This is a genomic window from Arenibacter catalasegens, from assembly GCF_002909235.1.
GTDB lineage: Bacteria > Bacteroidota > Bacteroidia > Flavobacteriales > Flavobacteriaceae > Arenibacter > Arenibacter catalasegens.
Genome location: NZ_PHQQ01000016.1, coordinates 57,672 through 115,342, shown reverse-complemented (window position 1 = coordinate 115,342; position 57,671 = coordinate 57,672). Strand labels below are relative to the sequence as shown.

Here is a 57,671-nt window from a genome sequence, read left to right as displayed (position 1 = left end):
ATTATCAATAAAAAATACGAGCAATATTTAGTTAGTTTGCATAAACGACATTAGAATCCTTGGTTACAATCAGTTTAGTCTTCTAAAATGTTAATATACCTAAACTGAAAACTCTTTAAAGCGATTTATATCAAGGAAAATAAAAATTCTCATTGAGGACCGGAATCGTAGTATTGGTAAACCCATAATCAAAATACCAAATCCGGTATAAATAGAATCATAATCCTCGTTACAAATATTAAATTTATCTTTGTCCAAATTGATAACTTAAATAGTACGGTTCAAAATTAATGTTTTCCAAAAAACACCGTTATTCCAGCCTCATTACCCCCGTATCCTATGGGGTGGATTTATTGGTGATCAATCTTTTTGCCAACATTCTCCCCATTAACTTTCAGTACCCCATACTTTTTCATAGCTACCTGACCTTGGCATGGATTATCCTTTCTTTTAAAAACAACTTTTATGAAGTTTATCGGTATACTAAAGTATCCTATATTCTAAAACTACTTTTTAATCAGTTCGTATTTTTCTTTTTAATACTATACGCCTTTATCGGCTTCTTCAAGCAACCAAACATGAGTCGATTGGCTTTGGGGGAGTATTTTGTTTCGGTTGGACTTGCCATATTTACCATTAAATTCTTGAATTATATCCTTTTAATGAAATACAGGGAAAGGATAAAAGGAAATATGAGAAATGTTGTGGTTATCGGAAAGAACAAGAAAACCGATCAACTAATCGAAGTTTTTAATGATCGTCGAGAGTATGGGTATCACTTTGTAAAACAGTTCTGCCCTTCAGACCCCTCTTTTGATATTTATAAGACCTTCATTTACATTGTAGAAAACAAAGTGGATGAAATATATTGCTCCGTTTCCGAATTGAAAAACAATCAACTAACCGAATTTATCAACTTTGCCGATAATAATTTAAAAACCCTCAAATTTATACCGGACAATAAGAATATTTTTTCAAAAAAACTCACCTTTGAATATTACGATTATATTCCAATCTTATCACTGAGAGACATTCCTTTGCACAATCCGTTGAATTCAGCCTTAAAAAGAGGTTTCGATATTTTGTTTTCACTAATTGTGGTAATAGGTGTTCTCTCATGGTTGGCCCCTATAATTGCTTTAATTATTAGACTAGAAACCAAAGGGCCTGTATATTTTAGACAAAAAAGAAATGGAATAGACAATAAGGAATTCTACTGTTATAAATTTCGCTCCATGGCCCCCAATGAACACGCCGATAGCATGATGGCCGTTAAAAATGATATGCGAACTACCAAGGTAGGCAGGTTTATACGTAGAACAAGTATAGATGAACTTCCACAATTTTACAATGTGCTATTTGGTAATATGTCGGTGGTAGGCCCACGGCCCCACATGGTTAAGCATACCAATGAATTTGCCAACAGGGTTGATAAATACATGCTACGCCACTTCGTAAAACCCGGGATAACAGGTTTGGCCCAAGTACGAGGGTATAGGGGCGAAATAGAAACAGACAATGATATCTTGAACCGTACTAAATTTGATATTTTCTATATTGAAAACTGGTCGCTGTTCATGGATTTTAAGATAATTGTGCAAACAGTCCTCAATGCCATTTCCGGTGAGAAAAAAGCGTATTAAAAATATAATTTCATAAAAAGGGCACGCATAGATAATTGCATGCCTAAAATTGAATAACAAATGAAAAAAGTACTTATCACCGGTGCAGCCGGATTTTTGGGATCGCATTTATGCGATCGTTTTATAAAGGAAGGTTATTATGTCATTGCTATGGATAACCTCATAACTGGTGATCTAAAGAACATTGAACATCTTTTCCCTTTGGAACAATTTGAGTTCCAACACCACGATGTTTCCAAATTTGTGCATATTCCAGGTAAACTGGATTATATTTTACATTTTGCCTCGCCAGCAAGTCCCATAGATTACTTAAAGATTCCTATTGAAACCCTAAAGGTCGGTTCTTTAGGTACTTTAAACCTATTGGGTCTGGCAAAGGAAAAAAATGCCAGGATATTGGTAGCATCCACTTCAGAGGTATACGGAGACCCCTTGGTACATCCACAAAATGAGGATTATTATGGCAACGTAAGTCCCGTAGGACCACGTGGCGTATACGATGAGGCCAAGCGCTTTATGGAGTCCATTACCATGGCCTACCATCGTCACCACGGTTTGGATACTAGGATTGTCCGAATATTTAACACCTATGGTTCCAGAATGCGATTGAACGATGGTAGGGTTGTTCCTGCTTTTATGGGACAGGCATTGAGGGGAGAGGACCTTACGGTTTTTGGCGATGGCTCACAAACCCGGTCTTTTTGTTATATAGATGATCAAGTAGAAGGGATTTACCGTTTATTGATGAGCGACTATACTGATCCTGTAAATATTGGTAACCCCCATGAAACAACAATCAAGGAGTTTGCTGAAGAAATCATTAAACTAACTGGCACTGACCAGAAAGTAATATACCAACCTTTGCCACAGGACGATCCTATGCAGCGTGAACCTGATATTAGTAGGGCTAAGGAAATTTTGGGCTGGGAACCTAAAGTTCATCGGGCCGAGGGACTTAAAAAAGTATATGAATATTTTAAATCCCTTTCCCCAGATGAACTTCAGAAAAAAGAACACAGGGATTTCTCTCCCAAATAAATAGATAATTCCACCTCAAACCGTATTTTTGGGGAAATTTTTTAAGAATGAATATCCTGATCCTTGGTGCCGGAGGGCGCGAACATACCTTAGCTTGGAAATTAACACAAAGTCCAAAACTTAAAAATCTTTTTGTGGCTCCCGGAAATGCGGGAACCGCTGCCATAGCGAAAAATGTACCCATTGGGGTAAATGATTTTGAGGCCATTAAAAAATGTGTGCTATCTGAAAAAATCGATATGGTAATTGTAGGCCCAGAAGATCCCTTGGTTAATGGGGTGCACGATTTTTTTCTAAATGATGACACCTTAAAAAATATTCCAGTAATTGGCCCTCAAAAGGCCGCGGCCACCTTGGAAGGAAGCAAGCAATTTGCCAAAGAATTTATGATGCGGCACAACATTCCCACCGCTGCTTACGAAAGTTTTACAGCTGAAACCTTGGAAAAGGGATACGCTTTTTTAGAGACCCTAAAACCGCCATATGTATTAAAAGCGGACGGACTGGCTGCTGGCAAAGGGGTATTGATCATAAGCAATCTTCAGGAAGCCAAAGATGAACTGAAAATGATGTTGGTCGACTCCAAATTTGGAGCTGCAAGTACAACTGTGGTCATTGAAGAATTTTTGGACGGAATTGAACTAAGCTGTTTTGTGCTTACCGATGGTAAAGGTTTTAAGGTCTTACCTACAGCAAAGGATTATAAAAGAATTGGTGAAGGCGATACCGGATTGAATACTGGTGGTATGGGGGCCATTTCCCCTGTTCCCTTCGTAGATGAGGTATTTATGAACAAAGTACTCGACTTAATCGTGAAACCCACCGTAGAAGGCTTTATATTGGATAATCTCCCATATAAGGGATTTGTGTTTATCGGTCTTATTAAAGTAGGGGACGAACCAAAAGTAATTGAATACAACGTTCGCTTGGGTGATCCTGAGACCGAAGTGGTAATACCAAGGATAAAGAATGATTTGGTAACCATTTTTGAAGCTGTGGCAAACCAAACCCTGGATAGTATTGACCTAGAAATTGATGAGCGCACGGCTACTACTGTTATGGCCGTATCCGGTGGCTATCCTGAGGCATATCAAAAAGGTGTTGAAATAACTGGTTTTGGTAATATAGAAGATGCCGTTGTATTCCATGCCGGAACCGAATTAAGGGATGGCAAGGTCTTGACCAATGGCGGCAGGGTTTTGGCGGTTACGGCTTATGGTTCCAACTACAAGGAGGCACTAAAAGAATCCTATAAAAACATTGAAAAATTACATTTCGATAAGATGTATTATCGTAAAGACCTTGGATTCGATCTTTAAAAAGCACTTTTACTTAAGAAAATCAAGTCTTTGTACATAACAGAAAGGGATAGCAACTGCTATCCCTTTCTTATTATAGATTTTTTAATTCCAAATAAGGCAGTATTCCAATCAATATCGTATACTTGATTATAAGTAGGAGTGTGCACTAACTTCCTTGTCTTCCTCACCACTATCGTTGTATTTTTTCAACTGCAACATCCAGTAAATGAAGGCCGTAGCACCAATCAGCATAAAAATCCAATTCAATGTATTTGCTCCCCACCAATTCTCCATGCCACGTAAAGCATCAAAAGGAGCAAAAAGTACATTTACAAATAAATCCGCGATACCGTAAAAAAATGAATCCATCTTAATTATATTTACCATGCAAAAATATAAAAACCTAGGATGATTTCAAGCATTTTTGGAAGAACAAAACCAATAAATTATATAATACTTCTGGTATTTCTATTTTTCTTTTATTGGTTTACCCACTTTTTCCTCTTCCAAAAATCGTATTCACCTCAACAAATATTAGGGCAAACAGCGATTTTAGGGTTTTTATCCTTTAGCATTTTTGTGGTTAATTTTATTAGCTTAAGAAATAAGATAACTGGTGGTAATTCTTTGGCCATCCTATTTTACACCTTGTTAATCGTATTGTTCCCTGAAGTGCTAATAGATTCCAACGCCATTCTTTGTAGCTTTTTTTTATTGCTTTCCATACGTCGGATACTAAGTTTCCGGTCTTTAAAAAATATTAAACTAAAAATTTTTGATGCCACCTTTTGGATATTGATAGCCAGTTTGTTTTACGATTGGGCTATTCTCTACCTTATAACCGTTATCATTGCCATTTACTTTTACGATCCAAAAAACATAAAAAATTGGTTGGTCCCATTTGCCGCAATAATCGCTATGTTCCTCATTATGCTTGCGGTTCTAGCTTTGAGCAACAATATGGAGTTTTTATGGAATCATTATTTTTTTGATTTTAAGTTCAATGCTGTTTATTTTTATGATTGGAGCAATAGCACTTTATTATTTCTGTACATAGCCACCGTTTTACTCTGCGGCTTTTTGGCATTTCTAAAATTAGGAAATGTTGGAGTAGGTAAATTGGTGACAATGCGATTGGTCCTAATCTTATTCTTTATTGGATTGTTGGTTAAAGTTCTAAAATCTTCCCAGGATACCCACCCTATTCTGATTACGTTCTTTCCTGCCGTGGTCTTTATTACTACCTATGTCCAGTCCATTAAGAAAGAGAGTATCAGGGAAATAGTACTCATGGCATCCGTAATTATTCCCTTTATTGTCTTAATTACCCATGTTTTAATGAAATAGAATATTCGTTTCTTCTGGAAACCAAGGTCTCATATCTAGTCTGAATAAAACCGATGAAGCTTCCTCTATTACGCCTTAAGATCATAATGTGGGCCATCAACAAAATAGCCATCAAATAAAATCTGTTTTTAAATAAACGGTATCTTTGTCTTAAAATATTGTCAATATGTTCAGTGATTTTGCCTTTAAAATATTTCAAGAAAGCATCGAAAAATATCATCTATCGGATGATGTATCCCAGCCGTTTAGCAATCCATATCCGAAGGACGAAATTGCCCATCTGTTATATCGTAAAAATTGGATCGACACTGTGCAATGGCATTATGAAGATATTATCAGAGATCCCAATATTGAACCGGTTGCAGCACTTAAACTTAAACGAAAAATCGACTCCAGTAACCAGGATAGAACTGATTTGGTAGAATTTATTGATAGTTATTTTTTAAATAAATACCAATCGGTAGAAAAAAATTCGAATGCTACTATTAATACGGAAAGTCCAGCTTGGGCTGTAGACCGCCTATCCATTTTGGCTTTGAAGATTTACCATATGCAGGAAGAAGTTGATCGAAAGGATGCCTCCAAAGATCATATTCAAAAATGCAGGACTAAGCTTAACATTTTATTGGAACAGAAAAAAGATTTATGTTCCGCTATAGATCAACTATTATTAGATATAGAATCTGGCAAGAAATACATGAAAGTTTACAAGCAAATGAAGATGTACAATGACAATGAACTTAATCCTGTACTTCGCAAAGCACCCTGACCTCAAATAATGAAATTCTTAACTTAGCCACTCAACAATAAATAGATGGAAAAGGAGAAAAGTACTTCCCTAAACCCAAAGAGGAACGCAAGGGATACCGTTAAAAAAACTCCGCCCGAGGCTACCAAAAAAAAGCACCTATTGGTCATTCGTTTATCCGCAATGGGCGATGTGGCTATGACGGTTCCAGTACTGACTGCTTTAGTACAACAACATCCAGGGATAAGAGTTACAGTGCTGACCAGAGGTTTTTTTAACCCCATTTTTCATGACCTAGAAAATGTAAGCATTTACGAGGCCGATGTAAAGGGCAAGCACAAAGGTGTAATTGGCCTTTGGAAGCTGTATAAGGAACTAAAAGGCCTAAACATACATATGGTAGCTGACTTGCATAACGTACTTCGCAGCAACCTCTTAAAAATGTATTTTAAGGTGGAATCCATTCCCTTTGTTCAGATAAACAAGGGTCGGACAGAAAAAAAAGCTATTACCTCTTTTAATAAAAAAGTATTTCGCCAGCTTAAAACTACTCATCAACGTTATGCGGATGTTTTTGAAAAACTTGGATTGCCCATAGATTTGGCAAGAGCTACCAAGCTTCCTAAAAGGTCCATAACTTCTTCCACAAGGCAATTGGTGGATGGCAAGGGAAAAAAATGGATAGGTATAGCTCCATTTGCCGCTTTTGATGGCAAGATGTATCCTTTGGATTTAATGGAAAAAGTAGTTGATTCATTAAATGAAAGCGCACTAACCCAAATATTACTTTTTGGTGGCGGAAAAAAGGAACAGGAACAACTGGAAAAGTGGGAAACCAAATTCAGTAACTGTATCAATATTGTAGGCAAACTACCCTTCCACGAGGAGCTGGCCTTAATTTCCCAACTAGACCTAATGCTGGCAATGGATAGCGGTAATGCCCATTTAGCATCCTTGTTCGGAATTCCTACCATAACGGTATGGGGCGTTACACACCCTTATACCGGATTCTATCCATTTGGACAAAATTTCAATTTTGCAATGTTGGCGGATAGGGATAAATATCCTTTAATCCCAACTTCAGTTTATGGAAACAAGTACCCCCCTGGTTACGAAAATGCAATGCGAACCATTTCCCCCAAAGATGTCATTCTAAAAATCGAGGAAACACTGAAGAAATAACATCAAAAAAGAACCTTATTAAGAAAACTGGTGCAATTTCCCATTATATTAACAATGATTGTGGTAGTCCTTTCTCTAATATTCCAGTAAAACCAGTTGACTAAGCAGGCTCTCTGTGCTCTATTAATTTAAAGTAATGCTTAAGCTGTTGAATATATTTATAACGCAACATTTTACTATTACCTTCGACCATTAGGGTACGTATGCCAATATAAGATGAAATTAGATAAGTGGCTACTCCTTCACTATCTATGTGCCTATTTACATACCCATCCGTTTTTCCTTTCTGTAGGGCAGTCACTAAATTAACTTCCCATACCTTTAAAATATCCTGAAGATAATTCATGATATCCGGATTCTTCCCATTAAATTCGGTAATGAAATTACTTAAAACGAATCCGTAATCCAGAAAGTTGTGCTCTGCCGTTTCCAACGCACTATCAAAACAGACCAAAATCTTGTTTAATGGATCTTCTTCGCCCTCAATAGGTTCTATTAGGTTACTATAGACCTTTCGGAATAGAAGGTTCTGCACAATACTAATAAAGAATTCCTCCTTGGATTGAAAATGGTAGTAAAAGGCACCCTTAGAAAGGGAGAGTTCCTTTAAAATATCGTCAATGCTGGTGTTATGATAGCCTTTTTGGTAAAAAATATCTAAGCCCGTTATCTGCATGCGTTGCATGGTAGCCATGCGCTTCAATTGTTTGTCCATAAGATTTGGTTTCTATAAACAGACCCTTAAGTCCGTTACCCTAACTCAATTTTTGGCTATTTATTTAAAAAATGAAGCTGAAATTAAGTTTAAATCGATGAAATACAGAAAAAAAACATTTCTAAACCAAATTTTTAACAATAGCAAACCGTATGGTCAGTCTTAAATAGTCTATTAAGGTCAAAAACAATATAAATCTTAAATAACAGAACCTTGACAGCTGCTCCCCGCCCCTGCAGTACAACCATAACAATGTTGCGAAATCATAATGTCTCTATCATTAAGGATATCTTCATTGTAATCCTTTATGTGTTTAATTTTGCTGGCCACCTTTAACCCCAACATTTGGTTAAAATCGCAATCGTAAAGCCACCCATCCCAGCTAATTGAAATGGTATTGGTGCACATTACATTGGCCACAGCAGAAGGGTTGTATGCCTCCACTAGGGAATACATATAATCTTCATAATTCCCAGATGCTATTAAATAATCCAAAAAGCGAGCTATTGGGAGGTTTGTAATGGCAAAAAGGTTGTGAAAGTTAATCTCAAAATCTTCTAAAAGTGCCTTTTTAAAATCGCGCTCAAGCGCATTTTGATCTCCTGGCAAAAAGGCCCCGGACGGATTATAGACGAGATCTAATCTCAGGGAACTGTCCGGCATACCATAGCCCACCTCATTTAATTCTTGAAGTGCTTTTATAGACAGGTCGAATACTCCTTCCCCCCGCTGCTTATCTGTTTTCCCCCGGGTGTAATGTGGCATAGAAGAAATCACATGAATATTATGTTTCTTAAAAAATTGGGGAAGGTCATAATATTTTTTATTGGCCCTTATGATGGTAAGATTAGAGCGAACTATAAAGTCCTGTATCCCTGCCTTGGCCGCCTCCTCCACAAACCATCTAAAATCCGGGTTCATCTCAGGCGCACCTCCCGTTAAATCTAAGGTGTGGGCCCCTGTTTCACGAATGACCTCCAAACATTGTTCCATTGTTTCCCTGGTCATGATCTCCTTCCGGTCCGGGCCAGCATCTACATGACAGTGTTCACAAACCTGGTTACACATATAACCCACATTGATCTGTAGAATTTCCAATTTTCTTGGACGCAATGGAAACTGCCCTATCTGGGTCAATTTATCTTTAAAATAGGGTAATTCCCCATCTTCAAATATCCCGCCATTAAGGATTTCCATTTGTTTATTGTCCATAACAAGGGGCTCCTGCCTTGCCTTTAAAGATTTTGTTGCCATTATTGTCGTATTCAGTTATTAGTACGCAATATCAATGAAAGATTACAAAAAGATGGGCGTTTTTGCCCGTTACTTTCTTAAAACCCATAATAGACCATAAGTCTTAGGAATAATTGAGATTGCCATATTTATTACATGGATAGCTTGTTGTATTTATTCATCATTTGAACTCCATGGACTAAGGTGGCTCCACTTTCAATAGCCGCACCGGCATGTATCGCTTCCATCATCTCTTCCTTAGTTATCCCTTTTTGCAAACCATCTTTTGTGTATGCATCTATACAATAGGGACACTTCACCACATGTGCCACTGCCAAGGCGATCAGGGATTTTTCCCTGGCACTTAATGCGCCTTCCTCAAATACTTTTCCATAGTAATCAAAGAACTTGGTTCCAAGTTCTTCGCTCCATTCAGTAATTTTTCCAAACTTCCGTAAATCCGCCGGGTCATAATAAGAATCTGCCATTTTTCTGTTATTTAAATTGATTATATTTTTTTCTATCAAAATCATAAGGGGTTCCCCTTAGCTCCCTTTCTTCCAAAGGAAGAATTTCCATATTGTCCCAAAGGCCCGAAATTAAACTATCTGCATACCCCCTCGGAAGCCCATTTTTTATCATACAATTATGGGCCGAAATGTAATCATATTCAAAATGATGATGGGCGTATTTCAATATTTCCCCTTCATCCTCTAAAATTAAGTACCACACACGGGACAAACCCTCATTTGCAGGCATTCCGACAACTCCCGGATTCAACCAAATTTTTTCCTGAATCTTCTGATGAAACGGAAGACCGCAATGACCCGCAACAATAACATCACTTTTTGAGGTAGAAAAACTTGCCTTTTTTAAACTTTCCGGTGTAGATCTAAAAATAAAATCGGATATATGATTATAGGAACCATGCACTACCATAACCTTCCTGTTTGTCATTTCAAAACTTAAGTGTTCTGGGAGTTGGCCCATCCAAGTGATGGATTCCTTGGACAATTCCCTTTGGGCGAATGGGTACCATCTTTTAGAAAATCCATCACAGCTGCTTCCAGGTGCAAAATCACAACCACAATCTTCTTCCCCTTTAAACAACTGCTGTTCTACATTGCCCATAATACTCCTTGCTCCCCAATTGCGAAATAACTGTATAGTTTCCTCAGGTTGTGCGCAATAACCAATAATATCTCCAGTACAAATACAGTTTTCTGAAGGTATGCCCATCTCTTTCGAAAGCTGTACTAGCTGCTCCAAAGCCTGTAAATTACTGTACACTCCTCCAAAAAGCAGTAATTTGCCGCTTATATTTCCCAGTTGTGTTATTTTCTTATCCATTTCGGTATAAAATATAAAAGTACACAGGCCATAATTCCCCAGAAATTAATCCAAAGAAGGTCTGCATATTTCCCCTCGGTAAAAATTAAACCCCTAGGGAAAACTTCAAAAATCAATAAAAATCCAAATATAATTCCACAAAAAACACTTAAATAAAAACTGCTTTTGGGAGTATCCACATTCCAAAAGACAAAAACTGGTGTCAGTCCAATAACCATTGTACCGCTAATGGTGGTAGCCGATAAAATTTCTGCATCAAAAAAAACAGGGACAGTCCCTAAAATGGCTATAAGGGCCATGGATAAACGGCCAAATTTTAAAGTATTCCCCATTTTCAGGTCTATGGACAACAATTTAGAAAAAGAAGAAAATGTAGAATCCAAAGTGGAAGCTGCGGAAGTAATCATAATGAAATTGATCACCAATAATATTACAACCCCAAATGCCTTTCCTACCTCTACCGCAGCCTGTCCTGTCATCCCCCCCAATTGGGCATATACGCCAATAACACTGAACAGTACAATACACAAAGCTCCTATTACCCCGGCCCACAAAAAACTTTTTAGGGTCACCTTTGGACTGCTAATAAATCCCCTATCTGTAAGTACTGGGTCATGAAAAGGGTAACTCATGGATTGTAATAACGCGGCCAACAGTAGGTTTCCGCCCATTTCCATGGACCAAACTCCAGTTGTCGCCACTTTTTCAAGGGTAAAATGTGTATCTACTGCAAAGATATTCCAGAGCACTACCGTCAGTAAAATGGAAAAAAGAGCCATCTGAATTGTATCTGTAAAAATAGAGCTACTTAGACCGCCCTTTAGGGCATACGCCAGTGTTAGTGCCGTAAAAACCAAAATGGACCAATAGTAAGCAGAAGATCCCGCTTCCCCAAAATAAGAGCCTATTACCATGGTATTGCTCCAAACTTCGTTAAAAAGTCTAATAGCTATTAAGATGGAGAAAAGAGCTACGGCACCCTTTCCAAACCTCGAAGTTAAAAAATGATGGATACTATTAAATTTCCCAACAGTCCGCATTTTATAAATGATTATACCCGCTACCACAAAAGAAACATAATATGCCGCGTAGGCAACTCCTCCCATTATCCCAAATTCCAATCCCAAATTGGCCGCATTGGTTATACTTTTGGCAAAGATCCAGGAAATTACCAAACTACCCATAAGGATAAAGGCATTGGGTGCCCTTTTACCTTGTAAGGCCTTGAAAAATTGTTTGGTATTTATGGCTTTGGGAGACAATATAAAGAACAGCATACTGGACAAAATGATAAGGGCCCATTGTAGACCTTCAACCCCAAAAAGAGCAGTATTTAAATTTATATTGATCGTCATTAATAGGTTTTATACAAACAATGTAGATTACTATTATTAGGGATTACCAAGGGTGATCCCAACAGACAGCACTATTAATGCTATTCCCATTGGTTGCTTCAGCTCCCAAAAAAAATAATTGATGTTAAGATTGATTTTGTAATGGTGAATACCACTACTTCTTTATGAAATTAAATGGAGGTCAAATGTGGGGATCCCTTATTGAAATATTCACTTTTAATGAAAAAATAGGAGGAAATAATGTAGTGCCAAAAGCGTGTGAAAAATAAGGCAAGCTGTTCAATAATAAGTTGAAATATGTGAGGTGGAATAGAATTATAAACCAAAAGAACCTTTCTAAGGTCGGATGGCTTATCCAAATCAAATAATCTTCGCAAGAATTCGACTTTAATTTTTTTCGATTCAAAAAGACCAGTGATACTTTTTGCCAATATACTTGTCTGCCAAGGTAGGGCCAAAAGTAATTTGGAATTTAAATGGGATTTATTAAGACCCATTAGGTAAAATCCGCCGTCGGTAGATGGTCCAAGAACAAACTTATTCTGACCAAGAACCCGATCGGCCCGTAAGATATCGGATACCTTTAGTTGTGGGGTATCATTTCCAATAGTAATTACCCTTTCAAAGCCCTTCTCGAATATGGCGGCAATGGCATTCACAAACCGCTCCCCAAAGCCACTTCCTTCCTGTTCATTCTCTGTAAAATGAAAATAGGGAAGCCCGGTTTTACTAACTGTTGTTATGGTGTGTTTGGTAAGGCCGTTAAACAAAATTTCCCCATTAGCGATTGTCTTGTGCTTCAATTCTTCTTTAGAGGAATTGGCAAACACCAGAATCGCGGTTCCATTCATTTTTAAGGGTTCGATCATTACTAAGGATGTTGCATAAACATACGATAAAAAATACCAAACACTTGGTCGATGTCTTGGCAAATTCATTACAGCAATTGTGAAGTTAGGAACAGGGATTTTTTCAAAATTATACTAATTGGTTGGTAATCCTTTGAGAATATAGATAGGTAAAGAAAAGAACAAGGATATAATGACCAAATAAAACGATAGGGGGGACAACTCCGTTGTTTTATTATTATTAAGGAGTGGATGACCGACTCCCCGGTTGAAAACTAAATTAAATTTCATTAAACATTTTAAACGAAACCATCCGTAAACGGGGTTATGCTGACAGCGCATGGATTGAATTCACATTGTTTTGTTAAAGTCACTCTAAAAGTGAATGAACATTCATTTTTCAATATCTTTGCACTGTATTAAATATGTGTTCAACTCAATACTTTATAAATATGAATAATTTCCAATATAAAAATCCGACCAAAATATTGTTCGGTAAAGGACAAATAGAAAATTTGACTCAAGAGATTCCTGCTAATGCTAAAATATTAATGTTATATGGAGGAGGAAGCATTAAAAAGAATGGCATTTACGATCAAGTAAAAAAAGCCTTGCAAAATTTTGAGGTAATTGAATTTGGTGGTATTCCGGCAAATCCGGAATATGAAATTTTATTAGAGGCATTGCAACTAATAAAATCCGAGAACATAACTTTTATGTTGGCCGTTGGCGGTGGTTCTGTAATAGACGGAACAAAGTTCTTATCTGCTGCTGCACTATACCAAGGCGACACACCATGGAATCTTTTAACACAAAATAAACCCACTTTAAAAGGCCTGCCTTTTGGAACAGTACTGACCTTACCCGCAACAGGTTCTGAAATGAATTCAGGAGCGGTAATTACGAGATCTGAAACCCAGGAAAAATTGGCAATGGGCGGACCTGGATTGTTCCCCATATTTTCTGTACTTGATCCCCAGGTAATTGCTTCCCTTCCAGAGCGACAGTTGGTAAATGGCATAGCAGATGCCTTTACGCATGTATTGGAACAATACATGACTTATCCCATAGGAGCCTCCTTACAAGATCGACTCGCCGAGAGTGTTTTACAGACCTTGATCGAAGTGGCGCCCCAAATTATTAAGGATCCTACCGATTATACGGCGGCCTCCAACTTTATGTGGAGCTGTACCATGGCACTAAATGGTCTACTGCCCTTAGGTGTACCTACAGATTGGGCAGTACATGCCATTGGACATGAATTAACCGCGCTTTATGGCATAGATCACGCAAGAACTTTGGCCGTGGTTGCTCCTAGTCATTATAGATATAATTTTAATAGCAAGAAGGAAAAATTGGCCCAATATGCTGAACGCATATGGAATATTACCGAAGGAACTTTGGAGGAAAAAGCTAATTTAGGAATTGAAAGGACAGAGGTCTTTTTTCATGAATTGGGCATAAAAACCAAACTATCCGATTATACGGAAAAATTTGATGGAAGCGCAAAGATTATTTCCAATAGGTTTAAGGATAGGGGTTGGTTGGGCCTAGGTGAACATAAATCACTATCGCCCAACGACGTAGAAAAAATTGTAGAGATGGCCTATTAAGACAGAGGAAAGACCGTTAATTTGGAATATCAGCATTCCAAATAGTATAAAAAAAACCTTCGAAGTAAATTTCGAAGGTTTTTTTTATAATACATCTTCAAGGAAGATGTTCCATTCATGTCTTACTTCTTGTAGCTCTCGTTCAAAATTTTAACGATAGCATCGGTCACATTATGGGTTTCGGTCCCATAAAGAACGCTACCCCCGTCACCACCAGTTAAAATAAAAGAGTATCCATTTGATTCCCCGTATGCCTTGATTTCATTTTTTACTTTAGACACCAAGCTATCCATCTCTGTTTGACCTTCCATCTGCAATTGCTGCTCTTCCTGTTGCAACTGTTGGCCTATGAACTGACTACGTTGTTGTAATTGAGCATACTCCTCTTGCGCTTTGGTTTGAGCCATTTTTTGAGCCTTAGCCTGGAAAGCTTGTGCCTCAATTTGAAAAGCTTGGGAAACACTATCCCTCTTTTTTCCGAAAGTTTCCGTTCTTGTCTTAAACTTAGCTTCAATATCAATTTTCTCCTGATAGGTATCCATCAACTTCACATTATCGACAAAAGCTATCTTTTCTTGTTGGCAAGATATTGTTCCGATAAATACCAGCGCCAAAACTAATTTTTTCATTTTCTCTTTAATTTAAATTTGGGCAAAAATAGAAAAGGTTTTTTAGAATAAGTCAAAAATTTTTGTCAAAAATTAGAACCCAAGAATTTAGTCCAGCCCATTTTGTCTTTTTCCATGGAAGGGCAACACATCTAGCCTTCAACAATCATCAATAAAATCTATACTAAAAATATTTTCAATACTTATACTCTATGGTAAATGAATGCTAAATAAAGCCTGTTCACATCTTTCTTCCGCGAGAAATGCCCATATATGACTCACGCAGTAAAACAGCCGTAAAACCGCTTAAAACACGTATTAGCCTCTTTTAATGATGTAAATCAAGGAAGAATACTCTTTGGACTTATAAGCCAACATATTTGACTTTAAACCCGACCAAAAAGCCTTTACAAAATTATGCTTACCGCTCTTATATCTTTCAGAAAGAAGGGAGACATAAAAGGCATCAAAAATCATAGGCTTCGTCTTTATAACTTTCATTCCATGTCCAGCAAAAATGCTCCGAACACTATTTCTGGAAAAATGCCAAAGATGTCTGGGCACATCATATGCAGCCCAATAATTTTTATAATAGTTGGCATCGTAGGATTTAAAGTTAGGAACAGCAACAATAAGAGTTCCTGAATCCGATAGGAGTCCTACCAAGCTGGAGATCTGTTTATCAAGATCCGGCAAATGTTCCAAAACATGCCAGAGCGTTATAACCTCAAACTTTCTCTGCGGAAGTGAATCCAAATCTCCATAAAGTTCAATGTCTTTTTCTGCGGCTTTACGTTTTGCCAATTCGCTAGGTTCAACCCCATAAATTTCCCAACCCTGCTTTTTTGCTACAGCTAAAAAATCACCAGTACCTGCTCCCACATCCAACAGTGTTTTGTCTCCAGAGACATAGGTGTCAATAAGGGCGAGTTTACTTTTTAGATTATATCCTTTTACAATATGATAAATCTTATCCACAAAAGATTTCTTGGCATCGGTATGAGAAATATAATTTTCACTTTCATAATACCTCCACAGATCCTCAGGTTGTGGTTTGGTCACCAACATATCTAAAACAGGATCGTGCAACAATTGAAACGACTCTCCAGTAAGGGTGTAATCTTTTGTCTCTAAATAAAGCTTCATGGTATAAAACGCTGATAAATATAAATACACGAAGCAACGAAGATACTTTAAAACCGCAGTTCTTGAAAGTGAATATCAAATAACATTGTCAACTATACTATCCCTACCCCACTATGAAAAATAAACCCCCATAAGCCAACTACACTTTATTACATTATTAAAACTACAAGCACTATTAATTTAACAAGAAGATATAATGCCTATTCCGGAAATAAATCTATCTATTTCCAGACCTCGCTGTGCATGCCCATTTTATGATTCAACAGAACACAAAACAATCAAATAATCCAACCGCATTCAATTCTCTTGACTATCGATTTTACTATGAATGTGTTTGATCATAAACGTACGGAGCTAAAGATTTTAGCCTGCCAATTATACTCAAAAATTCCTTTAATATTCGATTACCGTCAACCTCTCCATTTAATATTTGGCCTCAAAAACTAAGCCACAAAAAAAGGATGTTTACTCATCAATTAGAGCAAACATCCTTACAAGAAAATTATATTATAACAGCTTAAACAACGTTAAGATCACGTTCAGTTAATTAATGTTCCACGTGGAACATATAAGTCGATCATAAAATTACCGGCCCATATAGACCAGTAAAACACTAATGTCGCTTGGCGAAACACCACTAATTCTAGAGGCCTGTGAGATTGTGACTGGCTGAATAGCCTTAAGCTTCTCTCGGGCTTCATAAGAAAGAGACTTAAGCTTACTATAATCAAATCCGTTTGGAATTTTTATATTTTCCAAACGTTGCAATTTATCTGCATTGTTCTTTTCCTTGGCGATATAACCAGAATATTTAACTTGAATTTCAGCTTGCTCCATAACCTCCCGATTCAAATTATTATCGGAAACAAACTCAGAAACACCTTCCAATTGCAACATATGATCCATAGTCACTTTAGGCCTAGAAAATACCTTAAACATCTTATCCGGTTGCTTTACAGTCGAAGAATCCAAACCAACTAAAATAGGATTAATCTCTTCAGGCTTAAAACTAGTTTCTCTAAAAAATTCGATAAAGGCATTAGATTTACGCTCCTTCTCCTCCATCTTAACAAGCCTCTCCTCTGAAGCCAAACCCATTTTAAAACTTCTCGGTGTAAGTCTTAAATCCGCATTGTCCTGACGTAATAAGGTCCTATATTCTGCCCTAGAAGTAAACATACGATATGGCTCTTCCGTACCCTTTGTGATAAGATCATCTACCAATACCCCAATGTAAGCTTCATCTCTATTAAGAATAAAAGGATCCTTTTCATTGATTTTTAAATGAGCATTTATCCCTGCCATTAAACCTTGGGAAGCAGCCTCTTCATAACCTGTTGTTCCATTGATTTGACCTGCAAAATACAAGTTATCAATTAGCTTAGTCTCTAACGTATGCTTCAACTGTGTAGGTGGAAAATAATCATATTCTATAGCATAACCAGGTCTAAAAAACTTCACTTTCTCAAATCCCCTAACAGATCTTAATGCCTTAAATTGTACATCTTCCGGCAAAGAAGTAGAAAACCCATTAACATAAACCTCTACGGTATTCCAGCCTTCAGGTTCAACAAAAAGCTGATGACTATCCTTATCCGCAAAACGATTTATCTTATCCTCAATAGACGGGCAGTATCTTGGCCCCAAGCTTTTAATCCTGCCATTAAACATGGGAGAACGATCAAAACCCTCCCGAAGCAAGTCATGTACCAAAAGGCTCGTATGGGTCATATGGCAATCCCGCTGTTTAACAAGCGCCTTTGTGTCCGAATAGGAAAACTTTTCAGGAATCACATCCCCAGGTTGAGGAATCATAACAGCATAATCCAATGAACGTCCATCCACCCTAGGTGGTGTTCCCGTCTTCATTCTTCCGCTTTCAAAACCTAAGCCCACCAATTGTTCGGTAATTCCGGTTGCAGCTTTTTCACCTGCTCTACCCCCACCAAATTGTTTGTCTCCTATATGAATTAATCCGTTTAAAAAAGTACCATTAGTAAGCACCACAGACCTAGATCTAATGTCTATTCCCAAGGATGTCTTTACTCCTACAGCACGCCCATTCTCCACCAAAAGTCCAGAAACCATTTCCTGATAAAAATCCACATTAGGTGTATTTTCCAAGGCCATTCTCCATTCTTCCGCAAAACGCATTCTATCATTTTGCGTCCTAGGGCTCCACATGGCAGGGCCTTTACTTTTATTAAGCATCTTAAATTGGATGGCGCTTTTATCACTTACAATACCACTATATCCTCCCAATGCATCAATCTCGCGGACAATCTGCCCCTTTGCAATTCCACCCATAGCAGGATTACAGGACATTTGTCCAATAGTCTGTAGGTTCATTGTAACCAAAAGAGTTTTAGACCCGAGATTGGCCGCTGCAGCTGCAGCTTCGGCACCAGCATGACCAGCACCAACTACGATAACATCATATTCCTTTTCAAACATAATTTCTAATGTTCCACGTGGAACAATTTAATTTTTTCATCCTCCTTAGACCTCATCAACAAGGTCTCTTTTTCACTTTTATCACCATATCCCATAAGGTGTAACACCCCATGAGCCATTACCCGCTTTAATTCAGTATCAAAATCAACACCATAATCTACCGCATTCTCCCCGACACGTTGAACAGAAATAAAAATATCTCCGGCGAGTCCATTTAAATCCTCATAAGGAAAAGTAATAATATCGGTGTAGGTATCATGATTTAGATAGTCTTGATTAATCTTTAATAGATACTCATCATCACAAAAAATAAAATCCAATTGCGTATGATCGCAATTTTCAGAACTAACTAGCCTACTAATCCAATCGGTAAACTTAGTTTCCTCCTCAATACTAAAATCAGTTTCGTAGTGAAAATCAATCATCTCCTCCAAAATATTCTTTAACCTTAATTTGAAAATTCTGCAGCAAAGGTAATGCTTGTCTGTTTAAAATCTCAACCTCATTACGATAATTATCTAATATTGAGGGTTTAGTAAGTATTGGGTTTTGAAACGCATCATTGCCTCTATTGCTCTCCCTTTTCTCTGACTTCCCCTGCTTAAGAGCAGCATTTTCCAATTTCAGCAGTTCACGGTTAATATTATTCATCTTATTAAGGCTTTGCTCAGTAACACCATTTCGTAATAAATCATTTTGAAAATCTTCCATCTGTTTGACCAATTTTTCTCCTATCCTCCGATCATCATTATTAATTAGATCCATCAATTGCTTCTCTAACTCTTCTCGCAAAGCTTGTTGTTCCTTATAAATTTCATAAATCTCACTTAACTCTTCCTCACTAGGCCCTCCCTGCTTAGCACCAGGACCTCCTTCACCACCAATTCCACCTTCTTTCCCTTTAGACCCTCCCGAGCCCTTTTCCTTGCCATCTTTACCTCCCTGACCATCACCCTCCTTACCACTACTACCGTCCTTTCCCTGCTTCTCTCCACTTCCCTCACCTTCCTTGCCCTCACCAGGGCTTTTTCCCTTAGACCCCTTCTTACCCATCTCTCCCAACTTCTCGCCCAATTTTTCTTGACCCATAATAATATCCGGTAATTGAAATGATTCCCCTTTTCCTTTACCCGAGCCCATACTCATATTCTGCTGCATATTTTCCAAAACATTGGCCAAAAAGTCCGAAAGACTATTAGAAGAATTCAAAACATACTTCTGATAGGAAGCCCCTTGATACATCTCACTCTCAGCCATACTTTCCAAAGCCTTATCCAAATTATAATACACCTCACCTATCTGTTCATTTACAAACTCTGTCATCTCCGCCTGCCTTAGGGATAAAGCAAACAAACTGTCATCCACATGCTTAAATAATTCCCTTAATTCCTGTTGTTTCTTAATGGCACCAGAATTGATCATACTAGACATCCCTGATTTACCCAAACTATAGTACAAACTCTCTTGTTTAAAAGAAAAGGTTATTAGATTATCCAACAATTGTCGCAACATCTCTGCATCTTCAGCTTCAGAGGTACCACCTCCTGCTACAGAACTGGACCGCATCAAATCTTCAGCGAGTTCTTTCATCTTTTTAGAAGCTGACTTTTGCTTGGATTTACCTTTGTCGGAGAGTTTTCTATCGTTTTGAGACGGATTTTCGGATTTAAGCTGTTTGCCAATCTCCTCCAAAGCATCCTTTTGTTCCGCCTTTACATCTTCCACCTTATTCTGATCCACTTCTAACTCCATCGGTTTTATAAGACTAGCATTATCCTTTTTCAATTCATCCAATTCCTTTGAAATATTATCGAATTTGGAACCTAATTTCTCCTGATCATCTTTCAAACTATCTAAATCAATATTTACCAATGATTCTTGTTCTTTGGCCAATTTATTTAATTCGGTTGCTAGCTGTTCCGATTTCTGTTGAATATAATACCGTTTGGTAAGCTCTAAAAGCTGTTCTAAATTACGATCCCCATTCTTCTGCCTCTTACCCAACTCCTCTAAGCGCCTAGCCAGATCCTCCTTGTCCAATTTCTCCGCTATTCTATTCAATTCATCCAACAATTGCTCATTCTTTTTGGCCTCTAGCTCCTGCCGTTCAATCCGCTCTTGGAGCAATTTATTCAACTTACTATCGTCATCCGTCTTTTTAAGATTTTCCTTTAGTTGACCATTGAACTTCTTCATTAATTCCTCTTGCTGCTGCTGCTGTTTCAAAAAATCCTTAATCCTATTCTGATCAGAAAAACTTAAACTACTATTCTCTTTTTGTTCCCTGGTTAATTCCTTTAAGGTCAGCTGTTGATCTTTAGATTTCTCCAAGGACTTATCAAAATTACTCAAAATGGACTTTTGAAAACTTAACTCCCTGTTTTTCAACATGTTATCATCTAGCAAGGTAGAGCTAAATACCTGACTCTTAGTTATTTTACCCTTGTGAATGGCATCATTATCCACAACCTCAAAATAAAAATCATAAGTTATACCTTCCACCAAATTTAACCCAGAAGGAAAAGTGTAATAAAATTTATCATAATTCAAATTAGGACTGGACAACACTAAAACCTTCCTGTCTTCCTCCCCTTTCATATAATAGACCAATCTAACCGTACTTAATTGGTAGTCATCAGTAGCCTCCCCAACGTAATAAGACACATTTGGATTTAAGGAATCCAATACCTGATTAACGCGCAAACTAGGGTAAGCATCCCTAATCACAGTAAAAAGATACCCTAACCTCTCATAATCCTTTATATTACTATTGGATGTAGCCAATTCATAATCCACATCTGCAAAAATTCTTTTAGAGAGCGTAAAACTATCCTCAGTCTTAATAAACAATTCAAAACTATTCCTAGAATGGAAAATAACATCCTCAGTTGCCATTGCATTAATACTCCACAATACTTCTGTACCTTCTGGAAAAACTGCATTTCCAGTACTCCTAATAACTTCATTATCTCTATTTGTATAGTCAGGATAATCCAAAACCATATTAAAATCAACAATTGAAGGAGTATCAAGAACATTTAAGAAATACTCTCTTGACCTAACCCCATTTGCTTCAAAATAAAAAGGAGTACTACGCAAGGGTGGAGAAAAAACATATTGATAAAAACCATCCCTAAACTGCAAAAGAAAATCCCTATCACCCACCACTATAGACACGGCTTCTGGCTTAATAGGCCCTTCGGTAGTCACCATTAAAGTTATAGAATTCTTGTCCAATACATTTAGATCTGTAGTAACCAATCTAAAACTAAAAGGCGCCGGCGGTTCATAAGCCAAGTCATAATTAATGACCCTTTTATATGAACTGAAGTATGAAACTATATCTCCTGAAACCCATATCAAAATAAATATACCAACTGGGATAAATAAATATTTCACATACCTAATATTATCCTTAAAGTTAATAGCCTTAACAAAAGGAACAGTACCCAAACCAGTGGATCGTTGCTGGATACTAGCCAATAACAATTCTGATTTAGAATCACTTTCTGCCAATTCCAACAAATTGTAAAGCTTATCATCAACCTCTGGGAAATACTTCCCAATCAGTAAAGAAGCCTCTTTATTACTTAATCCCCTTTTCCATTTAAATAAAAAGGATACAGGAATAATAATAAACTTCCACAACAAATACATTTCTGTCAATATAAAGAAAAGAAAGAGAATCAACCGTCCAGTAGAACTCAACCACAAATAATACTCTACACCTAAAACGAAAAAAAAGAAAAGCACACCAAACGTCAAAAAAAGAAGTAGCCCTTTAAGCAGCATCTTGGTATAGAACTTGGCAATAAAGGAATTAAGCTTACCTAATATATTTTTATAATTATCCAAAGTCAATCATATTTAGAACCAAGATACAAAAAAGCCAAATAGACACTGTACTACAAAAACCACTTAACCAAATAGAACGCTTTATGTATCTTTGGGAAAAAATTAATACAATGTCCAAAAAAGTACGCGTTCGTTTTGCTCCTAGCCCTACAGGGCCATTACATATTGGTGGTGTTCGTACTGCTCTATTCAATTATTTATTCGCCAAAAAGAACAACGGCGATTTCATATTGAGAATTGAGGACACCGATCAAAACCGTTATGTTCAGGGTGCAGAACAATACATAATAGATGCTCTTAACTGGTGTAATATCCCTTTCGATGAAGGTCCTGGAAAAGAGGCTGGATTTGGTCCATACCGCCAAAGTGAAAGAAAAGATCTATATAAAAAATATGCAGACACCCTAATTACCAGCGGTCATGCCTATTATGCTTTTGACACTAGTGAAGCACTAGATTCTCATAGAAAGGACCATGAGGAAAGAGGCAAGACATTTATTTACAATTACCACAATCGTTTAAAACTATCAAACTCCCTATCATTAACTGCAAATGAAACACAGGCCAAACTTGAGGCTGGAGAGGAGTATGTTATCCGATTCAAAACTCCACAAGATGAAGAATTACATCTCCACGATATCATAAGGGGCGACATAAAAATAGATACCAATACCCTTGACGACAAGGTGTTATTTAAGAGCGATGGAATGCCAACCTATCATCTAGCCAATATAGTTGATGACCATTTAATGCAAATAAGTCATGTAATAAGGGGTGAAGAATGGCTACCATCATTAGCCCTTCACCAACAACTATATGACGCATTTGGATGGGAAACTCCGCAATTTGGACATTTACCGCTAATCATGAAACCAGTTGGAAAAGGCAAGTTAAGTAAACGTGATGGCGCAAAAATGGGCTTTCCTGTTTTTCCACTTACATGGGATGATTCCGTTGGATACCGCGAAGAAGGATATTTTCCAGAAGCTGTTACCAATTTCTTGGCAATGCTTGGCTGGAACCCAGGTACAGAACAAGAAATATTTTCTCTTGATGAATTAGTAGCCGCCTTCAGTTTGGAAAGGGTAAACAAATCAGGAGCACGATTTGACCCAGACAAAACTAAATGGTACAATCAACACTATATGCAGACCACGGACAATTCCGAACTGGCAAATGCATTTTTGTTGAACCTGAAAACCAAAGCAATTAATTTACCACAAGGCAAGGATAATGCCAACTATGTTGTAGAAGTTGTATCCTTAATAAAGGAACGGGCTACATTTGTAAACGATTTTTGGGAATTAGGGAATTATTTCTTTACTGCGCCGGTAACCTACGATGATAAAGCGGTTAAGAAGCAATGGAAAGAAGACAGTGCTGCCATAATGTCCAAATTGTTAACGTTTATTGAAGGCATCGATGATTTTTCCTCTGAAAATCTTGAAAATCAAGTGAAGGGATGGATTACAGAGAATGAGCTATCCTTTGGAAAAGTTATGCCCCCATTACGCTTAGTTATTGTCGGCGAGATGAAAGGACCTCATATATTTGATATAATGGCCCTAATTGGCAAAAAAGATTGTTTGGAAAGAGTTAAAACGGCTATTTCAGTTCTGTAAACCAAGACTTAAACAATAATATGAGATTTAGCGGCAAATAAAGAAGAGGTTTATATGCCAAATGACATTTGAATTGTAACATCATGCAACAAAAAGCGACTTATCTGCAAAGTCTTTTGTAAATTCATTCACTAATTTTAAACACTAAATCATGGGTTCATTTTTACTTATTCCGCTACTTCTTTTCGGTTTTATTATTCTTTTTTCTTCATTCTTTACTGTCAAACAACAAACCGCCGTTATAATCGAGCGCTTTGGGAAATTTAATAGTGTCCGCACTTCAGGTTTAGGAATGAAAATTCCCCTTGTTGATAAAATTGTGGCCCGTGTAGGGCTTAAAATTCAACAATTGGATGTTATTGTGGAAACCAAAACCTTGGACGATGTTTTTGTAAAGCTTAAAATATCTGTACAGTACGTAGTGCTAAAGAACAAAGTGTACGAAGCATTTTATCAATTAGAGTATCCCCATGATCAAATTACTTCCTATGTATTTGATGTGGTACGTGCAGAAGTTCCAAAAATGAAACTGGATGATGTTTTTGTAAAAAAAGACGATATCGCGATTGCCGTTAAAACCGAGCTACAAGATGCGATGCTGGATTACGGGTATGATATCATAAAAACCTTAGTAACGGATATTGATCCGGATGGACAAGTTAAAGAAGCTATGAACCGTATAAATGCTTCTGAAAGGGAAAAAATTGCTGCACAGTTTGAAGGTGACGCAGCACGTATATTAATTGTAGAGAAAGCAAAAGCAGAAGCAGAAAGTAAAAGGCTCCAGGGACAAGGAATTGCCGATCAACGAAGGGAGATTGCCCGGGGACTGGAAGAATCAGTAGAAGTATTAAATAAAGTAGGTATTAATTCACAAGAGGCATCAGCGTTAATCGTTGTTACGCAGCATTATGATACACTACAATCTATAGGCGAAGCTACCAACAGCAATTTAATATTGTTGCCAAACTCACCACAGGCCGGAAGCGATATGTTGAACAACATGGTGGCCTCTTTTACTGCAAGTAATATAATAGGAGAAAATATGAAAACGCAAAATAAAAAGAAAGACACTAAATAAATTACAAGGTCCCTAAAAAAGCAAAAACCTTTTACTACTTGTGTTGAACAAGGGTAAAAGGTTTTTGCTTTACGATTAAGAACGAAACTAACTAAGTTTCTTAATAATCTTATTAGCTACAAAAGAAATAAGCAATTTTTTGGTTATCCCTGCAAATCCTCCCAATAAATTGGTAGGATATAAACTAGTCTTTGCATTATTAAAGTGCACTTTTAACTGCTCCTTATCAATCTGTTTCTGTAATTTAAGAATTCTCAATCTTTGATCTATTTCATCAAAAGAATTAAATGAAGGTATTTCCATAACTAGTTAATCAAAATAATATTCAGAAAACTTCTTTAACATAGGCTTATCCAATTTATCCCTGTATAAAAAACAAATTGTTCCAACAACTACGTAAAACAACCCTACAAACATAAATCCCAAGAAAGTATTTTCCAACCAAATGCCAATGCCATATGCCGCTGCAAAAGATAACATAAACAAAGCTAGTAAAGCTATGCTTCCCACCATCAGTACCTTGGCAAATGAGGTTAGGCTCCGCATTGTAATTTTAAACACTTGAAGCTTATAATACTCACCAGTATTTTCTATATACGACCTAACATCATTATCAATTTCGGTAAAACTTTCCTTAATATCCTCTAAAGCCATTTATCTTTATTTTACTTCTGTAGTTGTGCGTTCTTTACTTTTAGGTCGCTCAACTTTTTCTCCAACGCAGAAATTATATCGTCAGCCTTATAGCTCATATTAGAAATAGTTTCTTCCAATTTTTGATCAAAGTCAACTTTTTTGGCCTCAGCCGTTTTTGTCAACTCCTCTTTAGCATGGGATATCCTACTAGTGAGGTCATCCGTTGTTTCCATCGCTTTTTTCTTAATCCTTTTCCTGGTCTTGGTTCCCTTATCAGGAGCATATAAAATTCCTATTCCGGCACCAATTGCAGCACCTGTTAGCAAAGCCAACAAAGTATTTCCACTGTCATTTGTCATAATTATTGAATTTAATGTTAATACTTCCTATTTCCAATTAATTTACATCCAATTAAAACCATTCCCTGTTAATATCCAGTTAAATAAAAAGTCCTGGCCGCTCATGGAAATTATTGAAGTTCCAAATTATATACTGGAACAAATTCATTTTAAAATATGAAGCAGTTGTTATGAGTACAAAATTAAAAGCAAGGGGAATTATGGTTTGCCACTATCCAACAAACTTTTAACCTAAACCACTATGTTTGACAAATTTTCATCAAAAACCCGATCTAAGGCCGTATACCGCATCAAAAAACATATCAACATGGATTCACCTTCCCTCAAAAAAAAACCACAGCTACTTAGAGCTATGGCTTTCATTATTAATAGAAAATACCAATTGTTATATCAAAAGGCATCAACATAATTTATGTTACTTTTTTTCCTGAATTTTTGCCCAGGTATCCCTTAATCCGACGGTCCTATTGAACACCATTTTATTGGGTTTACTTTCCCTATCAATATTGAAATATCCCATACGTTGAAATTGGAATCGATCCCCAATCTTGGCATCGGCCAAACTTGGTTCTACAAAAGCCGAAATAATTTGTAAAGAATCAGCGTTTATAAAATCCAAAAAATCTTTGTCCTTATGAGAATCTGGTGTTTCATCGGTAAAAAGACGATCGTATAATCTAACCTCAGCTGTCAGGGCATGTTTTGCGGAAACCCAATGCAAAGTCCCCTTAACTTTTCTTAAACTCTCCTCCGTACCACTTCCACTCTTACTCTTAGGATCATAAGTACATTGAACTTCAATAATATTCCCATCAGTATCTTTTGTACAGGATTCCGCCTTAATGATATACCCATTCTTAAGGCGCACCTCGCCTCCAAGCTTTAATCTAAAAAACTTTCTATTGGCCTCCTCCAAAAAATCTTCCTGCTCAATATACAATTCCTTTGAAAAAGGCAGCTGTCTATAACCTGCAGCTTCGTCTTCCTGGTTGTTTTCTGCCTCTAACCATTCCTCTTTCCCATCTGCATAATTGGTTAAAACAACCTTGAGAGGATTTAAAACACCCATTACCCTTGGTGCAATCTTATTCAAATGTTCCCTTACATGGAATTCCAATAGGGAAACGTCCACAACATTGTCCCTTTTGGCAATACCTATGGTATCTGCAAAATTCCTTATAGACTTTGGTGTATAACCCCTTCTTCTCAATCCAGAAATAGTAGGCATTCTAGGGTCGTCCCAACTACTCACAAAGCCTTGTTCAACTAATTGCAACAACTTACGTTTACTGACAACGGTATGACTAAAATTTCTTCTTGCGAATTCCCTTTGTTTGGGGCGAACCAAATCCTTATCAACCACTTGATCCAAAAACCAATCATAAAGTTCCCTGTGCATAGCAAATTCTAGGGTACACAACGAGTGCGACACCTGTTCAATATAATCGCTCTCCCCGTGGGTCCAATCGTACATTGGGTAAATACACCAATCGGTATTAGTTCTGTGATGAGCCCTGTACAAAATCCTGTACATTATAGGATCACGCATCAACATATTGGTAGAGGCCATATCCACTTTTGCCCTTAAAACATGTTCCCCTTCCTTAAACTTTCCATCGCGCATACCCTCAAATAATTCAAGGTTCTCTTCCGCAGAACGATCCCTGAAAGGGCTAGGAGTCCCTGCTTCTGTAGGAGTCCCTTTTTGGATCGCAATCTCCTCGGAAGTCTGGCTATCCACATAGGCCTTACCTTGTTTTATGAGCATCAGGGCCCAATCGTATAGATTTTGAAAATAATCCGAAGCAAAACATTCTGTATCCCACTCATATCCGAGCCATTTCACGTCCTCTTTAATGGCATCTACATACTCCTGTTCTTCCTTGGCAGGGTTGGTGTCATCAAAACGCAAATTAACCGGAGCCTGATATCTTAATCCCAAACCGAAATTAAGGCATATAGAACTTGCATGTCCAATATGAAGATAGCCGTTTGGCTCGGGTGGAAATCTAAATCTAAGCTTACTTTTAGGAAAACCATTACCCAAATCTTCCTCAACAATATGCTCAATAAAATTTAGCGATTTTAATGCTTCACTCATATTCTCTTTTTTGATGCGCAAAGGTAGGGAAAATGCAGGGAAAGCAGACTATAAATTACGCATACCATACAATATTACGGGTTTCACAACAGATTTAAATGTCCTTACAACTTTAAATTTCTAGTATTATAATTATATGACATATTTGTTGTTGAATACTTTGTAACTCAAGATATTGCCAAATTTTAAAAAAAGTTATCTGATAATTATCAACAATAATAGCCGGTAGTAACCCCTAACTACAACATCTTATGAACCCGAACAAAAAAAATAACCTACTAATTTTCGTTCTAATAGTGATGGTGTTGGGTATAAACTCAATTACAGCCCAGACATTGAACAAACCTTCACCTGCCGATAACCCCAATTTAGCAGGTAATTCGGTTTGGACAGCTGCCTGTGCCTCCGCAACCTTTAACGAATACTTTATAAATTTTACCTGGCTACCAACGGTAAATAGTGACAATGAATTTGTATTAGAGCTATCCGATGCAAGCGGTTCATTTACCTCACCCAAAGAATTGAGCAAAGTATCAGATAAGAATTCGGACTTTGATTTTGAATTTAAGTTTTCATTACCCACAGATACTAGGGGAGATGCCTACAGATTTAGGGTAAGAAGCACAAGTCCAGCGAAAACAAGTCCGGTCTCAGATGCATTTGAAATGTATTATATAGATTTCAATTCAACTCTAGCGATTAGAGAATTAGGTGACTCTAATGCGCCACCATCACAAAAAATTCAAATTTGCGATGGCGGTACAACAACCTTGGAAGTATATAATGTAAGCAATCCAGAAACCTATCGGTATAATTGGTACAAAAATACATCCCCTTTTACCAGTAGTGGGAGTGGATCATCTATTGTAGTTTCTGAAAGTGGTTACTATGTTGTGGAACTGGATTACGGCTCCACCTGTTCTGGATCTGCAAATACCCAATCGTTATCCATAGAAGTCCAAATAGGAACTAGTGTAGGCTTAGCCTTGAACACACCAGTTGAAACCGAAATGTGCTCCGGTGAAAGTTATGCTCCCTTAGAAGCAAATATGAACTATCCCAGCCTTAACTATACATGGTACAAAGGATCAACAATTATTCAACCCAGTACAGCAGGTGCCTATACCTACGCCATAGATACTAATGACGCCGATTTTCCGGGAAACTACTCTGTAAAAATACAAGGCACTGGCATATGTACAGAAACATCCAATACAGTAACCATTAGTAATGCCAGTCTCTTTACCGTTACTAGGGATAACCCCTCCAATATGGTTATTTTACCAGGCGCTACCGCAAATTTAGCAGTGTCATCAGATGCAGCATCGGTAACCTACCAATGGTTTAAGGACAACCTAGCCATAACTGGGGAAACCAACAGTACGCTAACCGCAAACGCAGTAGGTGTCTATTACGCAGAAGTTACATTAAGCGGAGGCACCTGTACCTCGGCCTCCAAAAATACGGAAACCACAACCTTGGTCAACCCAGACTCTTTTGAGATAATTACCAACTACACCACGGAATATACCGATTGTGTTAATACCAGCGTAGCTATAGAGGTAAGTAAGATTAACGCAGTACTATCAGATGGCTCCAAAACAGATGTTACCGCAGATTTAAAAAGTAATTTCTCCTATCAGTGGACCAAAGACGGGACCAACGTTCCAAGTGCCAATGGTAGTTCTATTAGTTTAACAAATACTAGTGAAAACGGTGACTATAAAGTTCAAGCAACCTTGAACAGCTTTAATCCCAGCTCCAATACTTTACCAGTGGTGCTTCTTACAAATCAATCTCTAACAATTTCAGCAACTGGTAGTGTAATGTGTAATTCCAACGAAACAATTGATATTTCAACCACAACAGTACTTACCGGTGAGAGCTTCAATTGGTTTAAGGATGGCTTAAATCTAAATACGACCGCCGAATCCTTATCAGCTACGACTCCGGGTACTTATCAATTAATAATACAGAAAAACGGATGCGATCTAAGATCAAATGAAATTATTATATCGCCTCTGGACGCTTCCTTGATAGCCCTAAGCACTGCCAATAATGAAGTAGTATTTCCAGAAGGTGGTAGTAAAATAATTTCAGCCAGTGGAGCTATCAGCTATAAATGGTACGACCAAAATAATGTTCTTATCAGTGATACGGACACGGTTTCTATTACGCAGGAAGGAAGTTATTTAGTAACGGCGACCATTAACAATTGTGAGGTTTCTAAATCGTTTACCGCCTCTTTTCAGGATACCTTTGGTGTACCCAATGTAATAACTGCCAATGGAGATGGCTTTAACGATCAATGGATAATTCCCAATACATATACTAAAGACCCCAATATTTCAGTTATTATCTATAATGATAAGGGAGTGGAAGTACTTAACCAGAAACAGTACCAAAACAATTGGCCAGAGGCTACTATGAAATTCCCCAAGCAGAATATGGTCTTTTATTATACCATAAAAAATGCAAAAGAAATATTGAAAAAGGGAACTATTACAGTAATACGATAATATACCATGTTTAATAAAAACTATATATATATACTTTTCTTTTTTCTCTGCCTTACCAAGGTTACAGGGCAGGAAGACAATCCGTTTGTGTCTTACGATGTTCCTTCACAGAACCTTCTAAAATTCAATAGATTTCTAATAAATCCTACGTTTTCCACGGTAAGGGAAGACAAATCATATATCAATTTATTACACAGAAACCAATCGGTATCTTTCAATGATAACAACCAAGACTATTTCTTAAGCTACAGTGGTCGCGTTAACGACCGCAGTGGACTAGGTCTAAGCCTATATACCCAGAGAGAAGGATTAATATCCAACTACGGAGTTATGGCCAATTATGCCTATGGCATAAAATTAAGCGATAAAAGTAACTTTACCTTTGGGGCTAACCTTGCCTATTACAATAGTGGCTTTGACAGAAACCGAGCCAATGCTTTAGATCCCAATGACCCAGCATTAAACGGGTTACAGGATTCTAATCTTTTATCTTTTCAACCAGGGTTCAATCTTTCTTATGGAAAGTTTGATTTTGGCGTATTCGCTGAAAACCTATTTGATTATAACCTAAAGACCAGTGAAACAATAACCCAATTCGGAGATAAAACATTTTCTGGCCATTTACAATATACACATCAGTTTGAAAACGGTGATGGTATTTTGGAGGAAGGCCGACTAATGCCATTGGCACGGGTACGTAAAATTGGAACTGAAGAGGTCGTATTAGGCGGAAGTTTAATCCTAGACTTGCCAAAATTAGGTTGGTTACAAGGAGGTTATGATAGCTTTTATGGTGCATCGGCAGGTATTGGTTTTAACATAAATCGCAGGCTTTCTTTAGGGTACACCATGGAAAAAGGACTGTCTAACAATTTTGACAATTTTGGACTCACCCATGAAATTTCCTTTGCCTACTCTATAACCCCAACACTTACAGAAGACCGGGTAATGTTAGAAGAAGGTTACGAGGAGCTTGCGCAGAATGAAGAGGAACCTGAAGAGAAATTAACGGCACAACAACTGGAAATAGAAAAACTTAAAAAGGCTCTGGCAGAAAATGATGAGATTTTGGCCGAGTTAATGTTCCGTCAGGATTCATCGGAAACCAACCGCCAAAAGGATTTGGAACGCAGGTTCGAAATGGTAATGAAAATGGTTCGAGAGGAAACACAGGGCAAGCGACCTGAAATAGAAGAAAAAGCCAAAAGCATGTACCTAGTAAATAATGCAAACGGAGGCTTAGTGACCAATTCAAAACCAACTACAAAGGAAGATAAACCGAATGTTATAAATTCAATTTCCAAACCCAAAGACGCCATAGTAACTAGAGAAGTGGAGACCAAAATTACCCCAAGAACTCAGAAAGAAGATAACCAAGAAAATGATGAGTTTACAAGGGTAGCCCAACAAAACAATATTAAGAGTCGGAAATTTAGGAATTTGGAAGGCGTAGCCGATGGGTACTATGTGGTAGCCAATGTTTATAAGGGCGAAAAATATCTAAACAAGTTCGTTGAAGAACTTGCAAATAATGGGGTTAGGGCAGACTATTTCGAAAATTCGAACAATGGCCTTAAATATGTATATCTAGAAAGATTTGATACTTGGCAAGAAGCCATGGCAGCGCATAAATCAAACTTAAACGGTTCCTATAACAAAGATATGTGGATCATGAATGTTGATAATACCCGTTATACAGATGCTGATAAGGCCTATGTAGAGAACGTAATTAAAATTAAGGAAAAATCATCTAAATATGCGGTGGACCAACTACAGAAAAATGTGGTTGTTAAAGATAACGTTACCTCCAACAACCCAACAGCCAAAATATACAAGATAAATGGTTTGGGAAGTGGATATTATATTATAGCCAATGTATTTGCCAACGCCAATAATGCCAATCGTTTTGTAAAGATGTTAAATGCTCAAGGACTAAGCGCCAGCTACTTTATAAACCCAGAAAATAATTATCGGTATGTTTATCTAAAAAGACACGAGTCTTGGAACAATGCACTTGTTTCATACTATTCTAAAATCAACGATACTTATACTGATAAGATGTGGATCATGCGGGTAACACCAAATCAGATTACCTAATCAAAAGTTGATATAAATTTTCGTCTATCTATCCTATTGATTAGTTCAAAGAACAGATCAACTAATATAATTGCCTTTTTAAACTAATCTAAAAAATGGCAAGCTAGGGATTTATCCATGGCCAAAAATGTTTCTAAACTTACCATAAGAAATTAATCAATAACACAGTATTTCTGTACGGAGGTTCGCTCGACAAAAATTAAAATATTTTGAATTCTGTACCGTCCTATTCTTAGGAAATTTCTATTGATGGTAAGAAATTCAAATTTCTCAATTTAGTTTAAAAGAGGGACATACTTATTTTTTCAAAAGTTGAAAGACTACGAACTTCCCTTTCCTGCCAAAATTTACAAAACCATAATATCCCTCCAAATAAATGGCTAATCGGTAGTCACTCTTTAATTTAAATGGACAACAATTATTCCTAAAAATAAATTCCCTTTTAAGACAAAAATGATGCAAATCTTACCTTATCACTATTTCCATTAAACTAAAATACATCAGGTAAAACCCTGATTCTTCCCGCTAAATCCTTCCCATTTAACTAATAACAGAGTCAATAACAAAAAAAACGGGTAACCATACAATAAAAGCGTTTCACAACAGAATACAACACTACCACAACATTAAATTTCCCAGCTCAGTATTAAGATTAATATTTGTTATGAATGTCAGGTTTTTAGAAACTTATAAAGAATGTTTTCAACAACCGAAATTATAATTTACGAATTCCTCCCATTCAAAGTTTACATTATTTAGGCCCTCAGAACCAAAATAATGAATACCATACCAAACTAATTTACCTGATGGGATCAAAAAATATTAAAAAATTACTTCTGACCTGCTTTTTACTGTTAGGCGCCTTCAATGCCTATTCACAGGTAAAAAACACCTTTGACGTTCGCTATGAGAATGAACTACGTGGTGATATAACCTTTATAGCCAATAACATTGTTAACCGTAAGACGGATGGTTATTGGACTGGTAAAAAAAACAATAGAGTTTGGGTGCCCGGTAAGGAACCCAACGATCCCTACAATGATACAGGAAGCTCCTCGGAATACAACGACGACCTCGATATGCAATATATTGATATTGATGGGGATTCTTCCACTTTTAGCTCCAGTAGTGCTATATTGACCGTTCCCAACCCGGATTGTGCCAAAGTACGCTACGCAGGTTTATACTGGTCTGCGGTATATAAAGAGAACACCAGGACAGGCTTTGACCAACTAAAATTCAAAATCCCTGGAGGAGCTTATCAGAACTTAACCGCAGATGAAGTCTTATTTGACGGAGATGGAGATACCGATTTTGGTTATTATAGTCCATATGCATGTTATAAAGATGTTACCTCCATTGTGGCAGGTATGACAGATCCTAATGGAGAATATTTTGCCGCCAACATAAGAGCAAGCTCGGGAAGTAGTATTTCCGGAGGTGTTTCCGGGGGTTGGAAAATGGTAGTAGTGTATGAAGACCCTAATTTGCCTGGGAAATATATTACCACTTTTGATGGGTATGCCGGTATTAAATCTGGCCAAACTGTTGATATTCCGGTAAACGGCTTTACCACACTTCCCAATCCATTCCCTGTTATTGCACAACTTGGTGTAGCTACTCTAGAAGGGGATAATAGGATAGGTGGTGACGGACTTTCTATTAAAGCCAATAGCAACTTGACCTATACGGCATTAGGAAATACTGTTAACCCTACCAACAATTTTTTTAATAGTAATATTACTAGAGCCAATGCAATAGTTACTGATAGAAACCCTAACTCCGTAAACACATTAGGTTGGGATGCAGACTTTTTTAACATCACCAACAACTTCAATTCTGTTATTCCGAACAATGAGACCGGAGCAACATTAAGGGCAAGTTCTTCCCAAGATAAATACGATATTTTCTTTACCTCCTTTGATGTTGAGATCATTGAGCCTATAATAAATTTGACAAAAACAGTTGAAGATATTGCTGGAAATGATATTACTGGACAAGGGGTAAATCTTGGTCAAACCTTGAATTATGTGCTAGCCTTCCAGAATGTAGGTAATGACAGCGCAGATAGCTATACGATAAAGGATGTTCTTCCTATTAATGTGACCTTGGATGAAACGAACTTCACTCTTCCAACGGGTGTCACTTATACCTATGACGAACCCACAAAGACCGTAATTTTCAGTATTCCAAATGCATTGGTAGAAAAGAATGATCCCAGTTACGCTATTCGCATGCGGGTTAAGGTGGCTGAAAACTGTTTCGATTTTGTAGATGCCTGTTCGGATCTTATCCAAAACCTTGCCTACTCCACTTATCGTGGAGTGTTAAACAGCAACCAAATTAGTGATGACCCCAGTGTTACCGACTTTGATAATTGTGGTTTTGTAACCCCTGGTGCCACCAATTTCCTATTGGACGACTTGGCTGATTGTAATTTTCACAGAACAGTTCAACTCTGTGGCGATGAAGTATTATTAGATGCCGGCGATGGTTTTGACGAATACTTATGGTACAAAGATGAAAATGGCAACCAAGAATTGGACGCAGCCGATACGCTTATAACGGATGGTGATTCGGACAACGACCCGAGCACTTTTCTAGTCAATGCCGTTGGCACCTATATTGTCGATAAAATAGTTGCCGATCCTTGTAAAGGGTTTAAAGAGATATTGACAGTAGAGCGCTTTGGTACCACTCAGACCAATCCCATTGTTGATTTCTTTAACAACAGTAATAATGATGCCGACCCCACCAATGATGTGCAAGGGGAAATTGTTATTTGTTCCGTTGATGGCAGTCCCTTACCCAAGATTTTCCTTTGTGGTGTAAATGATACCCAATTAATACAGGTGAATATTGCCGATTCCCTAAGTATGTTTTGGGAACAATTGGTAGAAGGCAGTTGTACGGATGCCGGTGACGACTGTGGAAACAAAAATGCCACCTGTTCCTGGAACCAAGTATCAGCAGGTTCAAGCTTTACTGCCAACAGTGCCGGTAAATTCCGTTTGGTTGTAAATTACCAAAATGGCTGTTTTAGCCGCTTCTATTTTAACGTCTTCCAAAATAATTTGGACATACAGTACAATGCCAACGATATAATCTGTACTACCCCTGGAAATATTACCATAACCAATTTAGGTTTGGGATATGGATATCAGTTATATGATGTTGCTAACAACACCATAGTAGTGCCTTATAGCGCCAATAACGGCCCAAACTTTAACATTAGCACCAATGGTGCCTACAGAGTGGGCATTACGCAATTGGATAACACTACCGGTGAACCTATCGATGGTTCCTGCGAATTTACTACGCCAGATATCGGGATAAGAAATCGAAATTTCCAGCTAAATACTACAACTACAGCAGCCACATGTAGCACTCTGGGAAGTTTAAACATACAAGCATTAAATGTTGAGGCCAATTATGAATATGAGATTCGGATTGATGACGGAAGCAACGGAGGTAACGGGACTCTATTGGACAATGAGACTGCCCAACCTGATAATAATTTTACATTTCAAAATTTAAATGCTGGTAATTACATAATCCGCGTTCGTACTGATGACGGTTGTTTCCTTGAGGAAAAGGTCACTGTTCTAAGCGAGGCGGACTTGGCTTTAACGGCAAGGATTTCCCAACATATAAGTTGTAAGGAAGGTAATATTCTTATGGAATCTACCGGTGGTAAAACACCACATACTTATGCCATTTGGTCTTACGTAGATGAAGGAGGCACTACCGTTACCTCTTATCCGAATGTAACGTCAATACCGCCTAGTAACTTTCAAACCAGCCAAATATTCGATATACTAGACCCAGGAGACTATACTTTTGTAGTAGTAGATCGAAATAATTGCTATTCTTTTTCCAATACCGTTACCATTAATTTAGTCCCAGCAGTGGAATTCACAACCTCGGTCACGGATGAGAGTTGTTTTGGAGCGGAAGATGGTAGTATTGTCTACAATATGACAGCTACCAACGGCTATAAGGTTGAATACACATTATCCTTCGCTGATCCAGATGAAGACACCATAACGAATAGCTCCGGTACATTCACCAATCTACCCCAAGGCGATTATACGGTAACTCTAACTCAATCCAAAGGCGGTTCGAGTTGCGATTTTGTACAAGATTTCACCATAGGTGGCCCAACAGACGGTGTCTCAGGTGATGCCAACTTAATACAGGATTATACCTGTCTTCAAGACGGTATAATCGAGGCCCAAAATGTTACAGGTGGTTCTGCACCTTATTCCTATAGTATAGATGGTGTAAACTTTGTAACAGGCCCTGGATCTGAAACTTTTTCAAATCTTACTAATGGGACTTACAATATTACCATTAGGGATGCTACCCTATGTACTTTTGTAACCAATACAATTGTAATTGCTCCATTAGATGAGCCTACAGATTTAACCTTTACATCAACAGCACCAAACTGTCCTACACAAACATCCAATGTAACGGTAACCGCAGTAAATGGTATTGATCCATTGACTATTGAAATCATTGCCCCAGCAGCCATTTCGGCAAATACGGCTTCTGGTAAAACGGCCACTTTTAATAATCTAGCGCCTGACACCTATACCTTTAGGGTTACGGATAGTAAAGGGTGTTCTTATGATGAAACCTATACAATAACTCCTGTAAATCAGATCCAAGCAGTAGGAACCTTGGTAAACAATGTACTTTGTAAAGGAAGTTCAGATGGAGCCATAGACTTTGAAATAAACGATTTTAGCACTACCTATAGCTATTCTGTAAATGGCGCTACTGCCATTACGGGACAGTCTGCAAACACTATTAATTTAACCGGACTTTCAGCAGGGGATTACACAATGGTAGTCACTGATGAAACTACAAATTGTACCGATACTGCCATGGTTACGGTAAGTGAGCCCGCAGCTTCTTTGGCCTACACTTTTTCTGTGAGCCCGTTGACCTGTGCCGCTGATGCTTCTGTTACCATTACCGCCACAGGCGGATGGGGAGGATATTCTTATGAAATTGAACAACCGGATAATGTAGTTTTGGGCCCAAAAGGAAGCAATGTCTTTTCTAGTTTAACCCAAATTGGAACCTATACTATCAGGGTTACGGATACAGGCGGATGTATTGTAACGGATACCTTTAACATATCGGCCCCTACAAGCCCTACGGCAACTTTGGCGGCTACAACCAACCTTTGTTATGTTCCTGGAACCGGCGTTAGCCTTACCGCTACCGCAGCTGGCGGAATTGCACCCTATACCTATAGCCTTAACGACGCACCGGCACAAAACGGCAATATATTTAATAACCTTGCCCCTGGCGCTTATTCCGTTGTGGTACGGGATGCTTATGGCTGTAATGTTACGACAAATACCATAACCATTGAGCCACAATTGACAGTGTCCAATACCATTACCAAAGAATTGGATTGTTCTGCTTCCCCGGAGGCGATAATCGATATTACCATAAATGGCGGATATACACCTTTTAGCTATCAAATTAATGGTGGTGCAAGTACGGCTATTGTAGGAAATACCATTTCTTATACAACGGCAGTAGACGGCAGCTTCACCTTCCTAATAACCGATAATGAAGGTTGTACAGCACAAACAACTGTTGTAATAGACCCAATCACCAATCCTGTTGCAACAAATGATATTACAGATCCAAATTGTGATAGTGCAGCCAACGGCAGTGTTCAAATTGTAATAGATCCTACCTTTGGAACTGCTCCTTACCAGGTTAACTTCAATGGTGGTGGACTCAGTAATCAGACTACCTACTCTGGACTTGGTTCAGGCACTTATAATTATATCGTACAGGACAGTAAAGGGTGTACTGTCAATGGCAGCGCAACCCTAACAGCTCCCAATGCTATTACAGCGGACGCCGTATTAACACAGCCCTATACCTGTTTACAAACAGCTAGCATACAGGCACAAAATATAACTGGGGGAACACCTGGATATACCTATAGTATTGATGGAGTAAATTTTGTAGCAGGTGATACCTTTACAGGACTTAACGATGGAGATTACATAATTACTGTAAAAGATGCCAGTGGATGTACTTTTGCTACCATACCGGTAAATGTTCCAGCTTTAGATCCACCAACCGATATTACTTTTAACAGTACCGCGGCAAACTGTCCGTCCGAGACTTCAAATGTAAGCTTAACTGCGATAGGCGGAAGCGGAGCTATAACTTATGAAATCATTGCACCAGCTGCTTCCGTTGCAACAAATTTAACAGGCATATTCAATAATCTTGCTCCAGATACCTATACGTTCAGAATTACAGATTCAAAAGGTTGCTCGTACAATGAAAATTATACGGTAAACCCTGTAATAAAAATTGATGTATTGGGCACTTTGTCCCAAAATGTTTCCTGTCAAGGAAGTGCCGATGGCGCTATACAATACAACGTAACTGGATTTACCGGCAATTATAGCTTTACCGTAACAGGACCAACGGCCATAGCCGCACAGAGCGGAATAACTACCAACCCATTGAACTTTAGTGGTCTATTGGCCGGTGATTATACCATTACCGTTACAGACGATACCACTAATTGTTCCGATACCGCAACAGTAACCGTGAACGAACCTGCAGCACCCTTGGCCTTTACCTTTGCGTTGAGCCCATTGACCTGTGCCGCTGATGGATCGGTAACCATTACCGCAACAGACGGATGGGGAGGTTACAGTTATCAACTTACAGAACCCGATACAAACATTATAGGGCCACAATCTGGCAATGTTTTTAACGGACTCAACAAATTAGGAACCTATACCATAAGTGTTACCGATGCCGGCGGATGTACCGTATCGGATACCTTTGATATTGTTACGCCTGCAAGTCCTACAGCTACCTTAGCGGCAACCACGGACCTTTGTTACGTACCGGGAACAGGAGTTAGCCTTACCGCAACCGCTGCAGGGGGTATTGCGCCCTATACCTATAGCCTTAACAGCGCACCAGCACAAAACGGCAACGTATTTAACAATCTTGCTCCTGGAGCTTATTCCGTTGAAGTTCGCGATGCCTACGGCTGTAATGTTACCACAAATATTATAACTATTGCGCCACAGCTTAGTGTATCAAGCTCTGTCACAAAAGAATTGGATTGTACCGCTTCTCCGGAGGCGATAATTGCTATTACCATAAATGGAGGTTACCCAGATTATAGTTACAGGGTAAAAATTGATGCTGCCGCCTACGGCGCATCAACAGCTTTAGGTGCCGGAGTGACCAATTTTAATTACACCGCAGCCACAGCAGGAACTTATGTTTTCGAAATTACAGACAACGAAGGCTGTACTGTCCAAACAACAGATATCACTATAGAACCTACCAGCAACCCACAGGCTTCCGAATCGGTAACCGACGTGAGCTGTAATGGAGGTAGTGATGGTATTGTAGAAATCATTATCGACACTAATTTTGGAGCTGCACCATACCGAGTTAATTTTGATGGAGGTGGACTTAGCAACAATACTACTTATTCCGGACTTATAGCAGGAACTTATTTCTATACTGTTCAGGACGCAAAGGAATGTACTGTAACCAATTCCGTTACCGTAGGTGAGCCCGCTGCAATCACTTTCGATGCCGCGATCATCCAAGAATATACCTGTCTACAGGATGCAAGTGTGGAGGCCCAGAACGTAATTGGCGGTACATCCCCATATACTTATAGTATTGACGGCATCAATTTTGGAGCCAACAACTTTACAGGTCTTAAAGACGGAAATTATACGCTTATCGTAAAAGATGACAATGGTTGTACCGCAACAAGGGCTATCACCATTGATCCACTGACACCGCCCACAGACATATCATTCAGTGCTACGGCAGCCAACTGTCCAGCCGAGACTTCGGACATAACCCTTACAGTTACAGGAGGAAGTGGAGCAATCACTTATGAAATCATTGCCCCAGCGGCCTCAATAGCCACCAATGCCACAGGAGTATTTACAGGGCTTACACCCAACACCTACTCTTTTAGGGTAACGGATGCCAAAGGATGCTCTTACGACGAAAACTATACCCTTAACCCTGTAACCAAGATAAATGTACTTGGTACATTGACACAGAACGTATCCTGTCAGGGAAGTGCCGATGGCGCTATACAATACAACTTAACCGGATTTACCGGTAATTATAGCTTTACCGTAACAGGACCAACGGCCATAGCCGCACAGAGTGGAATAACTACCAACCCATTGAACTTTAGTGGTCTTTTGGCCGGTGATTATACTATTACCGTTACCGACGATACCACCAACTGTACCGATACTGCAACAGTTACCGTGAACGAACCTGCAGCTCCCTTGGTCTTTACCTTTGCGTTGAGCCCATTGACCTGTGCCGCAGATGGATCGATAACCATTACCGCAACAGACGGATGGGGAGGTTACAGTTATCAACTTACAGAACCAGATTCAAATGTTATAGGGCCACAACCTGGCAATGTTTTTAACGCACTAAGCCAGATTGGAACTTATACGATAAGCGTTACCGATGCTGGCGGCTGTACCGTAACTGATACATTTGATATTGTTACTCCTACAAATCCGGTAGCTAGTATTGATACTGCTGCGTCCACTTTATGTTATACCTCAACTGGACTTGCTACAATTGTAGTTGATGCCACAGGTGGACTAGCTCCTTATTACTATAGCTTAAACGCAGGTCCTACCCAAACTTCCAACACGTTTGTAGACTTAACACCTGCCGTTTATGACTTTACGGTAATGGATAGTAATGGATGTACCGATACAGTGCAGTTCACCATTGAACCGGAGCTTACTGCCAATGCTGTACTTACCAAGGACATGGATTGTTCTGGAAGTCCAGATGCAGAAATCAATGTGAGCGTTAACGGAGGATATCCTGGATATACTTACGAAGTAGCTTTTAACGGCGGAGTCTACTCGGCCTATGCAGGTGGATTCCCTTATACCACCTCGACCGCTGGGACCTATAGGTTTAGAATTACCGATTCACAAGGTTGTATTACGCAAAGTAATATAGTTACCGTTACTGCGGCCGACACGCCTGTTATTACGAGCGTAACCCCTACACATGTGCTGTGTAATGGAGATAACTCTGGATCTTTGGATATCACAGTGGATACTGCTGTAGGAATTGCTCCATATACCATTACAATAGTCGAAACTGGTTCAGGAACCAATTATGGAAGTCAGACCACAGGTTTACCTGCCGGGGTTTATGAAATAACATTGACCGATGACAAAAATTGTTTTGTAACGGCGACTGAAACAATAACAGAACCCACGGCGATAAATGCGAATATAACCCACACCAATCTATCCTGTTCGGCATCCACAAATGTCATGGGTACTATAACGGTAGATGCTAGTGGAGGCACATCGACCTATATTTATGAAATAAACAACAATGATTATTCCTTTACGGATTCCTATGATACTTCATCAGGTACCAACGACCATACCTTCACAGGTTTAAACTACGGGGATTATACCGTTAGGGTAATTGATAATAACGGTTGTGAGTCTACTTCTACTGTCACTATTACCACAGGGCCAGACGTTTTAATAACTACCTCAGGAGCGGCGGGATGTCTTCCTGCTAGTGGTGAAATGTTGGTAGAAGCAGCAGCAAGTAATGGAACGTTAGGTACAGGCACCTTTTATTTTGCCATTTATCCAGAAACAGCATGGTTTGCAGGAAATCCTAATTGGTATCTACAAGATGGCGGTATAGGATCGCCCCCTTACACCCACAATTTTACTGGACTGACCCCGGGGGTTACCTATACATTTATAGTTTATGACTCGGATACCGGATGTGAATATATTCAGGAAGCCACTGTTCCAGTAGCTACAAACTCAACTTTGACTTCTACGGTAGATGCTACTACCAATGTTAGTTGCTTTGGTTCAGTAGACGGAGCCGTAGACTTTACCATTAATGGATATACTGCAACCCAAGTAGATTACGAGATATATACCTTTGTAACCAACAACAACACCGGTTTAACTGGAAGTGCTACCGGACTTACTGGAACACCATATTCAGATTCTATGGCCGGTCTGATACCAGGTGAATATTACATACTCTTTACGGAAGTAGACGGAAGCAATCCTGGTTGTGTCAACGCATCCGACCCATTTGTCATACAACAATCCCCTGCCTTACTGGAAATTACCGCAACTTCCACCAATGGCAATTGTGCCCTGAATGCAGGTACCATAACCGCCAATGCACGTTATGGAAAAGGACCATACGTATTCCAGCTGGAAATGGCTTCGGCAACAGCCCCTGATGTGAGCACGTGGACGGGAACCAACACCTCAGGATTTTTCAATCGCAATGCGGAAGATTATATAGTTTACGTAAAGGATGCCAATAATTGCATACGTTCTGTTCCGGTTACTATTGGACAAGATCCTACACCGGTAATTAGTCTTACTGTACCAGACCAATGTGCTACTACAGAAGGCAATTTTACGATTCAAGTCACCCTGGACGCTCCAGGTGTACAGCCCTATTTCCTAAGTTTGGATGGTGGTGCATTTCAGGCAGTTACCTTCACAGTGGGTGCTCCAAATACTTTTGATTTTACCGGATTAAGCTCTGGAAATCACACTGTTCAAATAAGGGATTCCAATGGTTGTGGTAATACCCAAAATATAGAAATCTATACCCCAACTTCCTTGTCGGCAGAAGTAACGGTAACACCATCATGTAATGCCTTATTACAGGATGATGGTGAAATAAAAGTAAATGCTTATGGAGGTACCTTATTTAATTATAGGTATGAGCTTAGGGATACTTCGGACAATATCATCCGTCCTAAACAAATATCATCAACTTTTACTGGTCTAACCCCTGGTACTTATAGAGCCTATGTATATGACAATCTTGCTACAGGTTGTGATTCATTTATCGACATCACCTTGGAGGTACCTACAGCCGTAGTTGCAGCCATTGGGCAGATAAAAGATATTAGTTGCAATGGTGCTAGTGATGGTTCTATAGTGGTTAACTTGGACCCTGGTATGGATAATCCGCCCTACAATTTTCAATTATGGGATGCAACGGGAACTATTCCAAGAACTTTGTTACCACAGTTTTCCAATGTTTTTACCGGATTAGATCAGGGCGATTATATTGTAAGAATCAGATCGGCAAGGTTCTGTAAAATTGATATTCCATTTACGATCAACGAGCCTAGTGCATTAGTGGCCAACGCAAGTGCAACCAGTTTTGCCTGTGCCCCAGATAATTCTGCAGCCCAAGCTGTAATAACTGTAGATATTCCAACAACCGGAACTGCACCTTATACGTATAGCATCAACGGAGTAAACTTCTTTACTTCCAATACCTTTAACATCAACGATACCGGTGCCGTACAAAACTTTACAGTGACCGTAAGGGATAGCAACGGATGTACAGATACCGATACGGTAACCATAAACCCATTGCCCACTATAACAGCAGTTAATGTAAGTCAACAGACCACCATTACCTGTACCAATGGCGAGGAGGCAAGAGTGACCGTGACCGGTGGGTCCGGGGACTTTACCTTTGAACTTTTGCCTACGGGAAGTGCCGCACTACAGACTCCGGGAGCAGCCGCCTATACGGCCGACTTTACATTGACCGCGCCTGGGGACTATACCTTTAGGGTGACCGATAATGTGACCGGATGCTATTTCACCACAGCTCCATATACTGTTGCTCCTTATGACACTATAGATGTCGTGGCAACCGCCATGACCCCGGTAACCTGTTATGGGGACACCGATGGTCGACTGCAGATCCAGGTCAACAACTACCTTGGCGATTACGACTACCAGGTCTTTGACAGCAGTGGGGCAAGCGTTACAGCAGTTATAAATTCCGATACCTCAACAAACCCGAGAACAATCTCAGGATTGCCCGCAGGAAACCTCTATGTGGTACTTACCGCCACGGATACCCCATTCTGCGACGATACCACGAACACCGTGACCATTGCATCGCCAGCTGCGGACCTAAATCTGACAGTGACCAAGAATATCAACGCCAACTGTAATATCGGCGCCCAGGTGACCGTCACCGCCAGTGGCGGGAACGGAGGGTATACCTATGCCTTTGTCCCTACAACAACCTCGCCTACAGGATTGTTCACAACAAGTGCAAGCGCTGTTTTGACACCTGCATCGTACCCATCGGATTATGATGTTTACGTTCAGGACTCCAAAGGTTGTACCTCTGTTATTACCATAACCGTAGATGAGGATCCTTTGCCAACTGTAACGGTTCCAGCATATGCTACAGACCAGTGTACCTCCAACGGAACATCATATACCTTTACCGCAACAGGTACAGGTGTGGCCCCATTAAAATACAGCATCGGGAACGGATTCCAGAGCAGCGGCATATTTACCGTATCCGCTCCGGGAACCTATACCGTGACCGTACGTGACGCCAACGGGTGTACCGTAACGGATACCATTACCATCCTGCCCCCATTGGGCGCAGCGGCAGTGGCAACCGCCCAGCCTTCCTGTACCCTAAATGACGGGGTAATCACCATCACCGCAAGCGGCGGAGCTGGTGCAGGGAACTATGAGTATGACCTATTGAATGCTATTGGTAACAGCGTTACCGGAGGAACCCATCAGGCTTCCAACGTGTTCAACGTGCTGGCACCGGGCAACTATACCGCCATCGTCTACGATACTTCTGGATCAGGATGTGACGCACAGGTACCTGTTTTCCTAGAAACACCGACACCGGTAGCCTTTACCTATACCAAAGAGGACGTATCCTGTAACGGGGGTGCCGACGGTTCCATACAGGTCATCCTGGATGCCTCCAACGATAACCCGCCATACACCTTTACCATAGACGACGGTACCAATCCGCCGACCACCCAGAACAGCAACCTGTTCTCGGACCTGGCAGCAGGTACATACGACATTACGGTTACCTCCGATAGGGGATGCTTTATTATGCAAAACGTAATAATAGACGAACCTAATCCAGTAGTTGTAACCGCAACGGCAACCAGCTTTGCTTGTAGTGCCAACAACAAGGCATCACAAGCTGTTATAACTGCAGTGGGTACAAGTGGAACAGCTCCATATACCTATAGTATTAACGGAGTTAATTTCTTTACTTCCAATACCTTTAATATTACCGATAATGGATCGGATAGAACTATTACGGTTACTATAAAAGATGATAACGGATGTACGGATTTTACCACAGTAAACATTAGTGCACTTAACAAATTCACAGCTACATTAGCCATGGATACAGCTATCTCTTGCGCTGGGCCGGAGGGAGTAACCATTACGGTAAACGATAATGGCAATGCCGCCAATATCTATACCTATCAATTGTTGCCAGTTGGCAATGCTAATGCAACCTTAACTGGTACCCCAACCTATAACACTGCCACCTTTAATTTGACCGCTGTGGGAAGTTATACATTTAGGATTACCGACACCACAACCGGATGTTATGTGGATACCGCTTCCTATAATATTGCTCCTTATGATTTGATCAAAGTAAGCGCTACAGCAATTACGCCTGTAACCTGTTTTGGGGATAATAATGGTGCCTTGCAAATAAATGTAAGCGGCTATTCAGGTCCTTATAATTATACGGTATATACAGGTGCAGGAGTAGCAACAGCAATAACGGGATCGGCCAATACATCTACGAACCCACTTACCATCAACGGATTAACTGGCGGAAATTACTACGTTAGGGTAACTGAGACCAATGTCCCATTGTGTTTAGAGAATTCCAATACAGTTAGAATAATTTCTCCTGATAGGGCTCTTACTGCAATTGTTGATCCAATTGCCAATGTTACCTGTTCCAATGATAAAGGTGAAATAATAGTAGACCCAAGTGGTGGATTCGCTCCATATGATATTGTACTTACCAATACAACTACTTCACAGGTATACAACGCCACTGATGTTAACGTAATGGTATTCAACGGACTCTCCGCTGGGAATTACACCGTACAGATTACCGATGCCAATGGCTGTATCCTAAACGATACCGAAACTTTGGTACAACCAGCACCTATTACGGCAGATATAACGCCATTAACCACAACTTTGGATTGTTATGGCGATAGTTATGGTGCATTGACCGCTATTAATATGGCTGGTGGTGAAGGTGTATATCAATATCAGTTGAATGTTTATGATCCAACTGGCTCCACTATAGTGTTTACCTCAGGTGGACAAGTTAGTCCTGCCTTCAACAACCTAAAATCTGGAATCTATACTATTACCGTGTCCGATGGTTGGGGATGTGACATTGAAACTGTAAGGGCCACTATAATAGATCCTACAGAAGTTTATGCCTCTTTGATAAGAACAGGTCCACTAACTTGTTTAAATGACGCAGAATTACTATTAACCGCTAATGGGGGAACAGGTCCTTATGAATACAGTACGGACGACATCAATTATTACCCAATGAGTGGAGGAAATACACATAGCTTCACCGTTCCTGCAGGAACCTATAGATATTTTGTACGGGATTCTTTTGGATGTAAATCCATATTATCCAATGAAATAAAAGAGGATGCCATAGAGCCCTTAACGGTTACAATAGATACCTCGGCAGCTGTCATCAATTGTAATGGGGATAATACAGCCATTCTAATTGCCAAAGCAGATGGAGGATTAGGCAATTACCGTTATGAATTGTTCACTGATACCGCATTAACCAATAGTATTGCTGGGCCTCAAACGAGTGGAATATTTAGTAACCTAACAGTTGGTAGTTACTATGTTAGGGTAATAAGCGACGACTGTGTTGTGGTATCCAATGAAACACTGATAATAGAACCAACCCCATTGATTGTAGATGATTCCTTTATGAATGTCTCGTGTAATGGTGCCAATAATGGTAGTATAACGGTTAATATGAGCGGTGGTTCCGGTGGTTATCAATATGCTATTTCACCTAATCTTGATAAATTTGATACCGTAAATACCTTTACCAATCTAGCACCTGGGAACTATACCGTAATAGCACAGGATATAAATGGTTGCTTTGAACAATTGCAATATACCATAATAGAACCGGCTATAATACAAGCTTTACCAACCACAACGCCAGAAATTTGTATTGGAAGCGAGGATGGCACCATTTCCTTGGTTATTTCTGGAGGAACAGCTCCTTATAGCACCAGTTTAAATTCTACTACCGATAGTGATTTTGTTTTGGACAGAACCTTGTTTAGTAATCTGGCCGCAGGAACTTATGCGGTATTTGTTAAAGATGCACAAGGTTGTATGATCAACATGGCAGTAACTATTGAGCCAGGTGTAATTTTAAATGCAACAGTTACGCCAATATATGAATGTACAGGGAATATCCCGAACAATTCAATTGACCTTGTACTTGAAGATCCATCGGTTGCCCCAGATGTAATGTATGCGCTGGACTCTACCGATCCCAATGACATGGTCTTAGAGCCTAATTTTTCCAATATTGCTCCGGGGAACCACTACATTGCCATAGCCCATGCCAATGGTTGTGTATTGACCTTAGATTTTGAAATAGAGAACTTTGAACCTCTAGTACTTACCTTGGAACAAGGCAACATAAACGAAATAACCGCAGTGGTTACTGGAGGTCTACAAGAATACACTTTATATTTTGATGATAAGGATAATGGATCAGATAATAGCCATTACATTACTGAAACAAAAACCCATCTTGTAAGGGTTGTAGATGAAAATGGATGTGAGGCAATGGCAGAAATATTTATGGAATTCATTGACATAGAAATTCCTAACTTCTTTACTCCAGACGGTGATGGCCAAAATGATTTCTGGAGACCTAAAAACCAAGAAGGCTTCCCAAAAATACTAACCATAATATTTGACCGTTATGGTAGGGAGGTTTACAGAATGGGTCTTAATGACCAAGGATGGGATGGACTATACCATAATACCGAACTTCCGACCGGAGATTATTGGTACGTCATAAAGCTTAAAGGAGAGGAAGATGATAGGGAATTTGTTGGACATTTCACCCTTTATAGATAAAGAACTTAACCGAATATACAATGCGCAGTAAACTATTAATCTTTGTGTTGCTTTTAAGTACCCTGGCCACTAGTGCACAAGAACTTAATTCGCCCCAACTTTCACAATATTTGGCAGATAATCCTTTTGTGTTATCTCCAACTTACGCCGGTATTGGCGATCACGTGAAAATTAGGTTGAACGGACTTGCACAATGGGTTGGAATAAAGGACGCACCTAGAACCCAATCCCTGGCCGCAGATATGAGGATAGGGGAGAAATCAGGGCTAGGTGTCTTTCTATACAACGACTCCAACGGTTATACAAAACAACAGGGATCACGGATTTCCTTCGCACACCATTTAACATTAGATCGTTATGAGGACGAGTTTTTATCCTTTGGTATATCTTATAATTTTAACCAATTTAGATTGGATGTTCAAAAATTTGTAGATGCAGGTTTTGATCCCGGAGTTACCAATGACAGGTCCACATCCAACCATAATTTTGATGTTGGACTTTTGTACCGAAAAAATGCCTTTTATTTCAGTGTAAATGCGTCTAACGTTATTAACAAGGATGTGTACATATTCGATCCTATCTATGAGCCCAGTAAACTTAGAAACTTCTATGTTTATTCAGGATACAGATACAAAAAGTCCAGAAACAGCAATATGGAAATAGAACCCTCTATTTTATACAAAATATTTGAAAGTGATGGTAGATCGGAGGCCGATTTAAACCTGAAATTCAGATGGTATGATTTTGAGGATTACTATTATGCAGGTATTACTTACCGTTTCTTAAATGACCAAATTGGAAGGCCCTTATATATAGCTCCCTTAGCCGGACTTAAAAAAAATAATTTCTATTTTGGATATTCCTATCAGATAATTCTAAACGAAATATTAGGTTATAGTACAGGTACCCATGTTGTAACTATTGGGGTAGACCTATTCCAAGGAATAAGTAATTGTAGATGTACCTATTAAAATTTCGACTTAAATAAATACATAAGATACTCAGACCAAAGACTGATCCCACCCTTTAAAATTTACATAATTTCTATTCTTTTACGATTAGATTAATCTAATTTTACACAAATTATCAGTACTGTGGGAAAAATAAAGGTTAGCAACATAAAAGTTTATGCCAATCATGGTTGTCTTAAAGAAGAGACCATTATTGGCAGTGATTATCTAGTAAATGTTGAGGTAGATGCGAATTTAAAAAAGGCATCCCAAACCGATAATCTTAATGAAACTGTTGATTATGTGCACATAAACCAAATAGTTAAGGAAGAAATGTCAATTCCTTCAAAACTATTAGAACATGTAGCTCAGCGTATTCTCCATAGAATCTTTGAAGAAATATCCATAGCAACAAAAGTAAAAGTTGCCGTATCCAAAATGAATCCTCCCATTGGTGGAGATGTACAGGAAGTAACCATAATACTTAAATCTAAAAGATCAGGATTTTAGTTTTTGAAACTTAAAAAAAGTATTACCTTTGCACAGCAAAATGGCATTGTGGCCGAGTGGCTAGGCAGAGCTCTGCAAAAGCTTGTACAGCGGTTCGAATCCGCTCGATGCCTCTAAACCTTCATCTTAATTGGTGAAGGTTTTTTGTTTTAAACAATGTCCATGTAGAAAAAAACATCTGCTTACTCCCTGATAAGCTCTATCCCCTTTTCTATATTCAATTGATCTTTAGGAAGAAACCCTTTAATAATCAAGACCAACCCACAAACAACCAGAATTATTCCTAGTCCTTTTTTTACCAAAAGTATTCGTCTTATAGTTAGTTTTCTCCTTAATTGTTTAGCTAATAATATTTTAAAGATATCAGTAACAAAATAAGCCCCGATCATAGCGGCAAAGAAAATTATAATTCTATTAGAATCATTATCCAAACTAGGCCCTACCACAATTATAATACCCAGCCAAAATACAAGTACCCCTATATTTATAAAATTCAATAAGAATCCCTTAACGCACAAACTAAGGTAGTCCCCCTTAGTAATCCTAATTTTCGTTTCCTGTTTATGGGATTCTTTCTTAAAAACATTGGTAAGGCCATAAACTAATAAAATAGTCCCTCCAAAAACATAAAGTCCTGGATGATTACTAAGATTTTCCAATAATTGAAAACTACTAAAATAGGCTAAAGAAATAAAAATAATATCGGCAACAATAACACCGAAATCAAAACATAAGGCCGCCCTAAACCCTTTAATTGCACTAGTCTCAAGAAGTACAAAAAAAACAGGTCCAATCATAAAGCTTAATAAAAAGCCCAATGGAATTGCTGCCTGTATGTCTTCTATCATAAACTTGCTTTACTTACATTCTCGTTATCTTACCACCAAAAATTGTTTTCTCTTCCATTTTAGCAGGATTTCCATAAACCATAACCTCTCCACCCGCTTTTACGGCCGCTTTTACATAGTCTGTAGCAAATACCTCCGCCCTAGAGCCAGCATTTACATTAATAGTGCTGAATTTAGTTTTAAAATCCTTTCCCTTATAAATTCCTCCAGTATTTATCTGTACGTCCTGAATGTTAGAGGTGCCAGAAGCAGAAATAATACCCCCTGTAACACTTTTTATAAGCATTTGGTCTACTTGGGCACTAATAATCAACTCTCCACCTTCTTGTGCTTTAAGTTCCAGAATATCTTGCCTTATTGACTCTTTAGAAGTAATTCTAGCATCTTCATTAGTATCTATTACAACAATTTTTTCGGTATAATGCAAATCCACAAAAGTTCTATAGCCACTAAATAGCTTATTAACTTCCATACGAATCTTTAGAACACCATCATTATTAACAATGGCTACATTACTCGTATTCGCACCAGTAATTACAGCCTTGTTAACGTCTGATTTTATTAGGTTCACAGACAAACCATCAAAGGCTTTAACTTCTTTAAATGGCTGTAAATTTTGAGTTACCTTTTCGTTTTGCGACCTTAATGAATGGGTCGCAATAACAAACAAAAGCATCACTATTAATTTTTGATCCATTATTTTAGAGCTATAGTTTTTAGATTAATACTTTTAACCCAAAAACATTCTTTCCGGATAAATTCCGTAACACATATTCATGTCCCAGTAACAATTCTTCCAACTTTATCGAGCTAACTCAATTAGTTAAACAAATTCCATTCCAAAACAAAAATTTAGTCGTTTTTTCCAATTAAGGAAAAATCCAAATGCCGCTTAATTAAATCAGTACTCTTAACCATCACTACAACCTCATCACCCAATTGATAAGATTTCTTGGTTCTTTCCCCAACAATTGCGTATTCCTTTTCATCAAAGGTATAATAATCATCTTTTATATCCCTTATCCTTATCATTCCTTCACATTTATTCTCTATAATTTCAACATACAGACCCCATTCGGTAACCCCAGAAATTACACCTACAAACTCCTGGTCCTGGTGATCTTCCATAAATTTAATCTGCATATATTTAATAGAATCCCGTTCAGCATTTGCTGCCAAACTTTCCATATCAGAGGAATGCTTGCATTTTTCTTCATAGGATTCTGCCTTTGGACTTTCGCCACCGTCCAAATAATGTTGTAACAGTCTATGTACCATAACATCCGGATACCTTCTAATAGGAGAGGTAAAATGCGTATAATAATCAAAAGCCAATCCATAATGGCCAATATTATCCACGGTATAAATTGCCTTGCTCATACTACGAATGGCCAAAGTATCTACCAAATTTTGTTCCTTTTTCCCTTTTACATCCTCCAAAAGCTGATTTAGGGAATCACTTATTGATTTTTTGTCCTTAAAATTTAATTGATGTCCAAAACGAGAAATAATCCCATTAAGTGCCATTAATTTATCCTCATTAGGTTCATCATGAACCCTATAAACAAAAGTTTTTACGGGTTTTTGTGTACCTATATAACGGGCTACTTTCCTGTTGGCCAACAACATAAATTCTTCAATTAGTTTATTAGCATCCTTGGATTCCTTAAAATAAACTCCTTCAGGTTCCATTTTATCATTAAGATTAAAACGTACCTCAATTTTATCAAAGGATATAGCCCCTTGCTCCATACGTTTATCACGCATTATTTTTGCAAGACGGTCCATTGTCAAAGTGGCATTAACTACCTCCTCACCAACGGTATAAGCACTTTCTCTAATAGATAATTCCTGGGGAATTGCGCCATTACCTGTCTCAATAATGTGCTGAGCTTCCTCATAAGCAAATCGTTCATCCGAATTAATTACAGTACGTCCAAACCACTCCTCTTTTATGATTGCATTATCATCAATTTCGAAAATGGCAGAAAAAGTATATTTCTCCTCATTAGGACGTAGTGAACAGACATTATTTGATAATACCTCCGGTAACATGGGTACCACTCTATCTACTAAATAAACAGAGGTTGCCCTGTCATAGGCTTCATCATCCAAGATAGTACCTGTTTCCAAATAATGGGAAACATCCGCTATATGAATGCCAATCTCATAATTACCATTTTCTAATATCTTAAAAGAAAGGGCATCATCAAAATCCTTCGCGTCCTTTGGATCAATAGTAAACGTTAACGTATCCCTAAGATCTCTTCTCTTCGCTATTTCTTCTTCTTTAATACTGGTATCCAGAGTATTTGCATACATTTCAACCTCCGTTGGAAATTCATATGGAAGCCCATATTGTGCCAAAATAGAATGTATTTCTGTATTGTGCTCTCCAGGTTTCCCCAATACTTGGGTTATAGTCCCAAAAGGGGAATCCGCATTATCTGGCCATTCATTAATTTCTACAATTACTTTATCTCCATCCTCAGCAGTTGAAATTTTATTTTTAGCTACAAAAATATCAGTATACATTCTGTAATCCGTTGGGCGTACAAAAGCAAAATCTTTTTGCATATCCATAATACCAACAAAGGCCATCTTATTTCTTGATACTATCTTAGTAATTTCACCTTCCAATTTTTTTCCTTTTCTTCTAGGAAAAATATATACTTCTACTACATCTTTATGGAAAGCCTTCTTTAACTTATTAAACGGAACAAAGACATCATCGTCCAAACCTTCCACTATTATGTACGCATTTCCCCTACCTGTGATATCTACTGTTCCGGTATGGTAGGTCTTATTTGCCGCTATAGCCTTATAAGCACCTCTTTCCTCCTCCAAAATTCGTTTCTTTTCCTTTAATTCTACCAGTCTTTGAATAAGAGTGTTCCTATCATTGGCATCTACTACACCAATTTTAGCAGCAATTTGCTTATAGTTAAAAGATTTCTCTGGTTCCTTTTCAAGAACAGTGAATATACCTCTGGTTATTTCGTTTTTTCTTTGATTTTTGTTTCTATTATTATTCTTTGACATTAACACTTTAATTTTTGGAAAATTACGAATTATAATCCATTGTCCTTAATTTCCAATTTTTAGTTTCCATCTTCTTTAATAATAAATGTTGTTATGAACATCTATTATATATATATGTTTTCTTTTTTCTTAAATTTAAATAAAATGGTGATTATAATGGTGTGTTTATAGTAGCTATAAAAAAGTACCATTTAATTTGCTTTGAACCATTAAATAAGTTTATTGACAATTTATACAACAAGTAAATATTCTAAATCAATGACTTAAATGGGTTATTAATATTTGTTGACAACCTATATCAACATAAAATTATTGAAAAGTTAATGTAATGGGAATGTTAATTACTTCGTTTAATTATTTGATATCTTTCTATTAGATTCTAAGAAGTAAATTATTCATTTAGAATAACATTTTGTAAAGCAAAATTAAAGCGGATAATAAAAATTTAATATTTACTTTTTATAAGTAGTTTGTTAACAATAAGCCATTATCCTTAAACTACTAAATAACAACGGTTTTCTTATTTTATAAAATTTATGTTGTTAATAACCTAGTTTCTGTGGTGAAACCATAGGTATTTGTACATTTGTGTGTGTATGAGTACTTATTTCATATACATATTATATTACTTTTTTTATTAATAAAGAACCTAAAACAATGAAAATAGCCATAGGTAATGATCATGCTGGAACAGAGTATAAACTTGCCATAATTGGATTATTGAAATCTATGGGCATAGAAGTAATAAATCATGGTACAGATGGCACTGATAGTGTTGATTATGCTGATTTTGTACATCCAGTAGCTAATGAAGTAGAGGAGGGGAATGTAGATTTGGGAATTATAATTTGTGGAAGTGGCAACGGAGTTTCTATGACCGCAAACAAGCATCAGAAAATTAGGGCGGCATTATGTTGGACAACCGAGATTGTACAGTTGGCCAAAGAACACAATGATGCTAATATACTAAGCTTACCTGCTAGATTTATTTCATTACCGCAAGCGTTGGAAATGGTAAAAACATTTTTGAATACTTCCTTTGAAGGTGGTCGGCATGAAAGAAGAATAGAGAAAATTCCATGTAAGTAAAGAAATTGCTAATTTGATAGCACCTGCTTTATAACACATATCTACAAGTTTTACACTTTTAAAATTGCTTTATTGGATTAATTTATGAAGGTAGAAATAAAAAAGTTCCATGAACTTTCGACTCAGGAACTATATGATATTTTACAACTAAGAAGTGAAGTTTTTGTTGTGGAACAGGATTGTGTTTACCAAGATTTGGACGGAAAAGATGTAAAGGCCCTTCACATAATTGGGTATAAAAACAAAAAAATTGTAGCATATACTAGGGTCTTTAAGGCTGGAGACTATTTTAAAGAAGCGAGTATAGGTAGGGTAACGGTAAGAAAATCCGAAAGGCAGTATGGGTTTGGTGTACAAATTATGCAGGCTTCAATTGAGATTATAAATAAAACTTTTGGACCGACCGCTATACATATTTCAGCTCAAAAGTACTTGACTAAATTTTATACTTCTTTAGGTTTTAAATTAATTGGGAAGGAATATTTAGAAGATGGCATTCCCCATGTTGCAATGATAAAGGAATAGTTTTTATTTATTTCCCGTGATTCATTTTACAATATTCAAAAAAAAAAGAGCTGTATATACAGCTCTTTTTAAAATATGGTTTAACGATGCCTTTTTAAATTTTAATGGGTGTTTTGTCACTTAAATTTATATCCTCCAACATACTATCCGTAAATTTATAGTGCCCTTTGGTAGTTATAATTTTAAAGCGATTAGAATTCATTCGGCTTAGAGTATCCAAAAACAACCATTTGGATTTTAACAATAATGGCCTATCTGATTTTAAACTGATTTCAAAATAGTATTTTTTACCATTTTTTAAAGCCACTATATCGGGAGTAATTTTGGTGTCGCTACCTTTTTTTAAATAAGATTTTGGACAATCATAACCTTCTAAATCCGCCTTGATTTTCTCAAAACCGTGCGCTTCCAAATGGGAAATGGATTTCTTTATGAACTCCTCGTTAGCTGACTTTTCAATTTTTATCATAGTTGTAATTTACGAAAAAAAATCGATAAAAAGCAAATAAATACGCTGATTAACAGTTATTTAAGTGGAGTTTAACAAAATAAATGGAATCGTAGAGTAAAGTACTGCTAGTATTAGTGCATCTTGGTGTTGTGCAGAAATTTAATTTCTGACAATAGGATATAACTTTTAATTCCAATTAGAAATTATATTTATGTGGTTTATAGGTTAATTTTTTGAAAGAGCGTTTTGCCTATTTGCTCAATAACGCCCACAACGAGGGCATTTCCCATAAAAAAAGCACGTTTGGTATCACTTATTCCTTGTAGTTTGGTATGATTGTCGGGAAACATATTTAAGCGCTCCAATTCCACAGGCGTTAATCTTCTCAACCCTTTTTGGGTTTGAACTACATGTTTAAAACGCGAGGGACTTTTTCCACCTTCACCTGTTATTATAGTTCTTGAAGCATTGTCGAGATTATCTGGAAATACCATTTTTCCTTCTCCATACTGGTATTGAAATCCGTTTTTGGCCTGGCGTAATTCTTTTTTAGCACCCTTTAGATACTCCCATTTGTGTATATCCTCCGGAGGAATAATAAAGTTATCTGTTATTTCACCATTATGAAGAATATCACCTAGGGTTGTTCTTGATCCATTATAATTGGCAGTGGTCTTGGTGGTGGTTACAGTGCCATCAATTGAGATTCCTGTATTTTGAAATGGTGATAGCTTTTCATCCAAATTGAAATTATTGGAAATAGTAACCAAATCACTATCTAAGGATAGATTGGTTATTTGAGAAGATAATTCATTAACCGGAAAGGACTGGGCAATAGTTCCATTTTTAATGAGCCACGTTAATGGATCCAATAGTTTAAGAGATTTATAGATTGCTGTTGATTTATGATAAGCCAAAATAAATACTCGTCGCCTACGCTGTGGCATTCCATAATCTGCAGCATTTATAACACGCCATTCCACAGCATAGCCTAACTCGTCCAAACTTTTTAACATTACAGCGAAGTCCCTCCCTCTTTGGTTTGAGGGCGATTTTAACAATCGATCTACATTTTCTAAAAAGAGGTATTTTGGCTTGTTTTGTTTTTCTTTTAAAATGTTATGTATACTCCACCATAGCACTCCTTTCTTTCCTATAAGACCTTTGGAGTTTTTTAGGGATGTGGCTACGGAATAGTCTTGGCAGGGAAACCCGCCCACCAAAATATCGTGATCCGGGATTTCAGAAACAAGAACTTCCGATATATCTTTATTAGTATGGTTTTCATTACCAAAATTATGTTCATATACTAAGGAAGCGTGTTGTATTTTTGTAGAT

General features: G+C 38.1%; 38 protein-coding genes and 1 tRNA gene (2 of these 39 cut by a window edge). 18 read left to right on the top strand and 21 right to left on the bottom strand.

What is annotated here, in order from left to right; genetic code table 11:
- The 4 genes from CWD90_RS13585 to purD form a co-directional block, all read left to right on the top strand.
- A protein-coding gene (locus tag CWD90_RS13585; protein WP_103476610.1) for a DUF1972 domain-containing protein crosses the window boundary here: on the top strand, positions 1 to 54 show its end. Its footprint begins 1,053 nt before the window's first position; 54 of the gene's 1,107 nt are visible here — the last part of the coding sequence; its start codon lies off the left edge, out of view; the stop codon is at positions 52 to 54.
- A gap of 236 nt (positions 55 to 290) precedes the next feature.
- The gene (locus tag CWD90_RS13580; protein WP_103476609.1) at positions 291 to 1,643 is read left to right on the top strand and encodes an exopolysaccharide biosynthesis polyprenyl glycosylphosphotransferase; all 1,353 of its coding nucleotides are present in this window, start codon (positions 291 to 293) and stop codon (positions 1,641 to 1,643) included.
- A gap of 60 nt (positions 1,644 to 1,703) precedes the next feature.
- A complete protein-coding gene (locus CWD90_RS13575; protein ID WP_103476608.1) occupies positions 1,704 to 2,681 on the top strand; it encodes a UDP-glucuronic acid decarboxylase family protein in 978 nt (325 codons plus the stop codon).
- A 47-nt stretch (positions 2,682 to 2,728) separates the two neighbouring features.
- Positions 2,729 to 4,000, top strand: coding sequence for a phosphoribosylamine--glycine ligase (gene purD / locus CWD90_RS13570; protein WP_103476607.1), 1,272 nt, complete (start codon positions 2,729 to 2,731; stop codon positions 3,998 to 4,000).
- A 129-nt stretch (positions 4,001 to 4,129) separates the two neighbouring features.
- Here the strand turns inward: purD and CWD90_RS13565 are convergent, their stop codons facing one another.
- Positions 4,130 to 4,351 (bottom strand): DUF6341 family protein, encoded by a 222-nt coding sequence (locus CWD90_RS13565; protein WP_103476625.1) that lies wholly within the window; start codon positions 4,349 to 4,351, stop codon positions 4,130 to 4,132.
- 39 nt (positions 4,352 to 4,390) lie between these two features.
- Between CWD90_RS13565 and CWD90_RS13560 the strand changes: the two genes are divergently transcribed.
- The 3 genes from CWD90_RS13560 to CWD90_RS13550 all read left to right on the top strand — a co-directional run bounded on the left by CWD90_RS13560 (position 4,391) and on the right by CWD90_RS13550 (position 7,259).
- Positions 4,391 to 5,329, top strand: coding sequence for a hypothetical protein (locus CWD90_RS13560; RefSeq protein WP_103476606.1), 939 nt, complete (start codon positions 4,391 to 4,393; stop codon positions 5,327 to 5,329).
- A gap of 166 nt (positions 5,330 to 5,495) precedes the next feature.
- Complete coding sequence (locus CWD90_RS13555) at positions 5,496 to 6,098, top strand: DUF4254 domain-containing protein (protein ID WP_103476605.1); 603 nt, start codon at positions 5,496 to 5,498, stop codon at positions 6,096 to 6,098.
- Positions 6,099 to 6,143: 45 nt separating this feature from the next.
- Entirely contained in the window at positions 6,144 to 7,259 is a 1,116-nt protein-coding gene (locus CWD90_RS13550; RefSeq protein ID WP_317045730.1) for a glycosyltransferase family 9 protein, read from the top strand.
- A gap of 100 nt (positions 7,260 to 7,359) precedes the next feature.
- Here the strand turns inward: CWD90_RS13550 and CWD90_RS13545 are convergent, their stop codons facing one another.
- From CWD90_RS13545 to CWD90_RS13520, 6 genes are all read right to left on the bottom strand, one after another.
- Positions 7,360 to 7,974 carry a TetR/AcrR family transcriptional regulator gene (locus CWD90_RS13545; RefSeq protein WP_103476604.1) on the bottom strand — a complete coding sequence of 205 codons (615 nt, stop codon included), beginning with the start codon at positions 7,972 to 7,974 and terminating at the stop codon, positions 7,360 to 7,362.
- Positions 7,975 to 8,172: 198 nt separating this feature from the next.
- Positions 8,173 to 9,228: an arsenosugar biosynthesis radical SAM (seleno)protein ArsS gene (gene arsS, locus CWD90_RS13540; protein WP_103476603.1), complete on the bottom strand. Its 1,056-nt coding sequence runs from the start codon at positions 9,226 to 9,228 to the stop codon at positions 8,173 to 8,175.
- 131 nt (positions 9,229 to 9,359) lie between these two features.
- Complete coding sequence (locus CWD90_RS13535) at positions 9,360 to 9,695, bottom strand: arsenosugar biosynthesis-associated peroxidase-like protein (RefSeq protein ID WP_103476623.1); 336 nt, start codon at positions 9,693 to 9,695, stop codon at positions 9,360 to 9,362.
- Positions 9,696 to 9,702: 7 nt separating this feature from the next.
- Positions 9,703 to 10,557, bottom strand: a complete 855-nt coding sequence (locus CWD90_RS13530; protein WP_103476602.1) for a metallophosphoesterase family protein — start codon at positions 10,555 to 10,557, stop codon at positions 9,703 to 9,705.
- Positions 10,542 to 11,912, bottom strand: a complete 1,371-nt coding sequence (locus CWD90_RS13525) for a sodium:solute symporter family transporter (RefSeq protein ID WP_103476601.1) — start codon at positions 11,910 to 11,912, stop codon at positions 10,542 to 10,544. The genes CWD90_RS13530 and CWD90_RS13525 overlap by 16 nt, the downstream gene beginning before the upstream one ends.
- Before the next feature lie 170 nt (positions 11,913 to 12,082).
- Positions 12,083 to 12,781, bottom strand: coding sequence for a TIGR04282 family arsenosugar biosynthesis glycosyltransferase (locus tag CWD90_RS13520; protein ID WP_157941226.1), 699 nt, complete (start codon positions 12,779 to 12,781; stop codon positions 12,083 to 12,085).
- Between the two features lie 431 nt (positions 12,782 to 13,212).
- On the opposite strand from CWD90_RS13520, the gene CWD90_RS13515 reads away from it, so the two are divergent.
- Entirely contained in the window at positions 13,213 to 14,373 is a 1,161-nt protein-coding gene (locus CWD90_RS13515) for an iron-containing alcohol dehydrogenase (protein ID WP_103476599.1), read from the top strand.
- A 122-nt stretch (positions 14,374 to 14,495) separates the two neighbouring features.
- Here CWD90_RS13515 and CWD90_RS13510 read toward each other — a convergent pair whose 3' ends face one another.
- The 5 genes from CWD90_RS13510 to CWD90_RS13490 all read right to left on the bottom strand — a co-directional run bounded on the left by CWD90_RS13510 (position 14,496) and on the right by CWD90_RS13490 (position 22,436).
- Positions 14,496 to 15,002 carry an OmpH family outer membrane protein gene (locus CWD90_RS13510; protein ID WP_103476598.1) on the bottom strand — a complete coding sequence of 169 codons (507 nt, stop codon included), beginning with the start codon at positions 15,000 to 15,002 and terminating at the stop codon, positions 14,496 to 14,498.
- A gap of 297 nt (positions 15,003 to 15,299) precedes the next feature.
- Positions 15,300 to 16,127, bottom strand: coding sequence for a class I SAM-dependent methyltransferase (locus CWD90_RS13505; protein ID WP_103476597.1), 828 nt, complete (start codon positions 16,125 to 16,127; stop codon positions 15,300 to 15,302).
- A gap of 585 nt (positions 16,128 to 16,712) precedes the next feature.
- Entirely contained in the window at positions 16,713 to 18,581 is a 1,869-nt protein-coding gene (gene mnmG / locus CWD90_RS13500; protein ID WP_103476596.1) for a tRNA uridine-5-carboxymethylaminomethyl(34) synthesis enzyme MnmG, read from the bottom strand.
- A 5-nt stretch (positions 18,582 to 18,586) separates the two neighbouring features.
- Complete coding sequence (ybeY, locus tag CWD90_RS13495) at positions 18,587 to 19,006, bottom strand: rRNA maturation RNase YbeY (protein ID WP_103476595.1); 420 nt, start codon at positions 19,004 to 19,006, stop codon at positions 18,587 to 18,589.
- Entirely contained in the window at positions 18,999 to 22,436 is a 3,438-nt protein-coding gene (locus tag CWD90_RS13490; RefSeq protein ID WP_103476622.1) for a coiled-coil domain-containing protein, read from the bottom strand. Before CWD90_RS13490 ends, ybeY begins: the two co-directional genes overlap by 8 nt.
- A 110-nt stretch (positions 22,437 to 22,546) precedes the next feature.
- Here CWD90_RS13490 and gltX point away from each other — a divergent pair, with 110 nt between their 5' ends.
- Positions 22,547 to 24,058 (top strand): glutamate--tRNA ligase, encoded by a 1,512-nt coding sequence (gltX, locus tag CWD90_RS13485; protein WP_103476621.1) that lies wholly within the window; start codon positions 22,547 to 22,549, stop codon positions 24,056 to 24,058.
- Between the two features lie 151 nt (positions 24,059 to 24,209).
- Positions 24,210 to 25,139 (top strand): SPFH domain-containing protein, encoded by a 930-nt coding sequence (locus tag CWD90_RS13480; protein WP_103476594.1) that lies wholly within the window; start codon positions 24,210 to 24,212, stop codon positions 25,137 to 25,139.
- Between the two features lie 87 nt (positions 25,140 to 25,226).
- Here CWD90_RS13480 and CWD90_RS13475 read toward each other — a convergent pair whose 3' ends face one another.
- From CWD90_RS13475 to CWD90_RS13460, 4 genes are all read right to left on the bottom strand, one after another.
- A complete protein-coding gene (locus CWD90_RS13475; RefSeq protein ID WP_103476593.1) occupies positions 25,227 to 25,442 on the bottom strand; it encodes a DUF6327 family protein in 216 nt (71 codons plus the stop codon).
- A gap of 6 nt (positions 25,443 to 25,448) precedes the next feature.
- Entirely contained in the window at positions 25,449 to 25,793 is a 345-nt protein-coding gene (locus tag CWD90_RS13470; RefSeq protein WP_103476592.1) for a phage holin family protein, read from the bottom strand.
- Positions 25,794 to 25,804: 11 nt separating this feature from the next.
- On the bottom strand, positions 25,805 to 26,134 hold the full coding sequence (locus tag CWD90_RS13465; RefSeq protein ID WP_103476591.1) for a YtxH domain-containing protein: 330 nt from the start codon (positions 26,132 to 26,134) through the stop codon (positions 25,805 to 25,807).
- A gap of 415 nt (positions 26,135 to 26,549) precedes the next feature.
- On the bottom strand, positions 26,550 to 28,235 hold the full coding sequence (locus CWD90_RS13460; protein ID WP_103476590.1) for a glutamine--tRNA ligase/YqeY domain fusion protein: 1,686 nt from the start codon (positions 28,233 to 28,235) through the stop codon (positions 26,550 to 26,552).
- A gap of 251 nt (positions 28,236 to 28,486) precedes the next feature.
- Here CWD90_RS13460 and CWD90_RS13455 point away from each other — a divergent pair, with 251 nt between their 5' ends.
- The 6 genes from CWD90_RS13455 to CWD90_RS13430 all read left to right on the top strand — a co-directional run bounded on the left by CWD90_RS13455 (position 28,487) and on the right by CWD90_RS13430 (position 50,491).
- Entirely contained in the window at positions 28,487 to 30,754 is a 2,268-nt protein-coding gene (locus tag CWD90_RS13455; RefSeq protein ID WP_103476589.1) for a T9SS type B sorting domain-containing protein, read from the top strand.
- 6 nt (positions 30,755 to 30,760) lie between these two features.
- Positions 30,761 to 32,851 (top strand): PorP/SprF family type IX secretion system membrane protein, encoded by a 2,091-nt coding sequence (locus tag CWD90_RS13450; protein ID WP_103476588.1) that lies wholly within the window; start codon positions 30,761 to 30,763, stop codon positions 32,849 to 32,851.
- Between the two features lie 806 nt (positions 32,852 to 33,657).
- On the top strand, positions 33,658 to 48,918 hold the full coding sequence (locus CWD90_RS13445) for a T9SS type B sorting domain-containing protein (RefSeq protein ID WP_103476587.1): 15,261 nt from the start codon (positions 33,658 to 33,660) through the stop codon (positions 48,916 to 48,918).
- 20 nt (positions 48,919 to 48,938) lie between these two features.
- Positions 48,939 to 49,889, top strand: coding sequence for a PorP/SprF family type IX secretion system membrane protein (locus tag CWD90_RS13440; protein WP_103476586.1), 951 nt, complete (start codon positions 48,939 to 48,941; stop codon positions 49,887 to 49,889).
- Between the two features lie 123 nt (positions 49,890 to 50,012).
- Positions 50,013 to 50,378, top strand: coding sequence for a dihydroneopterin aldolase (gene folB / locus CWD90_RS13435; protein WP_103476585.1), 366 nt, complete (start codon positions 50,013 to 50,015; stop codon positions 50,376 to 50,378).
- A 42-nt stretch (positions 50,379 to 50,420) separates the two neighbouring features.
- Positions 50,421 to 50,491 (top strand) — tRNA-Cys (locus CWD90_RS13430).
- A 69-nt stretch (positions 50,492 to 50,560) separates the two neighbouring features.
- On the opposite strand, the gene CWD90_RS13425 is transcribed toward CWD90_RS13430, so the two are convergent.
- The 3 genes from CWD90_RS13425 to rnr all read right to left on the bottom strand — a co-directional run bounded on the left by CWD90_RS13425 (position 50,561) and on the right by rnr (position 54,268).
- Positions 50,561 to 51,226 carry a LysE family translocator gene (locus CWD90_RS13425; protein ID WP_103476584.1) on the bottom strand — a complete coding sequence of 222 codons (666 nt, stop codon included), beginning with the start codon at positions 51,224 to 51,226 and terminating at the stop codon, positions 50,561 to 50,563.
- A gap of 13 nt (positions 51,227 to 51,239) precedes the next feature.
- Positions 51,240 to 51,923 carry a head GIN domain-containing protein gene (locus CWD90_RS13420; protein ID WP_103476583.1) on the bottom strand — a complete coding sequence of 228 codons (684 nt, stop codon included), beginning with the start codon at positions 51,921 to 51,923 and terminating at the stop codon, positions 51,240 to 51,242.
- A 155-nt stretch (positions 51,924 to 52,078) separates the two neighbouring features.
- On the bottom strand, positions 52,079 to 54,268 hold the full coding sequence (gene rnr, locus CWD90_RS13415; RefSeq protein ID WP_103476582.1) for a ribonuclease R: 2,190 nt from the start codon (positions 54,266 to 54,268) through the stop codon (positions 52,079 to 52,081).
- 657 nt (positions 54,269 to 54,925) lie between these two features.
- Between rnr and rpiB the strand changes: the two genes are divergently transcribed.
- A complete protein-coding gene (gene rpiB / locus CWD90_RS13410) occupies positions 54,926 to 55,357 on the top strand; it encodes a ribose 5-phosphate isomerase B (RefSeq protein ID WP_103476581.1) in 432 nt (143 codons plus the stop codon).
- Positions 55,358 to 55,441: 84 nt separating this feature from the next.
- Entirely contained in the window at positions 55,442 to 55,882 is a 441-nt protein-coding gene (locus CWD90_RS13405) for a GNAT family N-acetyltransferase (protein WP_103476580.1), read from the top strand.
- A 94-nt stretch (positions 55,883 to 55,976) separates the two neighbouring features.
- On the opposite strand, the gene CWD90_RS13400 is transcribed toward CWD90_RS13405, so the two are convergent.
- A complete protein-coding gene (locus tag CWD90_RS13400) occupies positions 55,977 to 56,351 on the bottom strand; it encodes a hypothetical protein (protein WP_103476579.1) in 375 nt (124 codons plus the stop codon).
- Positions 56,352 to 56,551: 200 nt separating this feature from the next.
- Positions 56,552 to 57,671, bottom strand: partial view of a DNA (cytosine-5-)-methyltransferase gene (gene dcm, locus CWD90_RS13395; protein ID WP_103476578.1) — the 3' portion only. It continues 110 nt past the right edge of the window; 1,120 of the gene's 1,230 nt are visible here — the last part of the coding sequence; its start codon lies off the right edge, out of view; its stop codon occupies positions 56,552 to 56,554.

Bases quoted from the DNA above. Each gene is read 5' to 3' on its own strand.
- ybeY (WP_103476595.1), bottom strand. From the start codon at position 19,006: ATGATTGATTTTCACTACGAAACTGATTTTAGTATTGAGGAGGAAACT.
- CWD90_RS13450 (WP_103476588.1), top strand. From the start codon at position 30,761: ATGTTTAATAAAAACTATATATATATACTTTTCTTTTTTCTCTGCCTT.
- rpiB (WP_103476581.1), top strand. From the start codon at position 54,926: ATGAAAATAGCCATAGGTAATGATCATGCTGGAACAGAGTATAAACTT.
- CWD90_RS13560 (WP_103476606.1), top strand. From the start codon at position 4,391: ATGATTTCAAGCATTTTTGGAAGAACAAAACCAATAAATTATATAATA.
- CWD90_RS13425 (WP_103476584.1), bottom strand. From the start codon at position 51,226: ATGATAGAAGACATACAGGCAGCAATTCCATTGGGCTTTTTATTAAGC.
- CWD90_RS13565 (WP_103476625.1), bottom strand. From the start codon at position 4,351: ATGGATTCATTTTTTTACGGTATCGCGGATTTATTTGTAAATGTACTT.
- CWD90_RS13510 (WP_103476598.1), bottom strand. From the start codon at position 15,002: ATGAAAAAATTAGTTTTGGCGCTGGTATTTATCGGAACAATATCTTGC.
- gltX (WP_103476621.1), top strand. From the start codon at position 22,547: ATGTCCAAAAAAGTACGCGTTCGTTTTGCTCCTAGCCCTACAGGGCCA.
- CWD90_RS13520 (WP_157941226.1), bottom strand. From the start codon at position 12,781: ATGATCGAACCCTTAAAAATGAATGGAACCGCGATTCTGGTGTTTGCC.
- CWD90_RS13455 (WP_103476589.1), top strand. From the start codon at position 28,487: ATGAACCCGAACAAAAAAAATAACCTACTAATTTTCGTTCTAATAGTG.
- CWD90_RS13525 (WP_103476601.1), bottom strand. From the start codon at position 11,912: ATGACGATCAATATAAATTTAAATACTGCTCTTTTTGGGGTTGAAGGT.
- arsS (WP_103476603.1), bottom strand. From the start codon at position 9,228: ATGGCAACAAAATCTTTAAAGGCAAGGCAGGAGCCCCTTGTTATGGAC.
- CWD90_RS13580 (WP_103476609.1), top strand. From the start codon at position 291: ATGTTTTCCAAAAAACACCGTTATTCCAGCCTCATTACCCCCGTATCC.
- CWD90_RS13400 (WP_103476579.1), bottom strand. From the start codon at position 56,351: ATGATAAAAATTGAAAAGTCAGCTAACGAGGAGTTCATAAAGAAATCC.
- CWD90_RS13480 (WP_103476594.1), top strand. From the start codon at position 24,210: ATGGGTTCATTTTTACTTATTCCGCTACTTCTTTTCGGTTTTATTATT.
- CWD90_RS13465 (WP_103476591.1), bottom strand. From the start codon at position 26,134: ATGACAAATGACAGTGGAAATACTTTGTTGGCTTTGCTAACAGGTGCT.
- CWD90_RS13535 (WP_103476623.1), bottom strand. From the start codon at position 9,695: ATGGCAGATTCTTATTATGACCCGGCGGATTTACGGAAGTTTGGAAAA.
- CWD90_RS13405 (WP_103476580.1), top strand. From the start codon at position 55,442: ATGAAGGTAGAAATAAAAAAGTTCCATGAACTTTCGACTCAGGAACTA.
- CWD90_RS13505 (WP_103476597.1), bottom strand. From the start codon at position 16,127: ATGAAGCTTTATTTAGAGACAAAAGATTACACCCTTACTGGAGAGTCG.
- CWD90_RS13550 (WP_317045730.1), top strand. From the start codon at position 6,144: ATGGAAAAGGAGAAAAGTACTTCCCTAAACCCAAAGAGGAACGCAAGG.
- CWD90_RS13545 (WP_103476604.1), bottom strand. From the start codon at position 7,974: ATGGACAAACAATTGAAGCGCATGGCTACCATGCAACGCATGCAGATA.
- mnmG (WP_103476596.1), bottom strand. From the start codon at position 18,581: ATGTTTGAAAAGGAATATGATGTTATCGTAGTTGGTGCTGGTCATGCT.
- purD (WP_103476607.1), top strand. From the start codon at position 2,729: ATGAATATCCTGATCCTTGGTGCCGGAGGGCGCGAACATACCTTAGCT.
- CWD90_RS13575 (WP_103476608.1), top strand. From the start codon at position 1,704: ATGAAAAAAGTACTTATCACCGGTGCAGCCGGATTTTTGGGATCGCAT.
- CWD90_RS13530 (WP_103476602.1), bottom strand. From the start codon at position 10,557: ATGGATAAGAAAATAACACAACTGGGAAATATAAGCGGCAAATTACTG.
- CWD90_RS13515 (WP_103476599.1), top strand. From the start codon at position 13,213: ATGAATAATTTCCAATATAAAAATCCGACCAAAATATTGTTCGGTAAA.
- CWD90_RS13555 (WP_103476605.1), top strand. From the start codon at position 5,496: ATGTTCAGTGATTTTGCCTTTAAAATATTTCAAGAAAGCATCGAAAAA.
- CWD90_RS13420 (WP_103476583.1), bottom strand. From the start codon at position 51,923: ATGGATCAAAAATTAATAGTGATGCTTTTGTTTGTTATTGCGACCCAT.
- CWD90_RS13475 (WP_103476593.1), bottom strand. From the start codon at position 25,442: ATGGAAATACCTTCATTTAATTCTTTTGATGAAATAGATCAAAGATTG.
- CWD90_RS13440 (WP_103476586.1), top strand. From the start codon at position 48,939: ATGCGCAGTAAACTATTAATCTTTGTGTTGCTTTTAAGTACCCTGGCC.
- CWD90_RS13460 (WP_103476590.1), bottom strand. From the start codon at position 28,235: ATGAGTGAAGCATTAAAATCGCTAAATTTTATTGAGCATATTGTTGAG.
- rnr (WP_103476582.1), bottom strand. From the start codon at position 54,268: ATGTCAAAGAATAATAATAGAAACAAAAATCAAAGAAAAAACGAAATA.
- CWD90_RS13445 (WP_103476587.1), top strand. From the start codon at position 33,658: ATGGGATCAAAAAATATTAAAAAATTACTTCTGACCTGCTTTTTACTG.
- CWD90_RS13470 (WP_103476592.1), bottom strand. From the start codon at position 25,793: ATGGCTTTAGAGGATATTAAGGAAAGTTTTACCGAAATTGATAATGAT.